The sequence below is a fragment of the Pseudomonas hormoni genome, assembly GCF_018502625.1.
Lineage (GTDB): Bacteria > Pseudomonadota > Gammaproteobacteria > Pseudomonadales > Pseudomonadaceae > Aquipseudomonas > Aquipseudomonas hormoni.
Genome location: NZ_CP075566.1, coordinates 5,740,322 through 5,797,100, shown reverse-complemented (window position 1 = coordinate 5,797,100; position 56,779 = coordinate 5,740,322). Strand labels below are relative to the sequence as shown.

55 protein-coding genes (2 of these 55 cut by a window edge) are annotated in these 56,779 nt (G+C 59.7%); 30 read left to right on the top strand and 25 right to left on the bottom strand.

Features of this window, described 5'->3' with window-relative positions; translation table 11 throughout:
* Window positions 1-817 carry the end of an oligopeptidase A gene (prlC, locus tag KJF94_RS26985; RefSeq protein ID WP_250548198.1) on the top strand. 1,235 nt of this gene lie to the left of the window's left edge, so the window shows 817 of its 2,052 coding nt (coding positions 1,236-2,052); its start codon lies beyond the left edge, outside the window; the stop codon is at window positions 815-817.
* Window positions 814-1,101 (top strand): YheV family putative zinc ribbon protein, encoded by a 288-nt coding sequence (locus KJF94_RS26980; protein ID WP_084317493.1) that lies wholly within the window; start codon window positions 814-816, stop codon window positions 1,099-1,101. The genes prlC and KJF94_RS26980 overlap by 4 nt, the downstream gene beginning before the upstream one ends.
* Before the next feature lie 45 nt (window positions 1,102-1,146).
* Here KJF94_RS26980 and KJF94_RS26975 read toward each other — a convergent pair whose 3' ends face one another.
* Together KJF94_RS26975 and KJF94_RS26970 are read right to left on the bottom strand one after the other, a co-directional pair.
* Window positions 1,147-1,788, bottom strand: a complete 642-nt coding sequence (locus KJF94_RS26975) for a phosphatase domain-containing protein (protein WP_214380056.1) — start codon at window positions 1,786-1,788, stop codon at window positions 1,147-1,149.
* 194 nt (window positions 1,789-1,982) lie between these two features.
* The gene (locus KJF94_RS26970; RefSeq protein ID WP_214380055.1) at window positions 1,983-2,288 is read right to left on the bottom strand and encodes a hypothetical protein; all 306 of its coding nucleotides are present in this window, start codon (window positions 2,286-2,288) and stop codon (window positions 1,983-1,985) included.
* A gap of 233 nt (window positions 2,289-2,521) precedes the next feature.
* On the opposite strand from KJF94_RS26970, the gene KJF94_RS26965 reads away from it, so the two are divergent.
* The 3 genes from KJF94_RS26965 to KJF94_RS26955 all read left to right on the top strand — a co-directional run bounded on the left by KJF94_RS26965 (window position 2,522) and on the right by KJF94_RS26955 (window position 6,164).
* Complete coding sequence (locus KJF94_RS26965) at window positions 2,522-3,580, top strand: PA0069 family radical SAM protein (RefSeq protein ID WP_214380054.1); 1,059 nt, start codon at window positions 2,522-2,524, stop codon at window positions 3,578-3,580.
* 244 nt (window positions 3,581-3,824) lie between these two features.
* Complete coding sequence (locus tag KJF94_RS26960; protein WP_214380053.1) at window positions 3,825-4,556, top strand: carbonic anhydrase; 732 nt, start codon at window positions 3,825-3,827, stop codon at window positions 4,554-4,556.
* Between the two features lie 81 nt (window positions 4,557-4,637).
* A complete protein-coding gene (locus tag KJF94_RS26955) occupies window positions 4,638-6,164 on the top strand; it encodes a SulP family inorganic anion transporter (protein WP_214380052.1) in 1,527 nt (508 codons plus the stop codon).
* A 125-nt stretch (window positions 6,165-6,289) separates the two neighbouring features.
* Here KJF94_RS26955 and KJF94_RS26950 read toward each other — a convergent pair whose 3' ends face one another.
* On the bottom strand, window positions 6,290-6,940 hold the full coding sequence (locus KJF94_RS26950) for a hypothetical protein (RefSeq protein WP_214380051.1): 651 nt from the start codon (window positions 6,938-6,940) through the stop codon (window positions 6,290-6,292).
* Between the two features lie 371 nt (window positions 6,941-7,311).
* On the opposite strand from KJF94_RS26950, the gene coxB reads away from it, so the two are divergent.
* The 4 genes from coxB (at window position 7,312) to KJF94_RS26930 (ending at window position 11,744) form a co-directional block, all read left to right on the top strand.
* Entirely contained in the window at window positions 7,312-8,439 is a 1,128-nt protein-coding gene (gene coxB / locus KJF94_RS26945; protein ID WP_084317500.1) for a cytochrome c oxidase subunit II, read from the top strand.
* Window positions 8,440-8,521: 82 nt separating this feature from the next.
* Complete coding sequence (ctaD, locus tag KJF94_RS26940; protein ID WP_214380050.1) at window positions 8,522-10,114, top strand: cytochrome c oxidase subunit I; 1,593 nt, start codon at window positions 8,522-8,524, stop codon at window positions 10,112-10,114.
* 165 nt (window positions 10,115-10,279) lie between these two features.
* Entirely contained in the window at window positions 10,280-10,831 is a 552-nt protein-coding gene (locus KJF94_RS26935; protein WP_214380049.1) for a cytochrome c oxidase assembly protein, read from the top strand.
* Between the two features lie 25 nt (window positions 10,832-10,856).
* Window positions 10,857-11,744 carry a cytochrome c oxidase subunit 3 gene (locus KJF94_RS26930; RefSeq protein WP_214380048.1) on the top strand — a complete coding sequence of 296 codons (888 nt, stop codon included), beginning with the start codon at window positions 10,857-10,859 and terminating at the stop codon, window positions 11,742-11,744.
* A 3-nt stretch (window positions 11,745-11,747) separates the two neighbouring features.
* Here the strand turns inward: KJF94_RS26930 and KJF94_RS26925 are convergent, their stop codons facing one another.
* Window positions 11,748-11,951 (bottom strand): twin transmembrane helix small protein, encoded by a 204-nt coding sequence (locus KJF94_RS26925; protein ID WP_008064738.1) that lies wholly within the window; start codon window positions 11,949-11,951, stop codon window positions 11,748-11,750.
* A gap of 70 nt (window positions 11,952-12,021) precedes the next feature.
* On the opposite strand from KJF94_RS26925, the gene KJF94_RS26920 reads away from it, so the two are divergent.
* From KJF94_RS26920 to KJF94_RS26900, 5 genes are read left to right on the top strand one after another with little or no spacing between them, the layout of a single operon-like run.
* Window positions 12,022-12,762, top strand: coding sequence for an SURF1 family protein (locus KJF94_RS26920; protein ID WP_214380047.1), 741 nt, complete (start codon window positions 12,022-12,024; stop codon window positions 12,760-12,762).
* Entirely contained in the window at window positions 12,728-13,321 is a 594-nt protein-coding gene (locus KJF94_RS26915; protein WP_214380046.1) for a hypothetical protein, read from the top strand. The genes KJF94_RS26920 and KJF94_RS26915 overlap by 35 nt, the downstream gene beginning before the upstream one ends.
* Before the next feature lie 10 nt (window positions 13,322-13,331).
* A complete protein-coding gene (locus tag KJF94_RS26910) occupies window positions 13,332-14,405 on the top strand; it encodes a COX15/CtaA family protein (protein WP_214380045.1) in 1,074 nt (357 codons plus the stop codon).
* Complete coding sequence (gene cyoE, locus KJF94_RS26905; RefSeq protein WP_084317506.1) at window positions 14,393-15,292, top strand: heme o synthase; 900 nt, start codon at window positions 14,393-14,395, stop codon at window positions 15,290-15,292. Before KJF94_RS26910 ends, cyoE begins: the two co-directional genes overlap by 13 nt.
* Window positions 15,289-15,924 (top strand): SCO family protein, encoded by a 636-nt coding sequence (locus KJF94_RS26900; protein WP_214380044.1) that lies wholly within the window; start codon window positions 15,289-15,291, stop codon window positions 15,922-15,924. The genes cyoE and KJF94_RS26900 overlap by 4 nt, the downstream gene beginning before the upstream one ends.
* A gap of 152 nt (window positions 15,925-16,076) precedes the next feature.
* Here KJF94_RS26900 and KJF94_RS26895 read toward each other — a convergent pair whose 3' ends face one another.
* The 3 genes from KJF94_RS26895 to KJF94_RS26885 are packed head-to-tail and all read right to left on the bottom strand — an operon-like array spanning window position 16,077 to window position 18,585.
* Window positions 16,077-16,847: a MetQ/NlpA family ABC transporter substrate-binding protein gene (locus tag KJF94_RS26895; protein ID WP_214380043.1), complete on the bottom strand. Its 771-nt coding sequence runs from the start codon at window positions 16,845-16,847 to the stop codon at window positions 16,077-16,079.
* 56 nt (window positions 16,848-16,903) lie between these two features.
* Complete coding sequence (locus tag KJF94_RS26890; protein ID WP_008002212.1) at window positions 16,904-17,578, bottom strand: methionine ABC transporter permease; 675 nt, start codon at window positions 17,576-17,578, stop codon at window positions 16,904-16,906.
* A complete protein-coding gene (locus tag KJF94_RS26885) occupies window positions 17,578-18,585 on the bottom strand; it encodes a methionine ABC transporter ATP-binding protein (RefSeq protein ID WP_214380042.1) in 1,008 nt (335 codons plus the stop codon). Before KJF94_RS26885 ends, KJF94_RS26890 begins: the two co-directional genes overlap by 1 nt.
* Before the next feature lie 264 nt (window positions 18,586-18,849).
* On the opposite strand from KJF94_RS26885, the gene katE reads away from it, so the two are divergent.
* Complete coding sequence (gene katE / locus KJF94_RS26880; RefSeq protein WP_214380041.1) at window positions 18,850-20,988, top strand: catalase HPII; 2,139 nt, start codon at window positions 18,850-18,852, stop codon at window positions 20,986-20,988.
* Between the two features lie 107 nt (window positions 20,989-21,095).
* On the opposite strand, the gene KJF94_RS26875 is transcribed toward katE, so the two are convergent.
* From KJF94_RS26875 to zur, 4 genes are read right to left on the bottom strand one after another with little or no spacing between them, the layout of a single operon-like run.
* On the bottom strand, window positions 21,096-21,812 hold the full coding sequence (locus KJF94_RS26875; RefSeq protein WP_214380040.1) for a PA5502 family lipoprotein: 717 nt from the start codon (window positions 21,810-21,812) through the stop codon (window positions 21,096-21,098).
* A 37-nt stretch (window positions 21,813-21,849) separates the two neighbouring features.
* Complete coding sequence (gene znuB, locus KJF94_RS26870; RefSeq protein WP_084317511.1) at window positions 21,850-22,638, bottom strand: zinc ABC transporter permease subunit ZnuB; 789 nt, start codon at window positions 22,636-22,638, stop codon at window positions 21,850-21,852.
* Window positions 22,631-23,413, bottom strand: coding sequence for a zinc ABC transporter ATP-binding protein ZnuC (gene znuC, locus KJF94_RS26865; protein ID WP_214380039.1), 783 nt, complete (start codon window positions 23,411-23,413; stop codon window positions 22,631-22,633). Before znuC ends, znuB begins: the two co-directional genes overlap by 8 nt.
* Window positions 23,413-23,895 carry a zinc uptake transcriptional repressor Zur gene (gene zur / locus KJF94_RS26860; protein WP_214380038.1) on the bottom strand — a complete coding sequence of 161 codons (483 nt, stop codon included), beginning with the start codon at window positions 23,893-23,895 and terminating at the stop codon, window positions 23,413-23,415. The genes znuC and zur overlap by 1 nt, the downstream gene beginning before the upstream one ends.
* 66 nt (window positions 23,896-23,961) lie before the next feature.
* On the opposite strand from zur, the gene KJF94_RS26855 reads away from it, so the two are divergent.
* Window positions 23,962-24,882 carry a zinc ABC transporter substrate-binding protein gene (locus KJF94_RS26855; RefSeq protein ID WP_214380037.1) on the top strand — a complete coding sequence of 307 codons (921 nt, stop codon included), beginning with the start codon at window positions 23,962-23,964 and terminating at the stop codon, window positions 24,880-24,882.
* Window positions 24,883-24,990: 108 nt separating this feature from the next.
* Here KJF94_RS26855 and KJF94_RS26850 read toward each other — a convergent pair whose 3' ends face one another.
* A complete protein-coding gene (locus KJF94_RS26850; RefSeq protein ID WP_214380036.1) occupies window positions 24,991-25,941 on the bottom strand; it encodes a homoserine kinase in 951 nt (316 codons plus the stop codon).
* Window positions 25,942-25,999: 58 nt separating this feature from the next.
* Window positions 26,000-26,290, bottom strand: a complete 291-nt coding sequence (locus tag KJF94_RS26845) for a DUF2782 domain-containing protein (protein ID WP_214380035.1) — start codon at window positions 26,288-26,290, stop codon at window positions 26,000-26,002.
* A 74-nt stretch (window positions 26,291-26,364) separates the two neighbouring features.
* On the opposite strand from KJF94_RS26845, the gene polA reads away from it, so the two are divergent.
* Window positions 26,365-29,136, top strand: coding sequence for a DNA polymerase I (polA, locus tag KJF94_RS26840; RefSeq protein WP_214380034.1), 2,772 nt, complete (start codon window positions 26,365-26,367; stop codon window positions 29,134-29,136).
* Window positions 29,137-29,425: 289 nt separating this feature from the next.
* Here the strand turns inward: polA and yihA are convergent, their stop codons facing one another.
* On the bottom strand, window positions 29,426-30,067 hold the full coding sequence (gene yihA, locus KJF94_RS26835; RefSeq protein ID WP_017341758.1) for a ribosome biogenesis GTP-binding protein YihA/YsxC: 642 nt from the start codon (window positions 30,065-30,067) through the stop codon (window positions 29,426-29,428).
* A 191-nt stretch (window positions 30,068-30,258) separates the two neighbouring features.
* Between yihA and KJF94_RS26830 the strand changes: the two genes are divergently transcribed.
* The 7 genes from KJF94_RS26830 (at window position 30,259) to KJF94_RS26800 (ending at window position 37,580) form a co-directional block, all read left to right on the top strand.
* Window positions 30,259-30,549, top strand: coding sequence for a c-type cytochrome (locus KJF94_RS26830; protein ID WP_008156007.1), 291 nt, complete (start codon window positions 30,259-30,261; stop codon window positions 30,547-30,549).
* A gap of 46 nt (window positions 30,550-30,595) precedes the next feature.
* Window positions 30,596-31,207 carry a c-type cytochrome gene (locus KJF94_RS26825; protein WP_214380033.1) on the top strand — a complete coding sequence of 204 codons (612 nt, stop codon included), beginning with the start codon at window positions 30,596-30,598 and terminating at the stop codon, window positions 31,205-31,207.
* A gap of 199 nt (window positions 31,208-31,406) precedes the next feature.
* Complete coding sequence (dsbA, locus tag KJF94_RS26820; RefSeq protein ID WP_214380032.1) at window positions 31,407-32,048, top strand: thiol:disulfide interchange protein DsbA; 642 nt, start codon at window positions 31,407-31,409, stop codon at window positions 32,046-32,048.
* A gap of 14 nt (window positions 32,049-32,062) precedes the next feature.
* Window positions 32,063-32,941, top strand: a complete 879-nt coding sequence (locus KJF94_RS26815; protein WP_214380031.1) for an endonuclease/exonuclease/phosphatase family protein — start codon at window positions 32,063-32,065, stop codon at window positions 32,939-32,941.
* Window positions 32,938-35,007, top strand: coding sequence for a GGDEF domain-containing protein (locus KJF94_RS26810; RefSeq protein ID WP_214380030.1), 2,070 nt, complete (start codon window positions 32,938-32,940; stop codon window positions 35,005-35,007). Before KJF94_RS26815 ends, KJF94_RS26810 begins: the two co-directional genes overlap by 4 nt.
* A 103-nt stretch (window positions 35,008-35,110) precedes the next feature.
* A complete protein-coding gene (locus KJF94_RS26805; protein WP_214380029.1) occupies window positions 35,111-35,890 on the top strand; it encodes an N-acetylmuramoyl-L-alanine amidase in 780 nt (259 codons plus the stop codon).
* Between the two features lie 76 nt (window positions 35,891-35,966).
* Entirely contained in the window at window positions 35,967-37,580 is a 1,614-nt protein-coding gene (locus KJF94_RS26800; protein WP_214380028.1) for an EAL domain-containing protein, read from the top strand.
* Between the two features lie 7 nt (window positions 37,581-37,587).
* Here KJF94_RS26800 and KJF94_RS26795 read toward each other — a convergent pair whose 3' ends face one another.
* On the bottom strand, window positions 37,588-39,378 hold the full coding sequence (locus tag KJF94_RS26795) for an ATP-binding protein (protein ID WP_214380027.1): 1,791 nt from the start codon (window positions 39,376-39,378) through the stop codon (window positions 37,588-37,590).
* Window positions 39,379-39,388: 10 nt separating this feature from the next.
* Entirely contained in the window at window positions 39,389-40,735 is a 1,347-nt protein-coding gene (gene algB / locus KJF94_RS26790; protein WP_214380026.1) for a sigma-54-dependent response regulator transcription factor AlgB, read from the bottom strand.
* A gap of 435 nt (window positions 40,736-41,170) precedes the next feature.
* Here algB and KJF94_RS26785 point away from each other — a divergent pair, with 435 nt between their 5' ends.
* The 5 genes from KJF94_RS26785 (at window position 41,171) to KJF94_RS26765 (ending at window position 45,667) form a co-directional block, all read left to right on the top strand.
* Window positions 41,171-41,458 (top strand): hypothetical protein, encoded by a 288-nt coding sequence (locus tag KJF94_RS26785; protein ID WP_214380025.1) that lies wholly within the window; start codon window positions 41,171-41,173, stop codon window positions 41,456-41,458.
* A gap of 81 nt (window positions 41,459-41,539) precedes the next feature.
* Entirely contained in the window at window positions 41,540-41,704 is a 165-nt protein-coding gene (locus KJF94_RS26780) for a DUF1328 domain-containing protein (protein ID WP_003177151.1), read from the top strand.
* A gap of 2 nt (window positions 41,705-41,706) precedes the next feature.
* Window positions 41,707-42,171: an inhibitor of vertebrate lysozyme family protein gene (locus tag KJF94_RS26775; protein WP_214380024.1), complete on the top strand. Its 465-nt coding sequence runs from the start codon at window positions 41,707-41,709 to the stop codon at window positions 42,169-42,171.
* Between the two features lie 714 nt (window positions 42,172-42,885).
* Entirely contained in the window at window positions 42,886-44,217 is a 1,332-nt protein-coding gene (gene gltP, locus KJF94_RS26770) for a glutamate/aspartate:proton symporter GltP (RefSeq protein ID WP_214380023.1), read from the top strand.
* Window positions 44,218-44,437: 220 nt separating this feature from the next.
* On the top strand, window positions 44,438-45,667 hold the full coding sequence (locus KJF94_RS26765) for a nucleoside recognition domain-containing protein (RefSeq protein ID WP_214380022.1): 1,230 nt from the start codon (window positions 44,438-44,440) through the stop codon (window positions 45,665-45,667).
* Window positions 45,668-45,803: 136 nt separating this feature from the next.
* Here the strand turns inward: KJF94_RS26765 and KJF94_RS26760 are convergent, their stop codons facing one another.
* From KJF94_RS26760 to KJF94_RS26720, 9 genes are all read right to left on the bottom strand, one after another.
* Window positions 45,804-46,427, bottom strand: coding sequence for an ABC-type transport auxiliary lipoprotein family protein (locus KJF94_RS26760; protein ID WP_214380021.1), 624 nt, complete (start codon window positions 46,425-46,427; stop codon window positions 45,804-45,806).
* Complete coding sequence (locus KJF94_RS26755) at window positions 46,424-47,362, bottom strand: MlaD family protein (RefSeq protein ID WP_214380020.1); 939 nt, start codon at window positions 47,360-47,362, stop codon at window positions 46,424-46,426. Before KJF94_RS26755 ends, KJF94_RS26760 begins: the two co-directional genes overlap by 4 nt.
* Window position 47,363: 1 nt before the next feature.
* A complete protein-coding gene (locus KJF94_RS26750) occupies window positions 47,364-48,167 on the bottom strand; it encodes an ABC transporter ATP-binding protein (RefSeq protein ID WP_017341742.1) in 804 nt (267 codons plus the stop codon).
* Window positions 48,164-49,312 (bottom strand): ABC transporter permease, encoded by a 1,149-nt coding sequence (locus KJF94_RS26745; RefSeq protein WP_214380019.1) that lies wholly within the window; start codon window positions 49,310-49,312, stop codon window positions 48,164-48,166. The genes KJF94_RS26750 and KJF94_RS26745 overlap by 4 nt, the downstream gene beginning before the upstream one ends.
* Window positions 49,313-49,366: 54 nt before the next feature.
* The gene (locus KJF94_RS26740) at window positions 49,367-50,395 is read right to left on the bottom strand and encodes a DUF5924 family protein (RefSeq protein ID WP_214380018.1); all 1,029 of its coding nucleotides are present in this window, start codon (window positions 50,393-50,395) and stop codon (window positions 49,367-49,369) included.
* Between the two features lie 230 nt (window positions 50,396-50,625).
* A complete protein-coding gene (locus KJF94_RS26735) occupies window positions 50,626-52,002 on the bottom strand; it encodes a M16 family metallopeptidase (protein WP_214380017.1) in 1,377 nt (458 codons plus the stop codon).
* A 193-nt stretch (window positions 52,003-52,195) separates the two neighbouring features.
* A complete protein-coding gene (locus tag KJF94_RS26730; RefSeq protein ID WP_214380016.1) occupies window positions 52,196-53,854 on the bottom strand; it encodes a Na/Pi cotransporter family protein in 1,659 nt (552 codons plus the stop codon).
* A gap of 379 nt (window positions 53,855-54,233) precedes the next feature.
* Window positions 54,234-55,001 carry a TerC family protein gene (locus KJF94_RS26725; RefSeq protein WP_214380015.1) on the bottom strand — a complete coding sequence of 256 codons (768 nt, stop codon included), beginning with the start codon at window positions 54,999-55,001 and terminating at the stop codon, window positions 54,234-54,236.
* 85 nt (window positions 55,002-55,086) lie between these two features.
* Window positions 55,087-56,394 (bottom strand): CitMHS family transporter, encoded by a 1,308-nt coding sequence (locus KJF94_RS26720; RefSeq protein WP_214380014.1) that lies wholly within the window; start codon window positions 56,392-56,394, stop codon window positions 55,087-55,089.
* Window positions 56,395-56,741: 347 nt separating this feature from the next.
* On the opposite strand from KJF94_RS26720, the gene KJF94_RS26715 reads away from it, so the two are divergent.
* Window positions 56,742-56,779: the start of a GFA family protein gene (locus KJF94_RS26715; protein ID WP_214380013.1), read on the top strand. 364 nt of this gene lie beyond the right edge of the window; the window shows 38 of its 402 coding nt (coding positions 1-38); its start codon is at window positions 56,742-56,744; its stop codon lies off the right edge, out of view.

The window sequence follows — 56,779 nt, the reverse complement described above, 5'->3', positions numbered from 1 at the left end:
CTATGCCCGCGCCAACAAGCGCGGCGGCGCCTGGATGGACGGCGCCCGCGACCGTCGCCGCACCGCTGAAGGGTCACTGCAAAATCCGGTGGCCAATCTGGTGTGCAACTTCACCCCGGCCGACAGCGGCAAGCCTGCGCTGCTGACCCACGACGAAGTGACCACCCTGTTCCACGAATTCGGTCACGGCCTGCATCACCTGCTGACCCGCGTCGAACACGCGGGCGTGTCCGGCATCAACGGCGTGGCGTGGGATGCGGTCGAGCTGCCAAGTCAGTTCATGGAAAACTGGTGCTGGGAGCCGGAAGGCCTGGCGCTGATCTCCGGTCATTACGAAACCGGCGAGCCACTGCCTCAGGATCTGCTGGAAAAAATGCTCGCGGCGAAGAACTTCCAGTCCGGCCTGATGATGGTGCGCCAACTGGAATTCTCGTTGTTCGACTTCGAACTGCATGCCACCCACGGCGATGGCCGCAGCGTGCTGCAAGTGCTCGAAGGCGTGCGCGACGAGGTCTCCGTCATGCGCCCGCCGGCCTACAACCGCTTCCCGAACAGCTTCGCCCACATCTTCGCTGGCGGTTACGCGGCGGGTTACTACAGCTACAAATGGGCAGAAGTGCTGTCCGCCGACGCATTCTCGAAGTTCGAAGAGGACGGCGTGCTCAATGCCGAAACCGGTCGCGCATTCCGCGAAGCGATCCTGGCACGCGGCGGTTCTCAGGAGCCGATGGTGCTGTTCGTCGATTTCCGGGGACGTCCGCCGTCGATTGACGCACTCTTGCGCCACAGCGGCCTGAGTGAGGTCGCGGCAGCATGAGCGAGGGGCCTGTGAAGACGAAAAAACGCTTCATCGCCGGGGCGGTCTGCCCGGCCTGTAGTGAGCCGGACAAGTTGATGATGTGGAGCGAAGACGATGTCCCGCATCGCGAATGCGTGGGCTGCGGCTATTCCGATACGCTCAATGAACAAGGCCTGTCCGTGCCCAAGGAATTGGGGACGCGGGTCAATGTTTCGGCGCTGAAGGTGCCGGACGCCAAGGTTCAGGCCGTACAGTTTTTCCCGAACCCGAAGCTGAAGAAAAAGCCTGACGAACAGCACTGAGTTCAGTGATCACCTCCCAGGGCGCAATGCCGTGGGAGGTGCTGTTTATTCGACGTGGGCGGACTTGAACCAGCTTTTCATCGAGCACGCGGCGAACGGGCTCGTGCTGCACTCCCCGTTGGCCAGTGCAGTGCGCAGCTTCTCGGCATCGGCCTGCATCATGTAACGAACACCGTCCCTGAAGTGCGTGCTGTCACCAAAGCCGCCCTGAGTCATCTCGTTCAAGGCGTCCTCCTTGCTCCACCCCTGCACGACCACCCGGTACATGGCGGCCATCAGGCCAGTCCGGTCCGAGCCATGTTTGCAGTGCATCAGCACCGGGCCTTTGGCTTCGGCACTCTGAATGGCACGAAGGGCAGTGAGGACTTGCGCATCATCCACATGATTGGTGCGGTAGGGCAACTGAACCTGCTCAATACCGGGCGTGGCCAGCCAGCTTGAATCGGACTCGGGCAGGAAGTTGATCACAGTGGCGACCTTGAGTTTTTCCAGCAAAGGGACCACTCCGCGGTCGGGTAATGCGCTGCGGTAGAGGGTCGGGGACATCTGAAAGAGGTTGTACTGAACCTCGACCGGTTGAGCCCACTCCGCAGGACGGGGCACGATTGTCTCGTCAGCGTGGGCGAACGTCAGGTTGAACAGTGCAACCAGCGACAAACACATCGCAGGGATAAGACGTGGGGACATGCTTGGCGACCGTATTGAGAGGCGGGGGTGACGACGCCACAATGAGCCTTGAACGGTCAAAGACCCGTGAGCCATCTGTCAAAGAATCGTGAATCAGCTCCCTGGCTCTTCAACAACACTACGACTACTGATTTGACGCCCGCTCACAACTAAACCTGCATGTATATCCACACAGGTTTAGTTCAAAAACACACTTACGGATTGACGATACCGGAATAAGCTTTTGCCAGAGTCAGCAATTTTTCCTTGTCATCGCTGTCGATATCGCCGTCACCGTCCACATCGCTCTTTACTGCTTTGATGTTGAAGGACCGACCACCATCACTCGAGATCGCCGTCACGTAGACAGAGTCCACAAGTGCCTCTGTCGGCTTTTGATTTACGGGATCCCAACCCGACTCTTTGCGAGCAAGTTGCATGGACACTTGTGCTTCCCGTGGATTGACAACACTGGGAGCCAACAATTGTAAAAAGATACCGCGCTGATTTAATATCGACATTATTAATTCCTTTTAATGAGTAATTCACGAAGACTTCGTGTGCCGCGAATAGTACTTACAAGGCTTACTTCCAGGCTAACCGTTATATGTTTCCCGGCATTGCGCAAAGTTGTACTTCCCGATTAAAAATCCGTCGTCAAAAAAATAGACAGCTCCACCAGAACGCCGAACGGCACTGGCCGGCTCGCTCAACCTCCGATACTGTATGCACATACAGCGATGAGTATTGATCGATGAGCACTCCCTTGCCGCCGCGAGGTCGCGGCACCGCCACCAACCCGCACAACCGCTTCGCGCCGAACCGCTCAGTGGCGGAGGACGATGGCTGGTATCAGGAAGCGCCGATAACCCAGGGCACCGAGGTGCGCATCGAGACCGCGAAAACCATCATTACCCGCAACAACTCGCCAGACCTGCCCTTCGATCGTTCGATCAATCCCTATCGCGGCTGTGAGCACGGTTGCATTTATTGCTACGCGCGACCCAGCCACGCTTATTGGGACATGTCACCAGGGCTGGATTTCGAAACAAAACTGATTGCCAAGACCAACGCCGCCGATGTGCTGGAGGAGCAACTGTCCAAACGCGGCTATCAATGCGCACCGATCAACCTGGGTTCCAACACCGATCCGTACCAGCCCATCGAACGGGAACACAAGATCACCCGCAAAACCCTGGAAGTGCTGCTGCGCTACCGTCACCCGGTGACGATCATCACCAAAGGCTCACTGATTCTGCGCGACCTGGACCTGCTGGCTGAACTCGCCGAACAACGGCTGGTAGCGGTGATGATCAGCCTCACCACCCTGGACGATGAACTTAAGCGCATCCTCGAACCGCGAGCCGCTGCGCCCAAGGCCCGCCTGAGGGCGATCCGTGTGATGCGTGAAGCCGGGATTCCGGTGGGTGTGCTGTGTTCGCCGATGATTCCGATGATCAACGACAGCGAGCTCGAAAGCCTGCTGACCGAGGCGCAGGCTGCTGGTGCACAGAGTGCGGCTTATATGATGCTGCGCCTGCCACTGGAAGTGGCGCCGTTGTTCGAGGAATGGCTGGCGGCCCACTATCCTCAACGTGCTGCTCACGTGTTGAGCCTGATCCGACAGAGCCGCGGCGGCGAGCTTTACGACAGTCGGTTCGGCGCCCGAATGCGTGGCGAAGGCCCGTTTGCCGATCTACTGGCGCAACGCTTTGCCAAAACAATCAAACGCCTGGGACTCAATCGCCGGGAAGGTTTCAATCTGGATTGCGACGCCTTTTGTCCGCCGGGTCGCCAGATGTCGTTGATTTGAGGACAATTGGCCTATGGTTGAGTAGTCGTAAATGTGTGACATATTTAGGCTGGTCACGTTTCTTGTGACCTGTAACACACGTTTTAGAGCGGTTGATTCAGTTTGAGTTAAGTTTCGGCAGCTACCTTGTTCATCGAGTGACTGATGGGTCGAGATTCATAACCTGGATGTTTTTTAAACAGCCACTGGCTTCACACCGGACAAAACGGGAAAATTCCCTGACTCCGCCAATGAGGATGAATTCATGAGTGACAAGGATAAACAGCCGTTGGCTGCGTCGGCTTCAGCCCAACCGGAGGCAGAAACCGCCGATGCAGCACTGCAGCATATCGTTGACGGCTTTTTGCATTTTCATCACGAAGTTTTTCCACAGCAGGAAGAACTGTTCAAAAAACTCGCCACGGCCCAGAGCCCCAGAGCGATGTTCATTGCATGCGCCGATTCGCGCATCGTTCCTGAACTGATCACTCAAAGCGCCCCCGGCGACCTGTTCGTAACCCGCAACGTCGGTAACGTTGTGCCGCCTTATGGGCAAATGAACGGCGGCGTTTCCACCGCCATCGAATACGCCGTGCTCGCGCTCGGCGTGCAGCACATCATCATCTGCGGACACTCCGACTGCGGCGCCATGCGCGCGGTGCTCAACCCGCAGAGCCTGGAGAAAATGCCAACGGTCAAAGCCTGGTTGCGTCATGCCGAGGTAGCGAAAACCATGGTCCAGGAAAACTGCCATTGCGCTGACGAAAACGAAAGCATGCACGTCCTCACCGAGGAGAATGTGATTGCTCAGCTGCAACATTTGCGCACGCACCCGTCGGTAGCCTCGCGCATGGCCAATGGTCAGCTGTTTATCCATGGTTGGATCTACAACATCGAAACCAGCGAAATCAGAGCTTACGACGCGGATCAGGGTTGTTTCCTGCCCCTCGATGGCAGCCATCCGATTCCGGTGGCGACGCCCAAAGCGCGCTTCTAAAAATCCCTGTGTGGTTTTACCGAGGCTGCTGATCAGCAGCCCGGCTTTGCCATGCCTGAAGAAAACTTCGGGAGAGTCACCATGCGTGCTGCTCAACTTAAAGCTGTTCTGCCACGGGAGCTGCTGGCTTCAGTGGTTGTGTTTCTGGTCGCCCTGCCCTTGTGTATGGGCATCGCCATTGCTTCTGGATTACCACCGGCCAAAGGCCTGATCACCGGGATCATCGGTGGTCTGGTCGTGGGTTGGCTCGCGGGTTCGCCACTGCAAGTCAGCGGTCCGGCGGCGGGTCTGGCCGTTCTGGTGTTCGAACTGGTGCGCCAGCACGGCATCGCCATGCTCGGGCCGATACTGCTGCTGGCGGGTTTTCTGCAATTGGTCGCCGGACGTTTGAAGCTGGGCTGCTGGTTTCGGGTAACAGCGCCGGCGGTGGTTTACGGCATGCTCGCCGGGATTGGCGTGCTGATCGTGTTGTCACAGGTGCATGTGATGCTCGACGCCGTGCCCAAACCGTCGGGGCTGGATAACCTGGCGGCCTTTCCGGCTGCCGTGGCGCAAGCCTTGCCTTCTTTTGGTTGGCAGGCCGGTCTGCTCGGGCTCGCAACCATAGCGGTGATGTACCTGTGGGAAAAACTCCGCCCACATTCCCTGCGCTTCATTCCGGGAGCGCTACTCGGCGTAGGCCTGGCGACCGTCGCCAGCCTGATGCTCGCCTTGCAGGTCAAACGCGTGGAAGTACCGGCCAATCTGGCGGAAGCCATCGACTGGCTGAAACCGGGGGACTTGCTCAATCTCGCCGACCCGACCTTGCTGATCGCTGCCTTCGCTGTCGCCTTCATCGCCAGTGCCGAAACCTTGCTGTCTGCCGCTGCGGTGGACCGCATGCACAGCGGTCAACGTTCGGACTTCGACCGGGAATTGTCGGCTCAAGGTGTCGGCAACATGCTCTGCGGCCTGCTCGGTGCGTTGCCCATGACCGGCGTGATCGTGCGCAGCTCGGCCAACGTGCAGGCTGGCGCTACCACGCGACTGTCGGCGATATTCCATGGCCTGTGGCTGCTGGCGTTCGTGTTGCTGTTGTCGAGCGTGCTGCAAAGCATTCCGGTGGCGAGTTTGGCGGGGGTGCTGGTTTACACCGGTTTCAAGCTGGTCGACCTCAAGGCCTTCCGCGGTCTGGGCCGTTATGGCCGGATGCCGATGTTCACCTACGCCGCGACGGCGCTGGCGATTGTCTTCACCGACTTGTTGACCGGCGTGCTGATCGGTTTCGGCCTGACCCTGGCCAAGCTTGCATGGAAAGCCTCGCGGTTGAAGATCAGCCTGATCGATCTGCCCAAGGACGGCGAAATGGAGTTGCGGTTGATTGGGGCTGCGACCTTTCTCAAAGTGCCGGCGTTGACTCAGGTGTTGGGGACCATTCCCGCCGGTGCGACAGTGCATGTGCCGCTCAATAACCTGAGCTACATCGATCACTCGTGCCTGGAGTTGCTTGAGGAATGGGGTCGGGCCAATGCGGCCAAGGGTTCGACGCTGTTGATTGAAGCGCGGGGGTTGAAGCGCAGGCTGGAGGGGCGGTTGCGGACCAACACCGGTGTAGGTTCCACGGCATAAAACACCAACAATGTGGGAGCGAGCCTGCTCGCGATTGCGGTGTGTCATTCAACATTAATGTCGACTGATACAACGCTATCGCGAGCAGGCTCGCTGCCACAGGGGATGGTGTCGATTCCAAAGAATCAGGCGGCGGGCTGATCCAGTTCCAGCCCTACACCCAACCGGCGTGACATGCACGGCCAGCGCTTCCACGCAGCGCCGGTATCCGGGCTGCTGAGCTTCTCTCGGTAGGCTTCCACCGACTCCAGCGCAAAGCTTTCGTCGTCGAGCATCTCGTCCACGGCGTGATGCACCGCCTCATCCAGTTGGTTGGCAAACTCCTCACCGATCAGTTGGTGAGCAATCAGGTTGGCGACAGTCATGTCCAAGGGGATCAGTGGCTGGCCAAAGTGCTTGATGTACAGGTCGTTGACCTCTTCGACAAACCGGTGTGCCAGATAGGCTTCGTCCAGCAGGCTGTCGAGCCCGATGTGACCCGCCATAAGCGCCGGCGGCTGAAGGAAGTACTGCTCGGCAATTTTCAGCACCGGTTTGATCTGTGACTCGATACCCGCTTCCCTGGCGACTTCATTGGCTGCATCCAGCAGATCAGGAACTTCATCAATGTAGGCGGCGACAAAACGCGTCAGCACGCCGTTGGCATCCGCCTCCGGCAATTGGATCGACGGGTGTAGATGAGGCAGTTTGCTTTCCAGCTGACGCGTCAACAGGCCGGTCTCGGCCTCGTGTTGTTGGGCTTTTTGGATCTGCTCGCGCAATGCGGCGGTGTTCATGAAAACTCCAGGAAACAAAGGCAATGAAATAGGGAAGACATAACTTAGCTTGCATACGAAAAAGGCTAAGACGCATTTGTCATAATTATTTCATCCTTGAGACATCACAGTTATATCCATTTGCCACCACTCGTCCGCATCCTTCTCCATTCGAGACCTAGAACGCAAGTCCCAGCTGTTTCAGATCATTTACGCCGTCACGTTGCGAGGTGGCAGTCGCTGTCTATACTCGGGTGGGAATGGAGTTAGCTGATGACGCCCGACTGCACACGCAGCAAGGCCCGGCGATTCAAGTTCGTAGTCTGAAAATGCCGCTCCCTTGCCGCAGGTGAAAGCCGGCGGGATAAAAAGAACGATAAGGGGAACCCGCAATGATGCGACATCCACACGTCTGGATGGGCCTCCTGTTGTGGTCGATTTTCGGTCAGGCGCACGCCGCCTGGACTGTGAATATGGCGCCGGGAGCGACTGAAATCAGTCACGCAGTATTTGACCTGCACATGACCATTTTCTGGATCTGTGTAGTGATCGGCATCATCGTCTTCGGCGCCATGTTCTGGTCGATGATCCTCCACCGTCGCTCGACCGGGCAGGTGGCCGCAAAATTTCATGAAAGCACCACCGTCGAAATCCTCTGGACCATCGTGCCCTTCGTGATCCTGGTGGCCATGGCGGTTCCTGCCACGGCAACCCTGATCAAGATGTACGACGCCAGTGAGCCGGATATCGATATCCAGGTCACCGGCTATCAGTGGAAGTGGCATTACAAATACCTGGGCCAGGACGTCGAGTTCTTCAGCAACCTGGCCACGCCCGCCGACCAGATTCACAATAAGGAAGCCAAGGGCGAGCACTACCTGCTGGAGGTCGACAAGCCACTGGTGCTGCCGATTGGCGCCAAAGTGCGCTTCCTGGTGACCTCCGCCGACGTTATTCACTCCTGGTGGGTGCCGGCCTTCGCAGTCAAGCGCGATGCGATTCCGGGATTCGTCAATGAAGCCTGGACCCGCGTCGACAAGCCTGGCCTCTACCGTGGGCAGTGCGCCGAATTGTGCGGCAAGGACCACGGCTTCATGCCGATCGTGGTCGAGGTCAAGGAGAAGGCCGATTACGAAAAATGGCTGGGCGAGCGCAAGGCCGAGGCCATGCAGCTCAAAGAGCTGACCAGCAAGGAATGGACCCTCGACGAGCTTAAAGAGCGTGGCGACAAGGTCTATCACACCACTTGCGTGGCCTGTCACCAGGCCGAAGGCCAGGGCTTGCCGCCGATGTTCCCGGCACTCAAGGGCTCGAAAATCGCCACCGGCCCGATCAAGGATCACTTGAGCATTGTTTTCCACGGCAAGCCTGGCACCGCCATGGCAGCGTTCGGCAAGCAGCTCTCGGAAGTCGATATCGCGGCGGTCGTGACCTACGAACGTAACGCCTGGGGCAACAACAAAGGCGACATGGTCACTCCTAAAGAAGTGCTGGAGCTGAAACAGGCGGAAAGCAAATGACCCGGTCTATTGCGTGCACCAGGAACCGGTCGGGGCAATGCGCCCCGGCCCGCCCAGCCCATCTGTTTGCAGGAGACAGGACATGACTACTGTAATCGATGACCATGTTCAGACCCACACCGATCATGCCCACGGCCCGGCCAAAGGTCTGATGCGCTGGGTGCTGACCACCAACCACAAGGATATCGGCACGCTGTACCTGTGGTTTGCGTTCTCCATGTTCCTCTTGGGCGGTACGTTCGCGATGGTGATTCGCGCCGAACTGTTCCAGCCGGGGCTGCAGATCGTCCAGCCGGAATTCTTCAACCAGATGACCACCATGCACGGTCTGGTGATGGTGTTCGGTGCGGTGATGCCGGCGTTCGTCGGCCTCGCCAACTGGATGATCCCGCTGATGATCGGCGCGCCGGACATGGCCCTGCCACGGATGAACAACTTCAGCTTCTGGCTATTGCCGGCGGCGTTCATCCTGCTGGTGTCGACCCTGTTCACCCCCGGCGGCGGACCGAACTTCGGCTGGACGTTCTACGCCCCGCTGTCGACGACCTACGCACCGGAAAGCGTGACGTTCTTCATCTTCGCCATCCACTTGATGGGGATCAGTTCGATCATGGGCGCGATCAACGTGATCGCCACCATCCTCAACCTGCGCGCCCCCGGCATGACGCTGATGAAAATGCCGCTGTTCGTCTGGACCTGGCTGATTACCGCGTTCCTGCTGATTGCGGTGATGCCGGTGCTGGCCGGTTGCGTGACGATGATGCTGATGGACATCCACTTCGGCACCAGCTTCTTCAGTGCCGCCGGTGGCGGTGACCCGGTGTTGTTCCAGCATGTGTTCTGGTTCTTCGGTCACCCCGAGGTGTACATCATGATCCTGCCGGCCTTCGGTGCCGTCAGCTCGATCATTCCGGCCTTTTCGCGCAAGCCGCTGTTTGGCTACACCTCGATGGTCTATGCCACGGCGAGTATCGCGTTCCTGTCGTTCATCGTCTGGGCGCACCACATGTTCGTGGTCGGCATTCCGCTGGTGGGCGAGCTGTTCTTCATGTACGCCACGCTGCTGATCGCGGTGCCCACCGGGGTGAAGGTGTTCAACTGGGCGAGCACCATGTGGCAAGGCTCGCTGACCTTCGAGACGCCGATGCTGTTCGCCGTGGCGTTCGTGATCCTGTTTTCGATTGGCGGGTTCTCCGGGTTGATGCTGGCCATCGCCCCGGCAGACTTCCAGTACCAGGACACCTACTTCGTGGTCGCACATTTCCACTACGTGCTGGTGCCGGGGGCAATCTTCGGGATCTTCGCGTCGGCCTACTACTGGCTGCCGAAATGGACCGGCCACATGTACGACGAAACCCTCGGCAAGCTGCACTTCTGGCTCTCGTTCATCGGCATGAACATGGCGTTCTTCCCGATGCACTTCGTGGGGCTGGCGGGGATGCCGCGGCGGATTCCGGACTACAACCTGCAATTCGCCGACTTCAACATGGTGTCGTCGATCGGCGCGTTCATGTTTGGCGCCACGCAGATCTTCTTCCTGTTCATCGTGATCAAGACCATCCGCGGCGGCCCGCCAGCACCGGCCAAACCGTGGGATGGGGCCGAAGGCCTGGAGTGGAGCATCCCGTCACCGGCGCCGTATCACACCTTCACCACGCCGCCGGAAGTGAAATGAACACTGTGACCTTTGTGGGGGCGAGCCTGTGTGGCGAGGGAGCTTGCTCCCGCTCGGCTGCGAAGCAGACGCAAAGCTTTTGGGGCCGCTTCGCGACCCAGCGGGAGCAAGCTCCCTCGCCACAAAGGGCCGCTCCCACAGGGTCATGCGTAGGAGTTGGAAACCATGGCTGACTCGATTTCGATGAAGAAGCTGGTCACCCGTCTGTTACTGGTGGTGGTGGCGATGTTTATTTTCGGATTTGCCCTGGTGCCGATCTACGACGTGATGTGCAAGGCGTTCGGCATCAATGGCAAGACCGCCGGGCAGTATGAAGGCGAGCAAACCGTCGATACCTCGCGGCAGGTCCGCGTGCAGTTTCTGTCGACCAACTCGGCTGACATGTCCTGGGATTTCTACCCCAAGAGCGACGAGCTGACGGCCAACCCTGGCGCAGTGAACGAGATGATCTTCATCGCGCACAACCCGACTGATAAGCCGATGAGTGCGCAAGCGGTGCCAAGCATCGCGCCGAGCAACGCGGCGGCGTATTTCCACAAGACAGAATGTTTCTGCTTTACCCAGCAAGTGCTGCAGCCCGGTCAACGGATCGAGATGCCGGTACGTTTCATCGTTGACCGTGACATGCCCAAGGATGTGAAGCACCTGACGCTGTCCTACACGCTGTTCGATATCACCGCCCGACATCCACCGGTGGCTGTAAATACTGGCGGCTGAGCGTGCCCGATAAGGAGAACAATAAATGGCAACTCATGAACATTATTACGTACCGGCCCAGAGCAAGTGGCCGATCATCGCCACGGTCGGCATGTTCGTCACCGTGTTCGGCCTGGCCACCTGGTTCAACGATCTGAAAGCGGCGCGGCCGGAATCCCACGGCCCGCTGATCTTTTTCGTCGGTGGCCTGCTGGTGGCCTACATGCTGTTCGGCTGGTTCGGTACGGTGATCAAGGAAAGTCGTCAGGGGCTATATAGCGCCCAGATGGATCGCTCGTTTCGCTGGGGCATGAGCTGGTTCATCTTCTCGGAGGTGATGTTCTTTATCGCCTTCTTCGGTGCGCTGTTTTATGTGCGCCACGTTTCTGGTCCGGCACTCGGCGGTGAAGGGACCAAAGGCATCGCGCATATGCTCTGGCCGAACTTCGAATTCGTCTGGCCCCTGCTGAACAACCCCGACTCGAAACTGTTTCCGCCACCGAAGGAAGTGATCAGCCCCTGGGGCCTGCCGCTGCTCAATACCGTTCTATTGGTCAGCTCCAGCGTCACCATCACCATCGCCCACCACGCTTTGAAAAAAGGCCATCGCGGCGCGCTGAAAGTCTGGCTGGCGATCACCGTGTTGCTGGGTTGTGCCTTCCTCGGCTTCCAGGCCGAAGAGTACCTGCACGCCTACCACGAACTGGGCCTGACCCTGGGCTCGGGCATCTACGGTGCGACCTTTTTCATGCTCACCGGTTTCCACGGCGCTCACGTGACCATCGGCACGATCATTCTGTTCGTGATGCTGATGCGGATCCTGCGCGGGCACTTCGATAACGAGCACCAATTCGGCTTCGAGGCGGCGAGCTGGTATTGGCACTTCGTGGACGTGGTGTGGATCGGGCTGTTCGTTTTCGTCTACGTGCTCTGAGGCTTACCAGGGCGCATGCGACACCAGCTGGCCGCTGAAAAAACCCCAGGCGATCAAGCCGACGGTGATGGCGGCCAGGGCCACACGAACACTCAAGGCAATGACGAGGCGGTTCGAGCTGCTGTCGTCCTTGACCAGAAAAAACAGGCCGCTGAACAGGCTGACAACCGTGGCAATCAGCATCAGGACGATGGCTGCTTTGAGCATGGTGGAACTCCGGGGGAAAGGCGATGCACTTGAGTATAGCTATCGCGACTACCGACTTTCTGGCGACGCCATGAAGCGCTTTCGGCCGGGCATCGTGCCGACGCTGGTGGTCGCCATCCTGCTGCCGCTGCTGGTGTCGCTCGGTTTCTGGCAACTGAGCCGGGGCGCGGAGAAAAGCGCGCTGCTGCACACCTACGCCGAGCGCCGTGCCGCCCCACCGATGGCCAGCACCGAGCTGCAACACACCTTAGACCCGGCCTTTCGCCGGGTTCGCCTCCACGGCCAGTTCGATGCAGCGCACAGCCTGTTGCTGGATAACCGTCAGCGCGACGGCAAGGTTGGCGTCGAGCTGCTGCAACCGTTTCAGGATCAGGCGACCGGACTGTGGCTGCTGGTCAATCGCGGCTGGCTGCCTTGGCCAGACCGGCGCACACCGCCGCAATTCACCACGCCGACTCAGGTATTGAGCCTGGATGCCTGGGTCTACGTTTCACCCGGCGCGACCTTTCAACTGCAGGCCGATCCGAGCACCACGGCCTGGCCTCGGTTAGTGACTGCCGTCGAGCCTTCAAAGCTCTGGACGGCGCTGGACCGTGAAGGTTTTGCCTACGAAGTACGCGCAGAAACCGGCCCCGCGTCCTACCAGGCCGATTGGCCGGTGGTGGCCACCGGGCCGGAAAAACACATCGCTTATGCCGTGCAGTGGTTCGCCATGTCGATCGCCCTGCTCGGCCTCTATCTCTATCTCGGTTGGCACAACGCAAAGGAGAAACACCATGGGAGCGGCCATGAATCCACCCAGCATGTCTGAGGCGAAAACGCCGGCGAACCGGCGCAAGGGTCGCTTGCAGTTGCTGCTGATCCTGCTTGGGGTGATCGGTCCGATGATCCTCGCCACCGGCATGTACAAATTGCAGTTCTGGGTGCCGGAAGGTCGCAGCTATCACGGCGAGCTGATCGGCAACGGCCAGACCCGCGCCGACCTTGGCGTGCAGGCGCAGGAGGACCGCTGGCAATTGCTGGTCACCGCGCCCAAGGAGTGTTCGGCGGACTGCCAGCAACTGGTGTACCTGGCGCGACAAATCCAGATCGGCCTCGGTCGCGATGCGTCCCGCGCCAGTCATGCCATCGCCACCGCGCAGCCGCTGAACAGCGATTACGAGACTAAACTTCAACGCGAGTACCCGCAGTTGCAGCGTTATTCACTGGACCTGCCGACCTACACCAAAGGCGCTCAGAGCAATGACACGCCGCACCTGTGGATCATCGACCCCCACGGCAATCTGGTGCTGCGCTACGACCCGTCGATCAAGGGCAAGGAGCTGCTTAACGACCTGCGCCATCTGCTGAAACTGTCGAACATCGGATAAGGGCATCGTCATGGCCAAACCTGGATTTCGCCTCGCGCTGTTTGCCACCTTGCTGGCACTGATAGTGGTGTTGCTCGGCGCCTACACTCGCCTGACCCACGCCGGCCTCGGCTGCCCGGACTGGCCGGGCTGCTACGGCTTTATCAGCGTGCCGAAAAGCGAAGCTCAGCTGGCCCATGCCGAACTGCATTTTCCCGATACGCCCGTCGAAGCCCACAAGGGCTGGAACGAAATGGTCCACCGCTACTTCGCCGGTACGCTGGGCTTGTTGATTTCGGTACTGGCCGGGCGCGCCTGGGTGCATCGTCGGCATCCGGGGCAACCGGTGAAGCTGCCGTTGTTTCTGTTGGCGGTGGTAATCGCCCAAGCGGCGTTCGGCATGTGGACGGTGACGCTCAAGCTTTGGCCGCAAGTGGTGACCGGGCATTTGCTCGGGGGGTTCGCGACGTTGAGCCTGTTGTTTCTGCTGACCTTGCGCCTGTCCGGCGTGCTGCCCGCGCTCACGGTGCCACGGCGTTTGCAGTATTGGGCGACGGCCGGGCTACTGCTGGTGATCCTGCAAATCGCCCTCGGTGGCTGGGTCAGTTCCAACTACGCAGCGGTGGCCTGCATCGACTTCCCGACCTGTCATGGGCAGTGGCTGCCCCCGGCGGACTTCGCCAACGGCTTTCACCTGACCCAACACATTGGCCCCAATTACCTGGGCGGGCAGCTCGACAGCGATGCTCGCACCGCGATTCACCTGACCCACCGCATCGGCGCATTGCTGGTCACGGTGGCGCTGCTTGGTCTGGCGTGGCAACTCAAAGTCGTCGGCATGACGCGCCTGGCGGGGCTGGTGCTGATCGCCCTCGCCGTACAGATCACCCTCGGCATCAGCAACGTGCTGTTTCACCTGCCGCTGCCGGTGGCCGTCGCGCATAACGCCGGCGGCGCAGGGCTGCTGCTGACGATGGTACTGGTCAATTACCACGCCCGGACCAGTCTGGTTCGGGTCAAACAACCGACACGCTGGCGCTTCAGCCCGCGCAGACATTCAGCCGGGCCCATAACAATAAAAGGAGAGATGCCATGGCGACTCTGATCGGCGCACGTCACAGCCAGGCAATCTGGCGTGACTACCTGGAGCTGACCAAGCCGAAAGTGGTGGTGCTGATGCTCATCACCTCGCTGGTCGGCATGTTCCTCGCGACTCGCGCCGGGGTGCCGTGGACGGTGCTGGTGTTCGGCAACCTGGGGATTGCGTTGTGTGCCGGCGGGGCGGCGGCGGTCAACCATGTGGTGGACCGGCGGATCGATGCGGTGATGGCCCGCACCCATAAGCGTCCCTTGGCCGAAGGCCGGGTTTCACCGACGGCTGCGCTGACGTTCGCATTGGTGCTGGCAGTGCTGGGGCAGGCGTTGTTGCTGGCATTCACCAATCCACTGACGGCGTGGCTGACCCTGGCTTCCCTGCTTGGTTACGCCGTGGTCTACACCGGTTTCCTCAAACGCGCGACACCACAGAACATCGTCATCGGCGGCCTGGCCGGTGCCGCACCGCCGCTGCTCGGCTGGACCGCCGCCACGGGTCACGTCAGTGCCGAACCGCTGCTGCTGGTGCTGATCATCTTCGCCTGGACCCCGCCGCATTTCTGGGCACTGGCGATCCATCGCAAAGAGGAATACGCCAAGGCCGATATTCCGATGCTGCCGGTGACCCACGGCGAGCACTACACCAAAATTCACATCCTGCTTTACACCTTCGCGTTGCTGGCCGTGAGCCTGATGCCGTACGTGATTCACATGAGCGGCGTCCTCTACCTGATTTGCGCTGTCGGACTGGGTGCGAGGTTTCTGCAATGGGCCGTCGTGCTGTACCGTGGCACTCGGCCGCACGCGGCGATCAACACGTTCAAGTACTCTATCTGGTACTTGTTCCTGCTGTTTATCGCGCTGCTCGTAGACCACTACCTACTGTTGAACCTATGACTCGAACCCAGAAAACCGTCTTCATCCTCGTCGCCCTGATCGCGCTGGTCCTGGGCCTGACTATCAACAAAGTGCTGTCCGGCAAAGGCCAGGGTGACCCGACTGCGTTGATCGACGCCGGGATCATCCTGTTGCCGCAAAGCCGTAACCTGCCAGACGTGACGATGACCGATCAGGACGGCAAACCGGTGGCGGTCAATGCGTTGAAAGACAAGTGGTCACTGCTGTTCTTCGGCTACACCTTCTGCCCGGACATCTGCCCGACCACCCTCGCCCAGTTGCGCCAGATCAAGAGCGAACTGCCGCCGGAAGCTGTGGATAAGTTGCAGATTATCCTGGTGAGCGTCGACCCGAACCGCGATACACCCAAGCAGCTCAAGCAGTACCTGGGCTACTTCGATCCGCAGTTTCAGGGGCTGACGGCGGCCTCGGTCGAGGACATTCAGAAGCTGGCCAACGCGGTGAGCATTCCGTTCATTCCGGCGGACACCAGCAAGCCGAATTACACGGTTGATCACAGCGGTAACCTGGCGGTGATCGGGCCGGACGGGACACAGCGCGGGTTTATTCGGGCGCCGTTGAACAATGCCAAGTTGGTGGCGCAGTTGCCGGTGATGCTCAAACGCAAATAAACACGACACCATACCTGCAGGAGCCAGGCTTGCCGGCGAAGGCGCCCGTGAGATCGCCTTCGCCGGCAAGCCTGGCTCCTACAGGGTCTGTGTTTCAGGCATAAAAAAATGGGGCGCATTCAATGCGCCCCATTTTTCGTTACAGCTTCAAATCAGAACGCCGGCACTACCGCGCCTTTGTACTTCTCGAGAATGAAGGCTTTCACTTCCGGGCTGTGCAGCGCGGCAACCAGCTTCTTCATGTCTTCGCTGTCCTTGTCGTCCGGGCGGGCAACGAGGATGTTCACATACGGCGAGTCGCTGCCTTCGATGACCAGCGCATCCTTGGCCGGATCAAGCTTTGCTTCCAGCGCGTAGTTGGTGTTGATCAGCGCCAGGTCGACCTGGGTCAGCACACGCGGAATGGTCGCGGCTTCCAGTTCGCGGAACTTCAGGTCCTTGGTGTTCTCGGTAATGTCCTTGATGGTCGCCAGGATATTGTTCGAATCCTTCAACTTGATCAGGCCAGACTTCGCCAGCAGCAACAGCGCGCGGCCGCCGTTGGTGGCATCGTTAGGGATCACTACGGTGGCACCGCCCGGCAGTTCGGTCAGCGCTTTGTACTTGCTGGAATAAGCGCCCAGTGGTTCGAGGTGCACACCAGCCACGGAAACCAGATTGGTGCCCTTGGCCTTGTTGAATTCATCGAGGTACGGCTGGTGCTGGAAGAAGTTGGCATCCAGACGTTTTTCGGCCACTTGCACGTTCGGCTGGATGTAGTCGGTGAAGACTTTGACTTTCAGGTCCACGCCTTCCTTGGCCAGGGCTGGTTTCACGAATTCGAGGATTTCTGCGTGCGGGACCGGGGACGCCGCAACGGTCAGGGTGTCTGCGTGGGCGGAAAAGGCTGCAACGGCAGCGAACGCGACGAGTAGTTTTTTCATTCAGCTAACTCCTTGTGAGGCGCATGGCGCCTGCCAGCGAATGGCCGGCTCATGACTTATTTACGCGAGAAGTGTACGACCAGCTTATCGCCAACGGTTTGCAGCACTTGAACCAGGACCAGCAGCAATACCACGGTGACGACCATCACATCGGTCTGGAAACGCTGGTAACCAAAACGGATCGCCAGGTCACCCAGACCACCCGCCCCCACCACACCGGCCATCGCCGTGTAGGACACCAGTGTAATAGCTGTCACCGTAATCGCCGCGAAGATGCCCGGGCGGGCTTCTGGCAGCAAGGCATTGGTGATGATCTGACGTGTCGTCGCGCCCATGGCCTGTGTCGCTTCGATGATGCCGCGATCCACTTCACGCAGGGCGGTTTCCACCAGTCGCGCGAAGAACGGCGTGGCACCCACCACCAGCGGCGGAATGGCACCCGCAACACCCAGCGAAGTGCCGGTGATCAACACGGTGAACGGAATCATCACGATCAGCAGAATGATGAAGGGCAGCGAACGCAGAATGTTCACCACCAGCGACAACATTGCGTATACGCCCTTGGCTTCCAGCAACTGACGCGGGCTGCAAAGGAACAACAGCACGCCAAGCGGAAGGCCCAGCAGCACGGTGAACAACAGCGAACCGCCGAGCATCAGCAGGGTATCGCCAGTGGCCAGCCAGATTTCGAACCAGTCGATATTGGCGAAGAAACTTGTCAGGGCTTCCATCAGCGCAGAACCTCCATGTGGACATCAGCCGCGGTGAAGCGGGCAAACGCCGCCTCCATGTCGCCGCCGGTGACCGCCAGGGTCAATTGCCCGTAGGGGATGTCTTTGATGCGGTCGATGCGACCGGCCAGGATGCTGTAGTCCACGCCCGTTTCCCGAGCGACGGTTCCCAGCAATGGCGCGTAGGTCGCTTCGCCCTGGAAGGTCAGACGCACGATACGGCCCGGCACGTGAGCGAAATCGTCGCGCTGTTCGCTTTCGTCGATCTGCTCGTCTTCCTGCACGAAACGCTTGGTAGTCGGGTGCTTGGGATGCAGGAACACCTCGGCCACCGAACCTTGCTCGACGATCACCCCAGCGTCCATGACCGCAACCTGGTCACAAACGCGGCGGATCACATCCATCTCGTGGGTGATCAGGACGATGGTCAGCTTCAGCTCGCGGTTGATCTCGGCCAGCAATTGCAGGACCGACGCCGTGGTTTGCGGGTCCAGGGCGCTGGTGGCTTCATCGCACAGCAGGATTTTTGGCTTGGTCGCCAGCGCGCGGGCAATGCCCACACGCTGCTTCTGGCCGCCGGACAACTGCGCCGGGTACTTTTTCGCGTGGTCGGACAAGCCAACCCGCGCCAGCAACTCGGCCACACGCTGGTCGATCTCACTGCGCGACAATTCGCCCGCAAGGGTCAGCGGCAACGCGACGTTGTCGGCGACGGTCTTGGACGCCAGCAGGTTGAAGTGCTGGAAAATCATCCCGACCTGCTGACGGAAGCGGCGCAAGCCATTGGCGTCGAGTGCCGTGACTTCTTCGCCATCGACAATGATCTTGCCGCCACTGGAGTTCTCCAGGCGATTGATCAGACGCAGCAGGGTACTTTTTCCCGCACCGGAATGACCGATCAGGCCGAAGACCTGACCGTTCTCAATCGTCAGACTGGTCGGGTGCAGGGCGGGAATATCCTTACCGGCGACGCGGTAGGTTTTGTGGACGTTTTGAAACTCGATCACGTAGCGAACCTTGTGGGGCGCGTTAGAAAAGGATCAGCGGTTAGCCGGGCGCGCATTTTAGCCTGTCCGTATAGAGGTTATTAGCATTTATTCCGCATTCATCCTTTCATTTGGCAATAACGCGATCAAAGGTCATAAAAAAGGAACGGCTAAAAAGCCCATCAGTCACTAATAAGGCAACTCGAAAACGCCCCCGGTGCCGTGCCAGGGGAATGCATAAGAGTCCTGGCTACGGCAGGAATCGCAACGAGGAGTTAACGACTGATGAGTACTAAAAAGCCTGCCGCACCCAAAAGCGCACTGGCCGGGACCGACACACTGGATCGCGGCAACACCAATACCAAGCTCGACAGCCTGGAAAAATTCCGCTCCGACGCCACCGAACAAGCCTTGCGCACCAACCAGGGCGTGAAAGTTTCGGACAACCAGAACACGTTGAAAGTCGGCGCCCGCGGACCGTCGTTGCTGGAAGACTTCATCATGCGTGAAAAGATCACGCACTTTGACCATGAGCGCATCCCGGAGCGCATCGTCCATGCCCGGGGCACTGGCGCTCATGGTTTTTTCCAGACCTATGAAAACCATTCCGTACTGACCAAGGCCGGTTTCTTACAGGACCCGGGTAAGAAAACACCGGTTTTCGTACGATTTTCCACCGTACAAGGCCCGCGTGGGTCGGGCGATACCGTGCGCGATGTACGCGGTTTCGCCGTGAAGTTCTTCACCGACGAAGGCAACTTCGACCTGGTGGGCAACAACATGCCGGTGTTTTTCATACAGGACGCGATCAAGTTTCCTGACTTCGTGCACGCGGTAAAACCCGAACCACACAACGAGATTCCTACGGGCGGTTCGGCGCACGACACCTTTTGGGACTTTGTCTCGCTGGTGCCGGAATCAGCGCACATGGTGATATGGGCGATGTCCGACCGGGCGATCCCGAAAAGCCTGCGCAGCATGCAGGGATTCGGCGTGCATACATTCCGGCTGATCAACGCCGAAGGCAAATCGAGGTTCGTCAAATTTCACTGGCGCCCTTCCGCCGGGACCTGCTCGCTGGTCTGGGATGAAGCGCAGAAACTCGCCGGTAAAGACACCGACTACCACCGTCGCGATCTTTGGGAATCGATCGAGATGGGCGACTATCCGGAATGGGAACTGGGCGTACAGGTCGTCGAAGAGGAAAATGAACATTCCTTCGATTTCGACATTCTCGACCCGACCAAAATCATTCCCGAGGAAATCGTGCCGATCACGCCACTGGGCAAGATGGTGCTCAACCGCAACCCGGACAACTTCTTCGCCGAAACCGAGCAGGTCGCTTTCTGCCCGGGGCACATCGTGCCGGGCATCGATTTCTCCAACGATCCATTGCTGCAAGGTCGGTTGTTTTCCTACACCGATACGCAAATCAGCCGACTCGGCGGGCCGAATTTTCACGAGATCCCGATCAACCGTCCGGTGGCCCCCTTCCATAATGGCCAGCGGGATGCGATGCACCGCACCACCATCGACAAGGGGCGCGCGTCCTACGAACCGAATTCCATCGACGGTGGCTGGCCGAAAGAAACGCCGCCCGCCGCGCAAGATGGCGGCTTCGAGACCTATCCAGAGCGCATCGACGCCAACAAGATCCGCCAGCGCAGCGAGTCGTTCAGCGATCACTTCTCGCAGGCGCGGCTGTTCTTTCACAGCATGAGCAAACACGAGCAGGAACACATCATCTCGGCCTACAGCTTTGAGCTGGGCAAGGTTGAGCGGGAGTTTATCCGCGCGCGTGAAGTGAATGAAATCCTCGCCAACATCGACCTGGAACTGGCCAAGCGTGTGGCGCAGAACCTTGGTTTGCCGGCACCGAAGGCCGGGACGGTCGATGTGCCGAAAATCTCCCTGGACCGCTCACCGGCCCTGAGCCAGGCCAATTTGTTGCCCGGTGATATCAAAACCCGAAAAGTCGCGATCCTGGCGGCCAACGGTGTCGATGGCGCTGCAATCGATGCCATGAAGAAAGCGCTGAAAGCAGAAGGCGCGCACGCCAAACTGCTCGGCCCGACGTCCGCCCCGGTGACAACGGCCGATGGCAAGACGCTGCCGGTGGATGCCTCCATGGAAGGCATGCCATCCATCGCCTTCGATGCGGTCTTTGTGCCGGGTGGCGCGGCATCCATCAAAGCGTTGAGCGGTGATGGCGTGGCGCTGCATTACGTGCTGGAGGCGTACAAACACTTGAAGGCGATCGCGTTGCAAGGCGAGGCGAAGCAATTGCTGGATGTGTTGAAGCTCGAGGCTGATGCGGGGTTGATCGTGGGGACGGACGCGAAGTTGATCAAAGCGTTTTTTGCAGCGATAGGGCAGCATCGGGTTTGGGATCGGGAGCCTAAGGCCAAGGCGATTCCGGCTTAAGGCTTTTTGTAGGTCTGAAAGACGCCTTCGCGGGCAAGCCTTGCTCTACAGGATTTGTGCGACATCGGCGCATGACCTGTAGGAGCGAGGCTTGCCCGCGAAGCTTTTTAAGGTTTACGCGGACTCAAGACCATCTGCGCCGGAATGTTGCGCACGATCTGCTTCTGCAGATTCAGATCAAACCCCGAATCCAGCTTCTTCACCCTCTTCGTCAGCAGCGTGGCCAACCAAGGATAATCCTGCGTACGCGGCGCCTGAATGCTCACGTCACATTGGTAATTCACCACATCGGCCGCGATCGCATCCAGTTGCCGACGAAGTTTGCTCATATCGGTGAGGTTCAATGCGACGGTAGTGCTCTCGGCGGTCGGATCAATCACCTTCGCCTGTGGTTTAGCCTCGGCAGCCAACAGCGCTGCTTCAGCTCTATCGAGCTCAGCCTTGCGCGCATTGACGATGGCGTTGTTGACCCCACCGGTCAGCGCCGGAGCCTTGGGCATCAATGCCCGCGCACGGCTCAGGGCGGTGGCAGCAGCATTCACATCGCCTTTTTGCAGCACGATCTGGCTGCGTTGCAGATAGGCTTCGGCGAGTTGCCGTTGGTACTGCACAAGGGATGGGTCGTTTGGCGACCCGGCCTGCAAGGCAGCCAGTTGATCTTCAGCAGTGGCCAGCTCGCTGCTGGCGAGGCTTTGCTCGAGCTGTGCGATGGCCGTTGCCCGCGCATCAGTGGCCTCGGTGGCCGCCGGTGGCGTGCTTTGACATGCGCCCAGTAGCAGCGAAAATGCAACAAGGAGCAGATAACGGGAGGCTAACAGCTTCATTCCTGCGACTCTCTATTTGCGCAAAAAACGAGCAAGTCTACACCCCTCGACGGGGCAGGACAAAACTCAGCAGAAACAGCGCGGCGGCGGCCACCACGATCGACGGGCCCGCCGGCGTGTCCTTGAACCAGGACAATGCCAACCCGCCACACACCGCGAGCATGCCCAGCAGGCTCGCACCCAGTGCCATCTGTTCCGGTGACCGGGCGTGACGTTGTGCCGCAGCCGCGGGGATGATCAGCAGCGACGTAATCAACAACACCCCGACGATTTTCATCGCCACGGCGATCACAACGGCGATCAGCAACATCAGGGTCAGACGCAGCGCCGGCACCGGCAAACCTTCCACCCTCGCCAGCTCTTCATGCACCGTGATCGCCAGCAATGGCCGCCACAATGTCACCAGCAAGGCCATGACAGCCGCGCTGCCGCCGAGTATCCAGGCCAGATCGGTCGGACTGATCGCCAGCAAATCGCCGAACAGATACGCCATCAGGTCGATCCGCACTTCGTGCATGAAGCTTAGTACGACAAGGCCTAAAGAGAGCGTGCTCGGTGCGAGAATTCCCAAAAGCGTGTCGGACGCCAGCGGCTGACGCTGTTGCAAGGTCACCAGCAACACCGCCAATAACAAACAGCCGACGGTGACGGCCACCGTCGGGCTGACATCCAGCAAAAAGCCCAACGCCACGCCGAGCAAGGCCGCGTGGGACAGGGTGTCGCCGAAATACGCCATGCGCCGCCAGACCACGAAAGATCCCAACGGGCCCGCCACCAGTGCCAGGGCCAGGCCTGCAAGCAGGGCGTAGAGCAGAAAATCAGCCATGCTTGCAGCTATCTCCATGAACGTGAGGTTGGGCCGGGGCCGTGGTGACCACCGAGCCATGCAGATCATGGGCGTGGTCGTGATGGTGGTGATAAATCGCCAGGCTTTGTGCGTTCTTTCCGAACAGCTCGACGAAAGCCGGATCGCCGCTCACTTGCTCGGGATGGCCGGAACAGCAAACGTGACGGTTGAGGCAGACCACTTGATCGGTGGTGCTCATGACCAAATGCAAATCATGGGAAACCATCAATACGCCGCAACCGTGACGGTCACGCAGACGGGTGATCAGGCTGTACAGTTCGGCCTGACCCGCCACATCGACGCCTTGCACCGGCTCGTCGAGCACCAGCAACTCCGGCTCGCGCAACAGCGCCCGGGCCAGCAGCACCCGCTGCATTTCACCACCGGAAACACTTTGCACCGGGCTGTCGATCACCTGTTCGGCGCCGACTTCCTTGAGGGCCGCCAAAGCCCGAGCGCGGTCCACGCCCGGCACCAGCCGCAAGAAGCGCAGCACCGACAGTGGAAGCGTCGGATCGACGTGAAGTTTTTGCGGCATGTAACCGACCCGCAGTTTCGGCTTGCGCCACACGCTGCCGCTGTCCGGCTTCAACAAGCCGAGCACCGCCCGCACGAGGGTGGTTTTGCCGGCACCGTTGGGGCCGATCAGGGTGACGATCTGCCCCGGTTCGACGCTCAGTTCGATGTTATCCAGCACGTTTTGCCCGGCAAACCTGACGGCAACCTGCTCGAGGCGGATCAGCGCATTGCTCATCAAGCCCCCTGGCAACCCGAACAGACGCCGACCACTTCGACGGTCTGACTTTCGACGACGAACCCGACATCCCTGGCGCTGGCGATGATCGCTTCACTGATGGACTTCTGTTCAAGTTCGATGGCAGCGTTGCATTCACGGCAGATCAGGAACTGGCCCTGGTGGGCGTGTTCCGGGTAATTGCAGCCGATGAAGGCGTTCAGCGAGGAAATGCGGTGCACCAGACCGTTTTCCAGCAGGAAATCCAACGCGCGGTACACGGTCGGCGGCGCAGCGCGGCGGCCATCCTGTTCGCTGAGCACTGCGAGAATGTCGTAGGCACCCAGCGGCTTGTGGCTTTGCCACACCAGTTCCAGCACCCGCCGCCGCAAGGCGGTCAGGCGCAGGCCTTGACGTGCGCACAGGGCATCGGCCTCAGACAGTGCGCTGTGAACGCAATGAGAGTGGTCGTGGGGACGGCTGGCAATCGGTGTTTTAGGCATGAGCGGCGACGAGTTTTGTGAGAGACGTTATTATGTTACCCGTTCTCGCCTCTTCGAGTGGTCATCGTGTCCCGACTTTTTTCTATCTTTGTCGCATTTGTCGCCAGTTTTCTGTTGATCGGTTCTGCTCATGCCGAAGTCAAGGTTCTCACCAGCATCAAGCCGCTACAGCTGATTGCCGCTGCGGTGCAAGACGGTCTGGCGATTCCGGAAGTGCTGCTGCCGCCGGGTGCTTCCCCGCATAACTATGCCCTGCGCCCTTCCGACGTACGGAAGGTTCAATCGGTGGATCTGGTTTACTGGATCGGTCCGGACATGGAAGGTTTCCTGCCTCGCGTGCTGAATGGTCGTACGCTGCCGAGCGTCGCCGTGCAGGATCTGCCGGGGCTGAAATTGCGTCGTTTCGCCGAAGACAGTCACTCCCACGCCGAAGAAGCCGATGAGCATGATCACGACCACCGTCCGGGCAGCCTGGATGCGCATTTGTGGTTGTCACCAGTCAACGCTCGGGTGATCGCGGCGAAAATGGCCGCGGATTTGAGTGCGGCCGATCCAGCCAATGCCGCGCGTTATCAAAACAATCTTAAAGCGTTCGATGAGCGCCTGGATGCGCTGGACCTGCGCTTGAAGGCGCGGCTGGCGGGTATCGCGGGCAAACCGTACTTTGTGTTCCATGAAGCGTTCGACTACTTCGAAGACGCTTACAGTCTGAAGCACACGGGCGTATTCAGCGTCGCTGCCGAAGTCCAGCCGGGTGCCCAGCACGTGTCGGCAATGCGCACGCGGTTACAGGAAGTGGGCAAGACCTGCGTGTTCAGCGAACCGCCGTTGCGTCCGCGCCTGGCGGAAACACTGGTGGCGGGGTTGCCTGTGAAACTCGCGGAACTGGATGCGCTGGGTGGGTATACACCTGCGACTGCTCAGGGATATGAGCAGGTGTTGGAGAAATTGGGGAATGATTTGGCGGGGTGCCTGGAGTCGTTGTAAATACAGCGATAACCCTGTGGCGAGGGAGCTTGCTCCCGCTGGGCAGCGAAGCGGCCCCAAGATGGGCCTGCTGCGCAGGCCAGCGGGAGCAAGCTCCCTCGCCACAATTCAGAGGGCGAACGGCAGCGGCGTGCTGACCTTCTGCCGCTGCGCCAAGCGCTGCTGAAATTCCATCGGGTCGTGAATCAACACGTCCTGCCCGGCGAAAGACTCTGCGGCAATCAACCGCGACAACCAGAACCGCACACACGCCACACGCAGCATGGTCGACCACAACTCCGCCTCGGCCGCCGTGAATGGCCGCAACGCGGCATACGCCCCCAGCAACGCCCGCGCCCGCGGTCCATCAATCAACCCGTCGTCGTCCGAGCACCAGTCGTTCAAGGCAATCGCCACGTCGTAGAGCATTGGCCCCGAGCAAGCATTGTAAAAGTCGATCAATCCCGTCAGGTGCGTGCCTTCGAACATCGCGTTGTCGCGGAACAGGTCCGCGTGGATGTTGGCCCGTGGCAACGCCAGAATTTTCTCTTTTTGCTGTGTGATTTCGTCAAGCGCCCGTTGCAGCAAATCACTTTGCTCGGCATTCAGATGCGACAACAGCTGCGTGCCCTCTTCCAGCATCCAGTCCAGCCCACGATCGGTCTTGCGCTTGATCATGTTGGCCTGGGTTGCCAGATGCAGGTGCGCGAGCAACTCGCCCACTTGGGCGCAATGCTGTGCGTTGGCGACCTTGATGTGCTTGCCGGCCAGACGCGGCTGCAACAGCGCAGGCTTACCGGCCAGTTCGCGCAAGGCGACGCCATCGGTGGTGCGCAAGGCGTAAGGTACCGGCAGGTCGGCTTCATGCAGCACGTCCAGCAGTTCAATGAAGAACGGCATCTCCTGAACCGGACCACGCTCAACCAGGGTCAGGACAAATTCGCCCTGCTCCAGGCTGATAAAGAAATTGGTGTTTTCGCTACCGGCGGCAATCCCCTGGAAATCAAGCAGGCGGCCGAGCCCGTATGGGGCGAGAAAGGTTTCCAGCTCGGGCCGAGCCAGCGGGGTGAACACAGACATGTTTTAACTGCCAGTACGGGCGCCGCTGCTTGAGCCAGCGCCGATTGAAATTAAGAATCTACTTCCATTCAAAAATCTTCCACGACGGAATCAGCATATCCGGCTGATCCGAGCGGATGAAGTTCGCATCCGTCCCGTCCGCGCGCACCAGGAAATACGGCGGCGCATTCTTCGGCGTAACCTTGATCGCATACAGGAAACCGTTTTGGCGGTATTCCTGAATGACCTTGTCCCCTTCCGTGCGGATCGTGACTTCAGGCTCTGGAGTCGGCGCATCGTCCGCCGCCATGACGGCCAGTGGAACGGTTGCAAACAAGCCAGCCAGCAGCAAGCGATTTAGTGTGCGCATGATAACCTTGTCCCTTTGTCGTCAACGGTCCCGCTATTCTAGCGCCGGACCCGCCGAAAAGGTTGATCCTGCTCATGAGCCAAGCCCCCCTCGTCCTGGTGGACGGTTCTTCTTACCTGTACCGCGCCTTTCACGCCCTGCCACCGCTGACCACTTCCAAAGGTTTGCCGACCGGAGCGGTCAAAGGCGTGTTGAACATGCTCAAGAGTCTGCGCAAGCAGTACCCGGACAGTCCGTTCGCCGTGGTGTTTGACGCCAAGGGTGGGACGTTTCGCGATGACATGTACGCCGAATACAAGGCCAACCGTCCGAGCATGCCCGATGACATGCGCGTGCAGATCGAGCCGCTGCACCAGAGCGTGATCGCTCTGGGCTTCCCGCTGCTGTGCGTCGAAGGCGTCGAGGCCGATGACGTGATCGGCACCCTGGCCCGCAGCAGTGCGGCGGCCGACCGCCCGGTGATCATCTCCACCGGCGACAAGGACATGGCGCAGCTGGTCGACGGCCACATTACCTTGGTCAACACAATGACCGGTAGCAGCATGGACGTGGAGGGCGTGAAGGAGAAATTCGGCGTCGCTCCCGAGCAGATCATCGATTATCTGGCGTTGATGGGCGATTCTTCCGACAACATCCCGGGCGTTCCGGGCATCGGTCCCAAGACCGCTTCCGGTCTGTTGGTCGGCGTAAACGGCGGCCTGACCGAGCTCTATGCGCAGCTCGACATCGTTCCGACCCTGCCGATTCGCGGCGCAAAAACCCTGCCGGCCAAACTCGAAGAGCACAAGGAGATGGCTTTCCTCTCCTACCAACTGGCGACGATCAAGATCGACGTGCCGCTGGATATCGGCCTCGACGACCTGCAAATGGGCAAGCCGGATCACGACAAACTGGCCGAGCTCTACACGCTGCTGGAATTCAAGAGCTGGTTCGAAGACAACCAGCGCGACGCCAAGCGTTCCGGCCAGGAAGTCACCGCGTCGGTGGCTGAAGAAGTCTCCGTCGAGACTGAACTCAAGTACACGACGATCCTCACTCAGGCCGATTTCGACCTGTGGCTGAAGAAGCTCAACGACGCCACGCTGATCGCCTTTGATACCGAAACCACCGGCATCGATGCGCAGCAGGCGCAACTGGTCGGCCTGTCGTTCGCTGTACAGGCCAACGAAGCGGCCTACATCCCGCTGACCCATTCCTACATGGGCGTGCCGGATCAGCTCGATCGCGACACCGTGCTGCGCGCACTGAAACCGATCCTGGAAGACCCGAACAAACTCAAGGTCGGCCAGCACGCCAAGTTTGACATGAACATCCTGGCCAACTGCGCCATCGGTGGCGACCAGAGCTGCGGCATCACCGTACAAGGCATCGCCTTCGACACCATGCTCGAATCCTATGTGCTGGATTCCACCGCGACCCGCCACGACATGGACAGCCTGGCGCTGAAGTACCTGAATCACACCACCACAGGTTTTCAGGACATTGCCGGCAAGGGTGCCAAGCAACTGACCTTCGACCAGATTTCCCTGGAGCTGGCCGGGCCTTACGCCGCCGAAGACGCCGACGTGACCCTGCGCCTGCATCAAACCTTGCAGGAAAAGCTCAACGCGATTCCGAGCCTGAGCAAAGTCCTGAGCGACATCGAAATGCCGCTGGTGCCGGTACTCGCACGGATCGAGCGTCAGGGCGCACTGGTCGATGCCAACCTGCTGGGCATCCAGAGCGTTGAGTTGGGCGAGAAAATGGTCGCCCTGGAGCGTGAGGCATTTGCCATCGCTGGCGAGGAATTCAACCTCGGCTCGCCGAAGCAATTGGGCGTGATCCTGTACGAAAAACTCGGCCTGCCGATCCTTAGCAAAACCGCCAAGGGCCAGGCCTCGACCGCCGAAGCTGTATTGGCTGAACTGGCCGAGCAGGATTACCCGCTACCCAAAGTGCTGATGCAGTACCGCTCGATGAGCAAACTGAAAAGCACCTACACCGATCGCCTGCCGGAGCAGATCAACCCGCGCACCGGACGGATTCACACCTCTTACCATCAGGCGGTCGCGGCGACCGGGCGTTTGTCGTCCAGTGATCCGAACCTGCAGAACATCCCGATCCGCACCGCTGAAGGTCGTCGGATTCGTCAGGCGTTCGTTGCGCCAAAAGGCTACAAGCTGCTGGCTGCGGACTACTCGCAAATCGAGTTGCGCATCATGGCTCACCTGGCCAAGGACGAAGGTTTGCTTCACGCCTTCCGCAATGACCTGGACGTGCACAAAGCCACCGCCGCCGAGGTTTTCGGTGTTGAGTTGGCGCAGGTCACCACTGATCAGCGTCGTAGCGCCAAGGCGATCAACTTCGGTTTGATCTATGGCATGAGCGCGTTTGGCCTGGCCAAGCAGATCGGCGTCGATCGCAAACAGTCCCAGGCGTACATCGATCGCTATTTCGCCCGCTATCCAGGCGTCCTGGAATACATGGAGCGCACCCGCGCCCAGGCGGCCGAGCAAGGTTTCGTCGAGACCATCTTCGGTCGTCGCCTGTACCTGCCGGAAATCAACGCGAAAAACCCGGCCCTGCGTAAAGGTGCCGAACGCACGGCGATCAATGCCCCGATGCAAGGCACGGCGGCGGACATCATCAAGAAAGCCATGGTGGCTGTGGATAACTGGCTGACCTCATCGGGTCTCGACGCCAAAGTCATCCTGCAGGTGCACGATGAATTAGTGCTTGAGGTGCGTGAAGATCTCGTCGATCAGGTTCGTGAGGAAATTCGCCTGCACATGAGCGAAGCCGCGAAGCTTGATGTGCCGCTTCTGGTCGAGGTTGGCGTAGGAAATAACTGGGACGAGGCTCACTGATCTGTCTGAAAAGGCGTTTTCTGCTGCGGCATAGTGCCGCGGCAGAGAGTTCGAAGGGCGCTTATTTCAGAAAACGCTCCGGCTTATTTCAAATGGTTTTTGAACCGCCGGAACTAAACCTGTGAACTGCCACTCAGAGTTACTGAATGGCTGGTGAAGCCCTTCGATGCTCCTATGTTGTGTTAAGTGTTGGCAGATAATCTGGACCCCGCCCTAGCGGTCCGGAACTTGAACCCCGGAACTTCCCCCTCCCCATAAGAAGTCCGGGGTTTTTTTTGCCCGCGATTTGTTATTCCGCAAGCTCGGAGCCTTTGTCAGCCAGTTCCATCCAGCCCGCCAATACAGTGTAGGCGTCTTCCAGGCCCATGCGTTTCGGTGCCGAAAACAGCTGAATGCTGATCGCATCGCCCCAGCCTTTTCGAATATCCGACTGAACCTTGAGCAGCACGTTTTTCGCCGCGCCGTAAGTCAGCTTGTCCGCTTTGGTCAGCAGAATGTGCATCGGCATGCCGCTGGCGACGGCCCAGTCGAGCATCAACAGGTCGAAGTCGGTCATTGGATGACGGATGTCCATCATCAGAATCAGGCCTTTCAAACTCTCGCGACCACCCAGATAAGCTTCCAGGTGACGCTGCCAGTGCAGCTTCAACGGGATCGGCACTTTCGCATAACCGTAGCCCGGCAGGTCGACCAGACGACGATCATCGTCTAGCTTGAAGAAGTTCAAGAGTTGCGTGCGACCCGGGGTTTTCGAGGTCCGCGCCAGGCTGGCATGCGTCAGGGTGTTCAACGCGCTGGATTTACCGGCGTTGGAACGCCCGGCGAAGGCCACTTCAAAGCCTTCGTCGTCGGGACATTGATCGACTTTGGCAGCGCTGAGCATGAAGGTGGACTGTTGGCACAGGCCGAGGATGGGGTTCTTGAGTTGCATGGGATTTCCGATGTGGGCGGCGCCGGGAATGGACGCGGCAAGCGGTGTCGTTTCCGTTTCAGTAGCGCCAGTATATAATGCCGCAGATTTTGTGTGCGCTTTGTCCCAGCGTAGGATGAAGTTCACGAGAGCGATTGACCTTGATTGCGCACTAGAACGCAGAACGCTCTCAACCCTGAAAAGGTCGTTTTATGACGAAATGGCTGCTAGCTGCCGGTGTCTTGATGCCGCTTTACAGCGCTCAGGCTACACAGGATCCGGAAGCTGTGTACAACCGTGTTTGTGGTGCCTGTCATTCCGGCCAACTACCCATGGCGCCCAAAAAGGGCGATCAGGAAGCTTGGACGCCGAGGTTGGCGAAAGGTATGGAGACGCTGGTGCAACACGTGACCCAGGGTTTCAAGGCGATGCCGCCGCGTGGTTTGTGCATGGACTGCAGTGCCGAGGATTACCAAGCCATCATCCAGTGGATGAGCGAGTGATCCCGGTCCATAACTCTTTAACCCTTAGCCGTAGTTGGATTAGCTGATGAACAAATTGATCGTGAGTCTGCTGTTGACCGTGGGGATCTCCGGCATAGCCCATGCTGCAGGTGATGCAACTGCTGGTCAGGCGAAAGCCGCAGTATGTGGCGCCTGTCATGGCCCGGATGGCAACAGCATGGCGCCTAACTTTCCGAAACTGGCAGGTCAGGGCGAGCGTTATCTGAACAAGCAGCTGCACGACATCAAGTCCGGCAAACGCACGGTACTCGAAATGACCGGCCTGCTGACCAACCTGAGTGATCAGGACCTGGCCGATATCGCCGCCTACTTCGCCAGCCAGAAAGGCAGCGTTGGCGCCGCCGACCCTAAAGTCGTGGCTCGCGGTGAAGCACTGTTCCGTGGCGGCGACCTTGCCAAGGGCCTGCCAGCCTGTACTGGCTGCCACTCGCCAAACGGCGCAGGCAACGCGGCCGCCGGCTTCCCTCACCTGGGTGGCCAGCACGCTCAATACATTGCCAAGCAGCTGACCGATTTCCGCAAGGAAGAAGGCGGTCGCAGCAACGACGGCGACACCAAAACCATGCAGACCATTGCCAAACGCCTGAGCGACGAAGATATCGCAGCGGTGTCCAGCTACATTCAGGGCCTGCACTAAGCCGGCGAATCGGGCGTCGGGCGGGACGTACATCTCCTGCAACGTTAACGCTCTATTAATCCGTCGCAGCAAGTATAAAAAGGGTGGCTCAGGCCGCCCTTTTTTGTGCCTGCTGCCGTTACACTACAGAACTCAAGCCCGCCATGACCTGTCTGAAAACAGGTCGCGCGAGGCGACCCAAATTGTCCAGGAGTAAAGCATGCGTAATCTGATCATCAGCGCCGCACTCGTCGCTGCCAGCCTGTTCGGCATGACTGCCCAAGCCGCCGAAGCACCCGCCGCCCCTTATGTCGAACTGAGTAATCCGGTTCCGGTTGCGGTGCCTGGCAAGATCGAAGTGGTGGAGCTGTTCTGGTACGGCTGCCCGCATTGCTACGCTTTCGAGCCGGTGATCAATCCTTGGGTCGAGAAGCTGCCGTCCGACGTGAATTTCGTCCGTATTCCAGCCATGTTCGGCGGCCCATGGGACGCACACGGCCAGATGTTCCTGACCCTGGAAGCCATGGGCGTCGAGAGCAAGGTTCACGCTGCGGTGTTCAACGCGATTCAGAAAGAACACAAAAAGCTGACCGATAAAAACGAAATGGCCGACTTCCTGGCGACTCAAGGCGTAGACAAGGACAAGTTCCTGGCGACCTTTGATTCCTTCGCCGTTAAAGGCCAGATTGTCAAAGCCAAAGAACTGGCCAAGAAATATGAAATCTCCGGCGTTCCAACCATGATCGTCAACGGCAAGTATCGCTTTGACGTGGGCTCTGCCGGCGGTGCCGAGCAAGCCCTGCAACTGGCCGACAAACTGGTCGACAAAGAGCGAGCGGCTAACAAGGCTGCTGCCAACTAAGCGCGGGGCCTGCCATGCGCCGCTGGGGTACTGAACGCATCGTTGGCCTGCATGATCCGCAGGTCAACGAACATCACCTGGAATCGACGGGCCTGCCCGCAGACAGCCGTCTGCGCTTGCTCAGTTTCAATATCCAGGTCGGCATCAGTACCGAGCGGTATCGGCACTACGTGACCCGGGGCTGGCAACACCTGTTGCCTCACAGCGGGCGTGCTGACAATCTGCAAAAGATCGGCAATCTGTTGGGCGACTTCGATCTGGTCGCCCTGCAGGAAGCCGATGGCGGCAGCCTGAGATCCGGCTACGTCAATCAAGTGGAACACCTGGCGCAACTCGGCGCCTTCCCCTACTGGTATCAACAACTCAATCGCAACCTCGGTCGGCTCGGCCAGCACAGCAATGGCGTGCTCAGCCGCCTGCGCCCGTGGGCGATTGAAGATCATCCGCTGCCGGGGCCCAAGGGTCGCGGTGCGATCCTGGTGCGTTTTGGTGAAGGTCCGGAAGCGCTGGTGGTGGTCATGATGCACCTGGCGCTGGGCGCCCGCGCCCGAAGCATGCAACTGGCTTACATCCGCGAGCTGATCGGCGGTTATAAACATCAGGTGCTGATGGGCGACATGAACACCCACGCCAGTGACCTGCTGCAAAATTCTCCGTTGCGCGACCTCGGCCTGCTGGCGCCGCAACTGGAAGCGACCTTCCCCAGCTGGCGCCCGCAGCGCTGCCTGGACCATATTCTGCTGAGCCCGACCCTGACGCTGGAAAAGGTCGAAGTGCTGGCACAACCCATTTCCGATCACTTGCCGGTCGCGGTAGAGATTCGTCTGCCGGGCTCGCTCACGGCCGATGCATTCCCCGCGTTGAGTCCAGCCCCTCGCGGAACCCATGAATGAGCGACGAAACACAGCGCTGGAAAGAGAAATACCTCAAAAGCATCGAACAACAGGAAAAGCTCGAACGTCGCTGGGACGCCCGGCTCGACCTGCTGCGGCGCGGACTGGTGCGCAGCACGCTGGCGGCCGAGGGCACCGACCGCGCGGTTGACCAGTGCATGAAAGAAATGCGCGAAGTCATCCGCACCAATGACATGGACGCCGGCCTGGCGGCACTGCTTCCGCGACTGGAAAAAGCGGTACTCGACTCCGAACAGCGCCGCGAGACCCGAGTCAATCAGACCAGCGCCGCACTGACTGCGCTGGTGGCGCAACTGCAGACATTGCCGCTGCCCCGTGAAGTGAGCCGCCCACTCAAGAACTTCGCCAAAACGCTGGACGGACGCGTCAGCCAGGCGCGTGAGATCCCGTTGCTGCTCAGCGAGCTGAGCGGCCTGCAAGGAAAAGCCTTGAGTCAGCTGGAGAACCCGGCGGAACCCGGTCGGCCAGGTTTGTTGCAGCGTTTGTTTGGCAATCGTGAAACGGAAGATGCGATACAGCAGGTGGCTCCCCCGGAGGTGCAAGCGCCCACTCCGCTGCCTGTCGATGAGGTTGCTGCGGCACCTCCCGAACTGCCGCGAGTGATCGTCGAGCCCGTGCCAGTTGCCGACGAACCACGCGTGACGCCGCCCGCCGATCTTCCTGCCGAGCCTGATCCAGAGGCGATCGAAGCACCCGCAGCGACGACGCCAATCGCTGAAGTCGTGGCATTTGTCCCACCAGTCCATGAGCCTCAGCGAGCGCCTGCTCCTGTCCAGCCGGAGAGTGAACAACCAGAGCAATCGGCACCAGTCGCCTTACCAGCCGCCATGTCTACGGTTGCCGAGACTCAACTGGCGACCAATCCAGACGAGTTGACCCCGACGGTATCTCTCGACAGCCTGCCCCTGCCCTCGGTCATGGCCCAGGCATCCGCCACCGTCGATCCGGAACAATCTGAACACGATATTCACTACGCCCTGCCGGACTCGCCAGAACCGTCCTACAGCTCTGTTGCCAAGCACATCGAAGACACGCTCCTGGGTCTGCTGGACGACCTGTCACTGCCCGAGCGCCATCGGCCACAAGCCGAAGCGATGCGCGATCGCCTGCAGAACGGTTTGAACTGGTACGAACTGCTGCCGATCCTCGACGATCTGGCCACTTTGATGCTGGCGATTAACGACAGCGGCCAGCATGAATTCGAAGCCTATCTGCAGCAACTCAACGAGCGCCTCGAGTCATTCCAGAGCAACCTGCAAGCCGCCAGCGATGGCCACGCGGACAACCGCTCAGCCGCGCGCGAAATGGACACGCAGATCCGCGAGCAGGTCGACGGCCTGCAGAGCAGCATGCAAGAGGCGGCGGACCTCGAAGATCTCAAGCACGTCCTGGAGAACCACCTCGAAGGCCTGCTCGGGACCATGGATCAGCACCAGAAGCAACGTGACGAGCGCGAGCAGGAAGTGGCCGCCCGCCTTAAAAGCCTGGCCGAACGTGTGGCACACATGGAGCAGGAAGCCCAGGGCTACCGCGAGCATCTTGAAGAGCAGCGCCAGAAAGCCTTGATCGACCCGCTGACCGGACTGCCCAACCGTGCGGCCTGGAGCGAGCGGCTCGATCACGAAATCAGCCAGTGGCAGCAACACGGCAACACCCTGTTGCTGGCCATGCTCGACCTCGATCATTTCAAACGCATCAATGACAACTATGGGCACCTGGCGGGCGACAAGGTGCTGAAAATCTTCGCCAGCGTATTGCGCAAACGCCTGCGCGGGACCGATTTCATCGCGCGGTTTGGCGGTGAAGAGTTTGTGCTGTTGATGCCAGGCACAGTGCAAGCGACGGGGGCAAAACTGCTGGAAAACCTGCGCGCATCCATCGAAGCCTGCCCGTTCCACTTCAAAGGGGAGCCGGTGACCATTACCGTTTCGATGGGAATGACTGCATTCAAACCCGGAGAACACAGCGATATGGTGCTGAAAAGAGCCGATCAGGCGCTATACCGTGCCAAACATGCAGGGCGTAATCGGGTGGAATTGGGCTGAGAGCCAATTGTTCCATTTTGTTTAAATGGTCCCGTTAGCCGTCGTCGCGCAAGGCATTACGTTACACTGTTGCATTACTGTCTTGCGCGTATTGTCCTTTGCCATGAAATATCTTGCTCTCATCGTGTCGCTTCTATTGGCCGGCTGTGCCAGTGGCCCCCGGTTCGACACCAGCCATCCTTCATCCAATCACGACAGTCGCATTCAGTTCGTGGTGGTTCATTACACCTCCGCATCGCTGGAACGCTCGCTGCAACTGCTGACCCACGGCGAAGTCAGCAGCCACTACCTGATCGGCGACGATAAAAACGCCACCATCTATAAGCTTATGGATGAAAACCTGCGGGCATGGCACGCCGGAGAAAGTGAATGGCAAGGTCGGACCTGGCTGAACTCCAGCTCCATTGGCATCGAAATCGTCAATCCAGGATTCAAGGAAACCCCGACCGGTGGGCGTTACTGGTACCCCTACAGCGAAGCTCAGATCCAGTCGTTAATCGTGTTGCTCAAAGACATCAGCCAGCGCTACGCCATCCCCCCCCGCAGCATCATCGGCCATAGCGACATCGCACCGCTGCGCAAGCTGGATCCGGGGCCGGTTTTTCCCTGGAAACGGTTGGCAGCCGAAGGCTTGGGTATCTGGCCGAACGAACAGGCCGTGGCGCGTCAACAAGCGCAGTTCAACGCTGAACTGCCGAGCGTCAGCTGGTTTCAGGGACAGTTGGCCCGCCTGGGTTATGCCACGCCGCAAACCGGTGAGCTGGACGTTGCGACCCGCCACGTGATTGCAGCCTTTCAGATGCATTTCCGGCCATCCCGCTTCGACGGCATGCCGGACGCGCAAACGGCCGCACTTCTTCAGGTCTTGAACCAGACAAAATAATGACGCCCGCCCGACGGTCCGGGCTTTTTCCCAATCAGCAGCTATAACTCATTGGTAATTCTTCGGATATTCCCACATGACCGCTACTCGAGAGACGCTTCGTAGCTGGTTCTATCGCCCATGGTTTTTGGCGATGCTGGCTGCTGTCCTGAGCAGCGTATTGCTATTGGCACTGAGCCTGTTCGTGGCGGTGCATCAGATCGAGCAGAACGAAAGTCTGGAAATGAACGCGCAGGGTGAGCGATTTCTTGCGCGCCTGGAGCAGTTGTTCGGGCAGCTGCGCGAAGGCCTCGATGATCTGGAGGCCCAACCGCTGCGAACCTGCGACAAAGACATGATCGCCACTTTGCAGCAGGTCACCTTCAATTACCGCTTCGTTTACGAGGCCGTGTACATGGATGCCTCGAAGATCTGCTCTAACCGTCCGCGCCAGGAAGGAACGTCACTGGCACGCCCCCCGGACATCAAAGACCCCACTTACAGTTACTGGCTGAACACCACCACCGAACCTGATGAAAACCGGGCCGCGCTCATGCTCGGGCGTGGCAATTTCCGTGTCGCGACCTCTCGCGGACATTTGACCGACATGGTCGACCTGTCGCCGGGCAGCAGTCTTTTGGTGATACTCGACCACGGCACCCGCGCGATTCCGGTGCTGGGCTCCGCGCAAACCTGGCCGCCGACCAAGCCTTGGCCACCGAAAGGCAGCGATGTCTTGCAAGTCACCCCGACTCGCTTGATTTACCTCATGCCGACCAAAAGCCCTGAATACCAATTGGTGCTGATCACCCCGCGCACCGGCGTGAGTGTGCCCGGCGCCTGGTGGTGGCTGGTGCCGGCGAGCCTGGCGCTGGGAGTCGTCGCGGGCTTCATGGTGTTTCTGCTGGTGCGTCAGCGACAGTCACTGGACGCCGAATTGGCTGGCGCGATACGGCGAGGTGAGTTGCAGGTGTTGTACCAGCCCATCTTCGACCTCGACAGCCGCAACTGTGTCGGGGCTGAAGCCTTGCTACGCTGGCGCCGGCCTGACGGCACCCTGACCAGCCCCGATCTGTTTATTCCCATGGCAGAGAACACCGGCCAGATCCGCCAGATGACCGACTTCGTCCTGCAACGCCTGCTGGAGCAGCTTGGGCATTTGTTGCGGGCCAATCCGCAGCTGTACATCTCGGTCAACCTGGCGGCCTGCGACGTCATGGTGCCGCGTATCGGCCAGGTGATGGCGCGACTGTTGATCCTGCACCGGGTCGCGGCCAAACAGATTGCCTTTGAAGTGACCGAGCGCGGCCTGATCGATGTGGTGGTGGCCCGGGAAAACCTGCAAGCCTTGCGCGACGTCGGGCATCAGGTGTTGATCGATGACTTTGGCACTGGCTATTGCAGCCTCGCCTATCTGCAAACCCTGCCAGTGGATTGCCTGAAAATCGACAAGGCGTTTATCGATGCGTTGGGGCATGACGCCGCCAGCAGCGGCGTGGCGCCGCACATCATTCACATGGCCCAGGCGCTGCAACTCAAAGTGATTGCCGAGGGCATTGAACATGAAGCGCAAGCAGCGTTTCTGAGCAGTGAAGGAGTGAAATACGGTCAGGGCTGGTTATTCGCCCATGCGTTGAGCGCCGTTCAGTTCATCGAACTGATTACCCGTGGCCGGCGACTCGCCGGCCGACGCCTGGATGACGAAGCGTAAGCGCGCGTTAAACCGCCAGCGCCATGTAGAACTGAGTGCCCTGCCCCGGCCGCGAATAGACGCCCATCCGCCCACCGTGCAACTGCACGATTTCCTTACACAACGCCAGGCCAAGCCCCGCGCCACCCTTCTTGCGCCCGACCTGTACAAAGGGCTCGAAGATCCGCCCCTGCTGGCCATAAGCGATACCTTCGCCATTGTCCTCGACACTGATAATCACCCGCTCGCCGTGGCGTCGCGCCTGCAAGCGGATCTGGCCATCAGCGCCGGTATGACGCAACGCGTTGTCGATGAGGTTATCGAGCACCCGGTCCAATTGTGGCTGATCGGCCTGTAACCAGGGTAATGGCCCCTGCACTTCCACCAGCAAATCGATGCCCTTCTCTTGCGCGGTATCGGCAAACCTCGACCGGGCCTGCTCCAGCAGCTCTTCGATGGAGCACGGCGCCAGGGAAAGTTTCTGCAAGCCGTTCTGGTAGCGTGAGAAGTTCAGCAGGTCATTGATCAACTGCATCAAGCGCTGCATTTCTTCATTCACGGTGTCCAGCAGGTCAGCCTCTCGCGAGTCCGCAGCGAAATGCGCGCGCTCGCGGAACAAGCCGAACGCCATGTGCATCCCGGTGACCGGCGTGCGCAGCTCATGGGAGGCGCGCAATACAAACTCGCTGCGCACCCGTTCGAACGCCCGCTGCTCGGTGACGTCATGCAGCACCATCACCGCCCCCAGAATATGGCCCTGGGTATGACTGACCGGCGTCAGGCTGTAAGTGAGCAAACGCGATTCACCATCGACCTCGATACTCAGGTCCTCCGGTGCACGCTCCAGCGTGCCTCCGCGCAGTACCAGTTGCAGCTGTTGATCCAGCTCCGGGCGTTCGAGCGCTGAGCCCAACCCCTGGCCGAGACGGTCGGTATCCCAACCCAACTGACGCTGCGCCACCGGGTTGAGGTGTTCCAGATGGCCCTCGCGATCGATCATCAACAGACCGTCGTCGATACTGTCGAGTACCGCCTGCAACCGCTGCTGGCCGGCGAGCAGCTCGTCGATATTGGTGGCCTGGTGCTGACGCAGCGCCTCGGCCATGATCCCGAAGCGCTTGGTCAGCTGATTCATCTCCACCGCAGAGGAAATCGGCAGGGTCACCTCGAAGTTGCCTTGGCCGATGTGGTCGGCGGCCTGAGCCAGGGCTTCGATCGGCTCACCGAAACGTCGAGCGATCGCATGGGCGGTCACGAAGCCGATAATCAGCACCGCCAGCCCGACCAACCCGAGCAGGCCGGCAATGAGCAGCGCCCGATCCCGGGCATGACGTTGCGTTTCATTGATTCTGTCCAGCGCATGCTTGTGCTCGGTGATCAGACCGCTGCGCAGCACGTTGAATTTTTCGGTGAGCGCTTCGTTGCCACTCAACACATGGGACGGATCACTTGAGAGGGCCAACGCCTGAAGAAAACTCAGGTAATCCTCTTTGGCTTGCAAGAATCCGTACTGGCGCCCCTCGCCGCCCTGATCATGGGCGATGCCTTCATCCAGCAGCTGAAAATAATGCTGCTTGGACGCTTCGAATGCCGCAGGGTCGGGTTTGTCACCCATCATCAGAATCAGCTGGTCGCCCAAGGTCTGACGCAGTTTGAGGCCCAGATCCAGGGTGACAAAGTTGTCGCGCACCAGGGCTTCCTGGGTTCCCGCCATCTGCATCACACTGACCAGCCCGAGCAACAGCCCAAGCAGCGCAACGGTGATCAGTGCAGAAATACTCAGAAAAAGCCGAGTACGCAACTTCATCGCCAGTTTCATCGAGCAGGACTCACAGGTTGTACTGCTTGCGTTTGCGGTACAGCGTCGAAGCGTCAATGCCGAGCGTCTTCGCGGCCTGGTCCAGCGTGTCGGCGGTGGCCAGGACCGCGCCGATGTGCGCCTTCTCCAATTCGTCCAGACTCAGCGCAGCACCAATGCGCGGCGCATTGTTCACCGGGGTCTCGGCCATTCCCAGGTGGCTGATCTCTACACGCTCCTGAGGACAAATGATGCTCGCCCGCTCAACCACATTGCGCAACTCTCGAATGTTCCCCGGCCAGCGATAACCCAGCAGCGCTTCACGGGCCTCGTCGCTGAAGCCTCGCGCCGGGCGCGCGTATTCCTTGACGAAACGAGCCAGGAAGCGGTCAGCCAGGTTCAAGATATCCTCCCGACGTTCGCGCAACGGCGGCAGGTGCAAGGTGATGACGTTCAAGCGATAGAGCAAGTCTTCACGGAAACGACCGTCGCGCACCATGTCTTCAAGATTGAGGTTGGTGGCTGCCAGGATGCGCACATCGGCGCGGCGGGTCACGGGGTCGCCGACCCGTTCGTATTCCTTATCCTGAATAAAACGCAGCAATTTTGGCTGCAATGTCAGGGGAAAATCGCCAATCTCGTCGAGAAACAGCGTTCCGCCGTCCGCCTGATTGACCCGTCCCAGCGTACTTTCGCTCGCGCCGGTGAAGGCCCCACGGCTGTGGCCGAAGAGTTCGCTTTCCATCAATTCGGCCGTCAGCGATGGGCAGTTGATGGTGACGCAGGATTTTTTCGCGCGCTTGCTCCAGCCGTGAATCGCCTGGGACAGTTCGCCTTTACCGGTACCGGATTCACCGAGAATCAGAATGTTGGCATCCGTGCTGGCCACCTGGCGGGCGGTTTCCAGCACTACTTTCATGGCCGGGCTGTGGGAGTCCAGGCCGTCCTTGGGTTTGCGCACTTCACCTTCCAGCGCCTCCAGGCGTGCCGAAAGTTGCCGCACTTCCAGTTGCTTGGCGGTGGCCAGGCGCAATTGATCGGGGCTGCAGGGTTTGACCAGATAATCAGCGGCGCCAGCCTGAATCGCGTCTACGGCGGTGTCTACGGCCGAGTGAGCAGTGACGATGACAACGCGCATCCACGGCGCCTGAATGCGCATCTGGGCCAGCACATCGAGGCCGTTGTCCTCACCCAGGCGCAAATCGAGGAAACATAGATCAAACACCTGGCGTTGCAACAACGCATCAGCCTGCGCCGCGCTGTTGGCAGTGGCGACGCTGTAGCCTTCGTCTTCGAGGCAGTAACGGAACGTTCGCAGGATGGCGGACTCGTCGTCCACCAGCAGAATGCGGCCCTGATGCTCGGTGGCTGATTCCATTTTCCTACGCTCCTTAACGAATGATCTTGGTTAGTCCCGGAAAAATCGGGCAAGTTGCATGGTTGATTCTGGTCGATTCCGACCACATCAGGGTAGCTATCTGCTCACCCTACGGCTAATCGCCTGATTTTGTTGTTTTTTTATCGGATCGCTGGTTTTCAGGCGCGCTTCCGATTTCCTTTGAGACATCTACGCCCTCCCCGCAATTCAAAAATTCTGAAAGCTTCTGCAAATCAATCGTGCAATACGCACGACGACAACAGGGTCATCGTGCAGGATGCGTCCCGTCTGTTTCCCGCATCAAATATAAGATGTTGATTTATATATGTTTTTTCTTCGATGAAAGCTGGCATGCGGGCTGCAATGGTCTGATTAACCAGGGCATCGCAACCGTCGCCCTCAACAAGATCACCACAGTGTGGGAGGAGCTTCAGGATGAGTCGCCAACGTGCCGCCCAATTGCGTATCTCGCCACTGCATATCCAGCAAGGCCTGTTTGCTGTCCTGGCGCTATTGATCACCTTGATCGGCGGCCAACAGTTTCAGCGCTGGGAGCAGAGCCAGGAGCAAGAAGCACCACGCCTGTCGATTCAGCATCCGACCCAAACCCACTTCAGCGCCGTCAGCAGCACTTTTGCCGACAGCGCGCCGATGCGAATGATGGACGTCGACCAGGCTCAGCCTGTGGATGAGACGCCACGTCAGGAACGTTGGGTGTTCTAGACACACGAACTTGGCGCATTCGTTGCGCCGGGACATGCATCACAAGCATTACCTCTAAATAGAAGCGTAAGGAGAATCACCATGTTGAGCTGGGCAATCACATTCTTGATCATTGCCATCATCGCTGCAGTACTGGGCTTCGGTGGTATCGCGGGCACCGCCACGGGTATCGCCAAGATTCTCTTTGTCGTGTTCCTGGTGATGTTCATTGCTTCGTTCTTCTTTGGCCGTCGCGGTCGAGGTTGAAGATGAACGTTTTACTGAAAACGATGGCAGCCGCCCTGCTTCTGGGCGGCAGTGCCATGGCGACAGCGGCCAATGATGGCCAGACGCGGGTCAACGAGCTGTTGAGCGCAGACCCGCAGTTTCATGACACTTGGGAAGGCGTGGTGAAGAAGGAAGAACGCCTGCCGGAATGGGTGATGAACCTGTCCGGTGACGCCGAGCAAATGAATGCCGTTGAAGAAGAAGGCGACAAGTATCTGGTGGGGCCGCTCTGCGAATCGCATGACACATGCCTCAACAAACGCCTGATCGTGGCCGTCAGCTTCGACAAGAAGGATGCCTACGCGATGCTGGTCGAAGTGCCTGCAGGCTTGCCGGCCGACAAGTCGCCGACTCGACATGCCGATTACCGCTTCCTCGGCAAGCCCGACCAAGGCATGCAGGATCTGTTGATGGAACAACTGAAGAAAGATCCGAACTGGTACTGAATTTGTCACACGAAAGAAGCAGCATTGCTTCTCTCCAATGCGCTACCCGAGGAAGGTAGACGCATGACCAAGGGGTCGGGACGTTCTGCCTGTTTCAGGGGCGGAGTGACCTACGGGTACAGGGAGTGCCTGCGCAAGGGCCGGGTCAGGTAAAAGCTGCGACGCAAGTTCGCCGTCCCGTCATGGCGCGACGGACTTGCGAAGAGCTTATGCGCGCAATGCGTTGAACTACAGCGATCCGCTCGGTTTCGCTCCTCACTCTTCATTCGCTCGAATGATCACCGGAAAATACTTTCCCGGTGTTTCTTGCGTGACCGTACATCGAGAAAAAACTACCTGATTTTCCAGCGATTTCTCGTCTCTCATGGTCGTATTTTTCTGAAATACCCCTCCCGCACAAGTGATCAAAAAACACCCACCCTGCCCGGAAATGGCCGGTTCACGGCACGTATGCCTGCCGAAATGTCACATTCGAACCGTTTGCGACGTCGGTTTCAGTAAAAAAACCTCATGCCGATTCGGCATAGGGTAGGCGTTTACGGCATTAGACGTCGCTTCCTTGCATCGGAATAGTTGCGCCTTTTTTCGCCTGCCAGAGAGCCATGAATAATCGCTCCGGGGCACCTTATACGGGGGCAGATGCGCAAGACTTTTTCGCCACAAGCGTTCCAGTTCCTGCATCTGCCCGAGTCAAACGCAAGTAAGGGTAAAGATATGAAGAAGGCAAAGCTCAGCCTCGCCTGGCAGATCCTCATCGGTCTGGTATTGGGGATTGCAATCGGTGCGCTGCTCAACCATTTCAGTGCCGAGAAGGCCTGGTGGATCAGCAACGTCCTGCAACCGGCAGGCGATATCTTTATCCGTCTGATCAAGATGATTGTGATCCCGATCGTGATCTCGTCGCTGATCGTCGGTATCGCGGGTGTCGGTGATGCGAAGAAACTCGGCAGCATCGGCCTGAAAACCATCATCTACTTCGAGATCGTTACCACGATCGCTATCGTTGTCGGTCTGGTGTTGGCCAATGTGTTCCACCCGGGCGCCGGCATCGACATGAGCACGCTGGGTACGGTGGACATCTCCAAGTACCAGGCCACGGCGGCCGAGGTTCAGCATGAACATGCGTTCATCGAAACCATCCTCAACCTGATCCCGTCGAACATCTTCGCGGCCATCGCTCGCGGTGAAATGCTGCCGATTATCTTCTTCTCGGTGCTGTTCGGTCTCGGTCTGTCGAGCCTCAAGCCCGAGTTGCGCGACCCGCTGGTAACGATGTTCCAGGGCGTTTCGGAAAGCATGTTCAAGGTCACCCACATGATCATGAACTACGCCCCGATCGGCGTTTTCGCACTGATCGCGGTGACCGTCGCCAACTTCGGCTTCGCGTCCCTGCTGCCGCTGGCCAAACTGGTGATCCTGGTTTACTTCGCCATCGCCTTCTTCGCCTTCATGGTGCTGGGCCTGATCGCTCGCCTGTTCGGCTTCTCGGTGATCAAGCTGATGCGCATCTTCAAGGATGAGCTGGTGCTGGCCTACTCCACCGCCAGTTCCGAAACCGTGCTGCCACGGGTCATTGAGAAGATGGAAGCCTACGGCGCGCCAAAAGCGATCTGCAGCTTCGTGGTGCCGACCGGCTACTCCTTCAACCTCGACGGTTCGACCCTGTACCAAAGCATCGCGGCGATCTTCATTGCCCAGCTGTATGGCATTGACCTGTCGATCAGCCAGCAACTGTTGCTGGTGCTGACGCTGATGGTGACCTCCAAAGGCATCGCCGGCGTACCGGGCGTGTCCTTCGTGGTGCTGCTGGCCACATTGGGCAGCGTGGGTATTCCGCTGGAAGGCCTGGCGTTCATTGCCGGTGTCGACCGCATCATGGACATGGCGCGTACCGCACTGAACGTGATCGGCAACGCCTTGGCCGTACTGGTCGTCTCCCGCTGGGAAGGCATGTACGACGATGCCAAGGGCCAGCGCTACTGGAACTCGCTGCCGCACTGGCGCAGCAAGGAAAAACTGCCTGCCGGCGAGGTTACCCGCAACTGATAGCTGAACCTGTGGAGTCTGGCTTTTATGTGGGAGCCAGCCTGCTGGCGAGAGTGGTGAATCCAACAACAGAGATGTTGAACGTGTAGGCCTCATCGCCAGCAGGCTGGCTCCCACAGTGACCCGAGCAAGCCACACAAACAAACCCCGGAGAAATCCGGGGTTTGTCGTTTCTGGCTACCCCGCTATCATTCGCGGCATTCTTCGGGGGATTCAACTGATGCTTAATGGCCTGTGGCTTAGCTTCTTCATCGTGGCGGCCGTGTCGGCGCTGGCGCAATGGCTGATCGGTGGTAACGCCGGGATCTTCGCGGCGATGGTGGAAAGCATTTTCGCCATGGCCAAGTTGTCGGTCGAGGTCATGGTCCTGCTGTTCGGCACACTGACCCTCTGGCTGGGCTTTCTGCGCATCGCCGAAAAGGCCGGGATCGTCGAATGGCTGGCCAAGGCGCTGGGCCCGTTGTTCCTGCGCCTGATGCCGGGAGTGCCGGCCGGTCACCCGGCCATCGGCCTGATCACCCTGAACTTCGCCGCCAACGGCCTGGGCCTGGACAACGCGGCTACGCCGATCGGCCTCAAAGCCATGAAGGCGCTGCAAGAACTCAACCCCAGCGACACCATTGCCAGCAACGCGCAGATCCTGTTCCTGGTACTCAACGCCTCCTCCCTGACCCTGCTGCCGGTGACGATCTTCATGTACCGCGCGCAGCAAGGCGCGCCGGATCCGACGCTGGTGTTCCTGCCGATCCTGCTCGCCACCAGTTGTTCGACACTGGTCGGATTGCTGTCGGTGGCGGTCATGCAGCGCCTGCGCCTGTGGGACCCGGTGGTGCTCGCCTACCTGATCCCCGGTGCCCTCGCCCTCGGCGGCTTCATGGCGTTGCTGGGCACGCTCTCGGCCACCGCTCTGGCCGGCTTGTCCTCGATCCTCGGCAACGTGACGCTGTTCGGGCTGATCATGCTGTTCCTGGTGATCGGCGCGCTGCGCAAAGTGAAGGTTTATGAGGCGTTCGTCGAAGGCGCGAAAGAAGGCTTCGACGTGGCCAAGAATCTGCTGCCATACCTGGTGGCGATGCTGTGCGCGGTGGGTGTGCTGCGTGCGTCCGGGGCGCTGGACTTTGGTCTGGACGGGATTCGGCATCTCGTGGAGTGGGCTGGTTGGGATACCCGCTTCGTCGATGCGTTGCCGACAGCGATGGTCAAGCCGTTCTCCGGCAGTGCGGCCCGGGCGATGCTGATCGAAACCATGAAGACGTCCGGGGTAGACAGCTTCCCGGCGCTGGTGGCGGCGACGATTCAGGGCAGTACGGAAACGACGTTTTATGTATTGGCGGTGTATTTCGGCGCGGTGGGGATTCAGCGGGCACGGCATGCGGTGGGGTGTGCGTTGTTGGCGGAATTGGCTGGCGTTCTAGGTGCCATCGGCGTCTGCTACTGGTTCTTCGGTTAAACACACATCCCCTGTGGAAGCCCGCTTGTGTGGCGAGGGAGCTTGCTCCCGCTGGGCTGCGAAGCGGCCCCACTTAGGGGACTGCTGCGCAGCCCAACGGGAGCAAGCTCCCTCGCCACAAAGGCCCAGTGTGTATTCAACGGCGGGGAGGCGGCGCGACTTTCTGCCCTTGCTCCACCGCCCAACTCACCACCTGCGCCGTCAACTGATCACTCGCCTGGCCAAACCCGACCACTACCGCCGGCACCTTCACATCGCTCAACGGCTGACGCACTTCAAAGCGGCGGCTGGCGAGAATTCGCTGGTCATAACCACGCACCAGCAACGCATCCAGACGCACAACGACACTCGCCGCTGTGCCTTGGTATTCAGTCTGGAACGCCTGCAAACTCCCGCCCAATTCCAGGTCCGCCTGGAAATTGCTGTCGTCGGTGCTCAGCAACGCAACCCGACCGTCACGCTGAAAACCATCGAGCAGACGATTACGCAGCAGCACCGGCGCCGGGTCGCTCCAGCGTGAAGCCTTGTAGCTGCTGATCAGATCGCCTTGCGGAATCACGGCGATCTGCGAACTGTTCAACGCCTCGCTGGCCTGCGGCTTGGTCAGGCGCAGGGACCAGCGCTGCGGCGTGCCGTGGCTGGGAGAAACGCTCTGGGCCGAAGGCAACCGATACACATCGGACGGCTCGGACTTGGGCAGGATCGAGCAAGCGCTGGTCAACGCAAAAGCGCCGAGGAGGGCAACGTGGCGCAGCTTCATGGCGTGAACTCCTTGTTCTTGTCATTGCCCAGCAGGTAACCGCTGGGGTTGGCTTCCAGGCGCTGGGAAATTGCGCGCAACGACGTCAGGGTGTCGCGCAGCTCGCGCACCGCCGGGGCCAAACCGTTGAGGCCTTGCATGCCGCTGTTGAGGGAATCCTGATTGTTGGTGAGCAACGTGTTGATCGTCGCGCTGCTTTGTTCCAGCGACTTCATGGCCCGCTCGGCGCTGCCGAACATCTGCTTGCCCTGATCGTTGAGCATGCCGTTGGCGTTGCGCATCAGCGCCGACGTCTGTTCCAGCATCGCGCCGGCCTGCTTGCCGACCGACGCCAGTTGCTGCATCGCCTGGCGGATATCGCCGCGCTGATCGGCGATGGTGCCAGTGGTTTGTTCCAGATGCTCGAGGGTCTTGCTGATGCGCTCGACGTTCTCCGCGGAAAACATCTGATTGGCGTTGTGCATCAAGACGTTCACGCCGGCCATCAAATCGTTGCTGTCGTTGAGCAGCCGGGCGATGGGCGAGGGCGATGCGATGATCGTCGGTAGATCACCGTCCTTGCCCTTGAGCGTCGGGCTTTGCGGCGTGCCACCGCTGAGCTGGATGATCGACGTACCGGTGATCCCGGTCAGCGCCAGTTTGGCCTGGGTGTCTTCCTTGATCGGCGTATCGCCACCCAGGCGAATCCGCGCCAGCACGCGGCGCGGGTCTTTCGGGTCAAGGCGCAACGTCACCACGTCGCCGACCTTGATCCCGCTGTACTGCACCGCGCTGCCTTTGGACAAGCCGCTGACCGCCTCGTTGAAGACGATTTCATAATCCTTGAACTCGGTGTCGACGCTGGACTTGGCCAGCCACAAGCCGAAGAGCAGGGCACCTGCCACCACAATCACGGTGAACAGGCCGATCAATACATGATGGGCTCGGGTTTCCATGTCAGACCTCATTCAACTGTTGAGCGGCGGTCAGCGCCGCGCGGCCGCGAGGGCCATGGAAGTATTCGTGAATCCACGGGTCGTCGGTTTCCGAGACCTTGTCGATGGCGTCCGCCACCAGCACTTTCTTCTGCGCCAGCACCGCCACCCGATCGGTGATGGTGTAGAGCGTGTCGAGGTCATGGGTGACCAGAAACACACTCAAACCCAACGCATCGCGCAGGGTCAGGATCAACTGATCGAAAGCCGCCGCGCCAATCGGGTCGAGGCCGGCGGTGGGTTCGTCGAGGAACAGGATGTCCGGGTCCAGCGCCAGCGCCCGGGCCAGTGCCGCGCGCTTGATCATGCCGCCGGACAGCGAAGCGGGATACTTGTCCGCCGCCGACAGCGGTAGCCCGGCCAATGCCAGTTTGACCGCCGCCAGGTGCTCGGCATCGTTGCGGCTCAGGCCCGCGTGTTCGATCAGGGGCAGGGCCACGTTTTCGGTGACGGTCAGCGAAGAGAACAGGGCGCCTTTCTGGAACAGCACACCGAAGCGCCGTTCGACCATCGAGCGCTCGTGTTCGGACAGTGTCGGGAGGTTCTTGCCGAACACCTTCACCACCCCTTCGCTGGGCTGGCGCAAGCCGACAATGCTGCGCAGCAGCACCGATTTGCCGCTGCCGGAACCGCCGACCACGGCCAGGATTTCGCCCTTGTACAGATCCAGGTCGAGGTTCTCGTGCACGCTCTGGCGGCCAAAACGATTGCACAGCCCTCGGACTTCGATCACCGCCTCGGAGGGCGCTCGGGGTAGACGACTCACCAGCCCATCTCCATGAAAAACAGCGCGGCCACGGCGTCGAGCACGATCACCACGAAAATCGACTGCACCACACTCGACGTGGTGTGTGCACCCACAGACTCGGCGCTGCCACTGACCTTGAAGCCTTCAAGGCAACCAATGGCGGCGATGAGGAACGCAAAGATCGGCGCTTTGACGATCCCCACCAGAAAGTGCTGAACGCCGATGTCGGTTTGCAGCAGCGAAAGGAACATCGCCGGCGAGATATCCAGCGCCACGGCGCACACCACGCCACCGCCGACAATCCCCGAGAGCATCGCCAGAAAGGTCAGCATCGGCAGCGCCACCAGCAGCGCCAGCACGCGCGGCACCACCAGCAACTCCATCGGGTCGAGGCCCAAGGTACGAATAGCATCGATCTCTTCGTTGGCCTTCATCGAGCCGATCTGCGCGGTAAACGCACTGGCGGTTCGCCCGGCCATCAGGATGGCGGTGAGCAGCACGCCGAATTCACGCAGGAAGGAGAACGCCACCAGGTCCACGGTGAAGATGCTCGCACCGAAACTCGCGAGTACCGTCGCCCCGAGAAAAGCCACGACGGCGCCCACCAGAAACGTCAGCAGGGCAACGATGGGCGCGGCGTCTAGGCCGGTCTGTTCGATGTGCGCGACCATCGGCGTGATGCGCCAGCGCTTGGGGCGGAACAGGCCGCGGGCGATGGTTTCCAGGATCAGGCCGACGAATCCCAGCAGTTGCAGGGTGTCCTGCCAGACGGCGTCCACCGCGCGGCCAATGCGCGTCAGCAGTTGAACGCCGACGCCGATTTCCGGTTCCTTGATCGGCACGCAGAAGTCGGTCATTGAGCAATAAACGGTCTGCAACAACGCACGATCGGCAACGGACAAGGTGCAATCGGGGTGTTCGGCGGACTTGCCGAGCCGGTCCGAACCGAGCAATTCCACCAACAGCGAGGCGCCGGCAGTGTCGAGCGCGCCGAGGCCGTTGAGGTCGATGTGGGTTTTGTCGTCGTATTGGCCGCGGAGCTTTTCGCTCAGATCCTTGAGGTCGGCGTAATGGGCAAGCGTCCAGTCACCCGTGACGTGCAATTGCGCAGGGGTGTGCGAGGTGTCCAGTGAGGCACTGCCGGGCATTGTGCTGCTGGTCATAAGCTCCGTGCTTGTTCGGCTGTTACGCAGAGCTACGTAATAGCACGAACCGCATTACTTTTCTTTGGTCGGTGTGCTGTCCGTGATCTTGAAGCGCAACACACCGATCAACTGGCCATCCTCGGTCAGCACCCGAACCTGCCACTTGCCCGCCGGGTTACCGGGGAAGTTCTGCTTGTGGGTCCAGGCGCGATAGCCTTCCTTGCGCCCGCCGTGGATATCCAGCGCGATGCGGTCGACTTCTTTACCGTTGAACTGCCAGACATGGTAAATCCGCTCGTCCAGACCGCGCGGGGCGTTGATCGCCGTGTAGGCGTACAGGCCGTCTCCACGAATCTGCTCGGCGCTGACTTCTTCCAGGCTTTTGCCTGGCGTGCGGTCCTGCATTTGCGTGCTGATCGCCACATCGGTCATCCACAGCGTGGCCGGCGGCACCCACGAGCGCATCACCCAACCCACGCCGCCGATGCCGACGGTGATGCTCAGAATGGCCAGCGCGTTGCGCACCGTGCGGATCGGGAAGATCGACGCCAGGCTCGGGAACGACAGGACGACAGCCGTGCCCAGGGCTAGCTTGAAACTCTGGGACGTGGTCAGGTGCAGGATGACGGGCAGGGCGGTCAACAGCGCGGCAAACAGCGTCAGGGTGTGCAGCGCCAGGAACGCCCAGCGCCGGGGAGCCAGCCATTTGTAGTAGAGCGGGTCGGTGATGGAAATCAGTGCGGCGATGCCCAGCAGCCCGGTGAAAAACAGCTGGCCACTGTTCCAGGTCGTGGTGATCAAAAAGAACGGGAGAACGAAAAACAGACTTTCCTGGTGGATCATCTGCGTGGCGTAGCGCAGCAGCGGCTGGGGAATCTCGCGCTTGAAGATTCGGGTGAAGAGCTTGGTGAGGCTGTTTTCCAGCATCAGCCAGATCCAGCTGAGCACCATGATGATGGTGATCCAGGTCGCCAGGCCTTGCTGACGGTCCACCAGCATGAAGCTGCCGACCCCGGAGATGAAACCGCCGAGCGCAATGACCCCTGGGTAGCGCTTCATCAATTCGAGGATGCGCTGTACGAATAAGGTCAGGGTAGGCATTCGGCGATTCACAATAGTCGTGGGAAAAATCCCCGACAGGTTACCGCCCGTGGGGCGGTGTGGCGAGGGGGATACGTCCGTTTGACCCAACACGGCACTGTGGCGAGGGAGCTTGCTCCCGCTGGGGTGCGAAGCGCCCCCAAAACCGGAAAACCGCATTCCTTCAAACTAGAATGCAGGCGGCTGCTGCGCAGCCGAGCGGGAGCAAGCTCCCTCGCCACAGGGGTTGGTTATCGTCTGCGATGGATTCGCCAAGCCAACAGCCCGAGCACAATCAAAGCAAACACCCCGACAACCACCCACGTCACTTGGTCATAACTCATCAACGGCTTCTCAATCCGCAAATAGCCCGGTTGCAACAGCAATTCACGCATGGCCTTGTTGGCCTCTGCCAGCGTCACGCCCTGCAGTTCCCTGGCCGGGTCAGCGAAACGACCATCCTCGTAGTCCCCCAGCGCGCTCCAGTAGTAATCGGCCAGCGCGCTGTTGCCTTGCACGGCCCAGGCCTGACGGGCAATGGCGGCCTGCTTGAGGCGGTTGAAGGTGTCGGCATCCAGGCCATCCTTGAGCAAGGCGGCCTTCAATTCCTCCAGTACTTGTTCGGCCTGGGGCACATCGTCGCGCTCAACATCGGCGTTGAGGCTCATGAAACCCACACCGCCAAACACCTCGCGCTCAGCCGAGGGGCCGTAGGACAAACTGTGCGCCAGGCGCAACTGGCGATAGAGCGCCCAGTCCAGATAGTCCTTGAGCAGGTCGAAGGTTTCGTCGTGCTGGTCTTCCAGCACCGGCTCCGGCACCAGCCAGTGCAACTTCGCTCCACCGCCGACGAAGCCGTGACTCAACGTGCGCTCGTGGGCCGCGCTGGCCTGGATTTGCGGCAGTGGCGGGTGATCGCTCGGGTCAACTGCCTGGAGTGCGCCCCAGGCCCGTTCCAGATAAGCCGGCAGCAAGCGGTCGAGGTCGCCGACCATGATCAATGTCATGTTGTTCGGCGCGTACCAGACCTTGCGTGCCGTCTCCAGTTGTTCGCGGGTCAGGTTATCGACCTCGGCCCGCTCCGGGCACTTGAGCCCCAACTCCACGGCCAATTGATTGCTCGCTGTGTGGCCCAGATCCTGACGATCCAGCCAGCGTTGCAAGTGTGAGTAATGGCCGCCGTCCTCGCGCTCGACCACCTGTTTGGCGGCGTTGATGGCGTTGTCGTCGATTCGGGTCTGGGTCAGCAGCGCCAGCAGCAGGTCGAGGACCTTGCGCTGGTTTTTCGCCGGCGCTTCGATGACGAACGTGGTGTCGGCGTTGCTGGTGTAAGCGTTCCACTCACCGCCGAGCGCCTGCATGCGTTCTTCCAGACCGCCTTCGCCGGTGGCGTCGATGCCGCTGAACAGCAGATGTTCGAGCAGGTGCGGCAGCTCTTTTTCGGCGCAGCTGAAATCATCGATACCGACGCCGACCACCAGCCGAATTGCCACATGCCCGCGTTCGGTGCCGGGTTTGAGCAGCATCTGCAGGCCGTTGGGCAGCGTATAGCCCTCGACCTGAAAGCGATCCAGGGCAAAAGAAGGGAGAGACCCAAGCAACAGGCAGGCGAACAACAGACAACGCATAACATGCTTCCAGGCAATCAATCGGAGATCCGTGTCGTCCTTTAGGCCGCTATCGCGGGCAAGCCCGCTCCCACAGTGATCTTTGGTGTAATTGGAATTGTGTCCGACCCAGATCACCTGTGGGAGCTGGCTTGCCCGCGAAGATGGTCTTGAGGCTGAACCATTGTTACTGACTGACCACACTGCCAGACGTTCAAGGCGAATGTGTGATGTCAGCCAAATCATCGACGATGAGTGCGCCGGTGTCAGACGTTTCCAGCACCACATACGCACTGCTGCAGAACAACGAATTCAGGCGCTTCATGTCGGCGATCAGCTCCAGGTGCAGCGAACTGGTCTCGATACTCTGCACGATCTTACGTTGCAACCGGCTGACATGCGCATGGGCCAAGCGGCGTTCCTGTGCGCGAAAGCGACGTTTCTCACGCAGCAACTGGCGTGCACTTTCCTTGTCGGCGCTGAGAAACACCGACATTCCCAGACGCAAATTGGAAATCAGCTGACTGTGCAGCCCCGCCAACTCGTCCAGGCCGACCTCGGAAAAAGACCGGCGCTGCGAAGTTTTCTGTTGCTGCACTTTGCGCAGCATGCGCTCGATCAGGTCGCTGGCCAGTTTGAGGTTGATCGCCAGTTCGATGATTTCCGCCCAGCGCCGACTGTCTTGCTCGCTAAGGTCCTCGCGAGGCATCTGCGCCAGATAGAGCTTGATCGAGCTGTAGAGCGATTCCACATCATCGGTCAGGCGGCGCATTTCCTGGGTGACGGCGGTTTGATTGCCGCGCAGCACGTCGAGCATGGCGACGAGCATGTTGTCGATCAGATCGCCGATACGCAGAGTTTCCCGGACGGCGTTGGCCAGCGCCAGGCTGGGGGTCACCAGCGCCGTCGGGTCAAGGTGCCGCGGTTTGGCGGTGCCGTTGATTTCCGGGCGCTCCGGCAGCAACCACGCGCAAAGTCTGGCCATCAGCCCGACGCTTGGCAGCAGGATGAGGCAGCGCGCAGCGTTGTAGAGCAGGTGGAAGCCGATGACCATTTCCTGGGGGCTGAAATCCAGACTGTCGATCCAGTGCACGAGCGGGTCGAGCACGGGAATGATCAGCAACAGGCCGATCAGCTTGTACAGCAGGCTCCCGAGCGCCACCTGGCGGCCTGCGGCGTTCTGCATGCTGGTGCTCATGAACGCCAGAATGCCGCTGCCGATGTTGGCACCGATCACCAGGCCGATGGCCACGGGCAAGCTGATGACGCTGGCACCGGCCAGGGTCGCGGTCAGCAGGACGGCGGCCAGGCTGGAGTAGGAAATCATCGCGAACAACGCGCCGACCAGGGCGTCGAGCAGGATGTCGCCGGTCAGCGAGGCGAAAATTACTTTGACCCCTTGGGCGTGGGTGATCGGCGCAGCCGCTTCGACAATCAGTTGCAGCGCCAGAATGATCAGCCCCAGGCCGATGCTGACGCGGCCCATCTGCCCGAGCCGCGTCTGTTTACGCGACAGGAAGAAAATCACCCCGAGGAAAATCAGCAGCGGCGACAGCCATGACAAATCGAAGGTCAGGACCCGCGCCATCAATGCCGTACCCACGTCGGCGCCGAGCATGGTCGCCAGCGCCGGCATCAGCGCCATCAGGCCCTGACCGACGAAGGACGTGACGAGCATGGCCGTGGCGTTGCTGCTCTGGACCATGGCGGTCACGACAATGCCGGCAATGAACGCCAGCCCGCGCTTGGACATGTTCTGGCCAATCACATGGCGCAGATTGGAACCGTAGACCCGCAGGATGCCGGTTCGGACGATGTGTGTGCCCCAGATCAACAAGGCCACGGCAGATAGCAAATTGAGCAGGGTGAGCATACGGGCCCCCTGTGGTGGTAGCGCCCCAGAGGGGCAAGTTGGCGGTGCCGCGCTACTTTCTACGTTGTGTACTTAAGCTGTAGTTGGCTAACGGTCTGGGCGCCAGCATCGCATAGCTAAACAGGCGATTGAAACAAAACTGTCATGAAAACAGCTTGATGCAGAAAATGAAAAAGGAGCCCGAAGGCTCCTTGGTCATTGATGCACGTATTTGGAGTCGCTGGATAACTGTGGCGAGGGAGCTTGCTCCCGTTCGGCTGCGCAGCAGTCGTAAAACCAGCGAATGCGGTTTGTCTGGGAAATCGCATCGCCGGCTTTGGGGCCGCTTCGCGCCCCAGCGGGAGCAAGCTCCCTCGCCACACAAGACCCCCACCACAATTTACTGCCCAGGAATATCCTTGCGCAGTTTCACCGGATCTTGCTGTTTCTTCTTTTTCGCAATCGCGGTGCGCATCTTGATGTTGATCGCTTCCACCGCCAGCGAGAACGCCATGGCGAAGTAGACGTAGCCTTTTGGCACGTGCACGTCGAAAGCTTCAGCAATCAGCACCATACCGACGATCAACAGGAACGACAGCGCCAGCATCTTCAGCGACGGGTGCTTGTCGATGAACGAACTGATGGTGCCGGAAGCCAGCATCATCACCAGTACGGCAACGACGATCGCCGCGACCATGACCGGTACGTGGGAGACCATGCCGACTGCGGTGATCACCGAGTCCAGCGAGAACACGATGTCGATGATCGCGATCTGGATGATGGTGTAAAGGAAGTTGCCGCCCTTGCCGCCCGGCTCCTCATTGGTTTCGTCTTCACCTTCCAGCGCGTGGTACATCTCTTGCGAGCTCTTCCACAGCAGGAACAGGCCACCGAAGAACAGGATCAGGTCACGCCCGGAAATACCCTGGCCGAACACTTCGAACAGGTCGGCGGTGAGGCGCATGACCCAGGTGATCGACAGCAGCAACAGGATCCGCGTGACCATGGCCAGCGCCAGGCCGAAAATCCGGGTGCGCTGTTGCATGTGCTTGGGCATGCGGCTGACCAGGATCGAAATCATGATGATGTTATCGATACCCAGGACGATTTCCAGGGCGGTCAGGGTAAAGAAGGCAACCCAGATTTCAGGGTTGGTCAGCCATTCCATGTGTATTCCTTTGAGCGAGTGTTAAACCAGAACGGGCCCGGGCTTCAAACAGCAAAGCCTGGACCCGTTGTGGTGAGTCTTGGGCTTATAGAGTGCTGAACAGCGGAAAAATCCCCATCAGCAACGCGGCGACCAGTATGCACATGCACACCAGCACTGCCCACTTCAGGGTGAAGCGCTGATGGTCACCGAAGTCGATACCGGCCAGGGCCACCAACAAATAGGTCGATGGTACCAGCGGGCTCAGCAAGTGGACGGGCTGACCGACGATCGAGGCACGTGCCATTTCAACCGCGGTTATACCGTAATGACTGGCGGCTTCGGCAAGTACTGGTAACACGCCGTAATAAAATGCGTCGTTCGACATGAAGAACGTGAACGGCATGCTCACCAGCGCGGTGATCACGGCCAGGTACGGGCCCAAGAAATCCGGGATGACCGCCAACAGGCTCTTCGACATCGCATCGACCATGCCGGTGCCCGACAGGATACCGGTGAAGATACCCGCCGCGAAGATCAAACCGACCACCGCCAGAACGCTACCGGCGTGAGCCGCGACGCGATCCTTCTGCTGTTGCAGGCAAGGATAGTTGACGATCATTGCAATACTGAACGCCACCATGAACAGCACCGGCAGCGGCAACAGGCCGGCGATCAGGGTGCACATCAGGGCGAACGTCAAAGCGCCGTTGAACCAGATCAGCTTCGGACGACGGGCATCCGGGAACTGCGAAACGCTGATTTCGCTGTGGTCGATTTCGTCACCCACCAGGTGCAGTTCACCCAGACGCGCACGTTCACGTTTGCCGTAGAAGTAAGCGATCGCCAGGATGGCCAGGACACCAGCAGCCATCGCCGGAATCATCGGTACGAAGATGGCCGACGGGTCCACGTGCAGCGCACTGGCCGCACGGGCAGTCGGGCCGCCCCACGGGGTCATGTTCATCACACCGCCGGCGAGGATGATCAGGCCGGCCATGATCCGCGGGCTCATGCCGATGCGGCTGTAGAGCGGCAGCATGGCGGCCACGCAGATCATGTAAGTGGTCGCGCCGTCACCATCGAGGGAAACGACGAGCGCCAGTACGGCGGTGCCGACCGAAACTTTCAACGGGTCGCCCTTGACCAGTTTGAGGATCTTGCGCACGGCCGGGTCGAACAGGCCGGAATCGATCATCAGGGCGAAGTAGAGAATGGCGAACATCAGCATCACACCGGTCGGCGCAAGCTTGGTGATGCCTTCGAGCATCATCGGGCCGATCTTCGGCGCAAAACCGCCGAACAGGGCGAAGACGATCGGGATGATGATCAGGGCGATCAGCGCGGACAGGCGCTTGGTCATGATCAGGAACATGAACGTGATGACCATGGCGAAGCCAAGGAAAGTCAGCATGGGAATACTCCAGGCGTAGCGCGGCTAGGGAATGGGCGAACCGGGTGGGGTCAGCGCAGAACGGGAAGCACGAGGCGTACGGGCGGAGTTGCAGCGAAGCGGCGGGTAGCAAAGGACATCAGGGTCACCATTGTTGTTGTTAAATGGGCTGTGCGAGCGATAAACCACTGGCATTGGCCGACCGGTCTGTTGCCGGCAGTGAGGGCGATCCTAATCGGGGAAGCTTTCACCGAGCTTTCGCCGATGAAAGCATTGATGGGATGTGCAACCGGTCGTCGGACCGGGGCAGGGAGGGAAACCGGCTTGCCGGCGATGGCGTCGGTAAATACGCATGAGGAGGGAAGGTCATGAGCGAGATTCACACAGGCGGCTGCCACTGCGGACA

Coding starts and splice junctions, on each gene's coding strand:
- cyoE (WP_084317506.1), top strand. CDS start 14,393: ATGGCGACTCTGATCGGCGCACGTCACAGCCAGGCAATCTGGCGTGAC.
- KJF94_RS26955 (WP_214380052.1), top strand. CDS start 4,638: ATGCGTGCTGCTCAACTTAAAGCTGTTCTGCCACGGGAGCTGCTGGCT.
- KJF94_RS26920 (WP_214380047.1), top strand. CDS start 12,022: ATGAAGCGCTTTCGGCCGGGCATCGTGCCGACGCTGGTGGTCGCCATC.
- KJF94_RS26970 (WP_214380055.1), bottom strand. CDS start 2,288: ATGTCGATATTAAATCAGCGCGGTATCTTTTTACAATTGTTGGCTCCC.
- KJF94_RS26900 (WP_214380044.1), top strand. CDS start 15,289: ATGACTCGAACCCAGAAAACCGTCTTCATCCTCGTCGCCCTGATCGCG.
- KJF94_RS26930 (WP_214380048.1), top strand. CDS start 10,857: ATGGCAACTCATGAACATTATTACGTACCGGCCCAGAGCAAGTGGCCG.
- znuB (WP_084317511.1), bottom strand. CDS start 22,638: ATGGCTGATTTTCTGCTCTACGCCCTGCTTGCAGGCCTGGCCCTGGCA.
- KJF94_RS26730 (WP_214380016.1), bottom strand. CDS start 53,854: ATGCTCACCCTGCTCAATTTGCTATCTGCCGTGGCCTTGTTGATCTGG.
- KJF94_RS26780 (WP_003177151.1), top strand. CDS start 41,540: ATGTTGAGCTGGGCAATCACATTCTTGATCATTGCCATCATCGCTGCA.
- KJF94_RS26935 (WP_214380049.1), top strand. CDS start 10,280: ATGGCTGACTCGATTTCGATGAAGAAGCTGGTCACCCGTCTGTTACTG.
- gltP (WP_214380023.1), top strand. CDS start 42,886: ATGAAGAAGGCAAAGCTCAGCCTCGCCTGGCAGATCCTCATCGGTCTG.
- KJF94_RS26810 (WP_214380030.1), top strand. CDS start 32,938: ATGAGCGACGAAACACAGCGCTGGAAAGAGAAATACCTCAAAAGCATC.
- KJF94_RS26980 (WP_084317493.1), top strand. CDS start 814: ATGAGCGAGGGGCCTGTGAAGACGAAAAAACGCTTCATCGCCGGGGCG.
- KJF94_RS26720 (WP_214380014.1), bottom strand. CDS start 56,394: ATGCTGACTTTCCTTGGCTTCGCCATGGTCATCACGTTCATGTTCCTG.
- znuC (WP_214380039.1), bottom strand. CDS start 23,413: ATGAGCAATGCGCTGATCCGCCTCGAGCAGGTTGCCGTCAGGTTTGCC.
- KJF94_RS26800 (WP_214380028.1), top strand. CDS start 35,967: ATGACCGCTACTCGAGAGACGCTTCGTAGCTGGTTCTATCGCCCATGG.
- KJF94_RS26875 (WP_214380040.1), bottom strand. CDS start 21,812: ATGAAGCTGTTAGCCTCCCGTTATCTGCTCCTTGTTGCATTTTCGCTG.
- KJF94_RS26925 (WP_008064738.1), bottom strand. CDS start 11,951: ATGCTCAAAGCAGCCATCGTCCTGATGCTGATTGCCACGGTTGTCAGC.
- KJF94_RS26895 (WP_214380043.1), bottom strand. CDS start 16,847: ATGAAAAAACTACTCGTCGCGTTCGCTGCCGTTGCAGCCTTTTCCGCC.
- KJF94_RS26815 (WP_214380031.1), top strand. CDS start 32,063: ATGCGCCGCTGGGGTACTGAACGCATCGTTGGCCTGCATGATCCGCAG.
- KJF94_RS26830 (WP_008156007.1), top strand. CDS start 30,259: ATGACGAAATGGCTGCTAGCTGCCGGTGTCTTGATGCCGCTTTACAGC.
- KJF94_RS26775 (WP_214380024.1), top strand. CDS start 41,707: ATGAACGTTTTACTGAAAACGATGGCAGCCGCCCTGCTTCTGGGCGGC.
- KJF94_RS26745 (WP_214380019.1), bottom strand. CDS start 49,312: ATGACCAGCAGCACAATGCCCGGCAGTGCCTCACTGGACACCTCGCAC.
- KJF94_RS26850 (WP_214380036.1), bottom strand. CDS start 25,941: ATGTCTGTGTTCACCCCGCTGGCTCGGCCCGAGCTGGAAACCTTTCTC.
- KJF94_RS26825 (WP_214380033.1), top strand. CDS start 30,596: ATGAACAAATTGATCGTGAGTCTGCTGTTGACCGTGGGGATCTCCGGC.
- KJF94_RS26735 (WP_214380017.1), bottom strand. CDS start 52,002: ATGCGTTGTCTGTTGTTCGCCTGCCTGTTGCTTGGGTCTCTCCCTTCT.
- dsbA (WP_214380032.1), top strand. CDS start 31,407: ATGCGTAATCTGATCATCAGCGCCGCACTCGTCGCTGCCAGCCTGTTC.
- polA (WP_214380034.1), top strand. CDS start 26,365: ATGAGCCAAGCCCCCCTCGTCCTGGTGGACGGTTCTTCTTACCTGTAC.
- KJF94_RS26910 (WP_214380045.1), top strand. CDS start 13,332: ATGGCCAAACCTGGATTTCGCCTCGCGCTGTTTGCCACCTTGCTGGCA.
- KJF94_RS26960 (WP_214380053.1), top strand. CDS start 3,825: ATGAGTGACAAGGATAAACAGCCGTTGGCTGCGTCGGCTTCAGCCCAA.
- KJF94_RS26725 (WP_214380015.1), bottom strand. CDS start 55,001: ATGGAATGGCTGACCAACCCTGAAATCTGGGTTGCCTTCTTTACCCTG.
- KJF94_RS26965 (WP_214380054.1), top strand. CDS start 2,522: ATGAGCACTCCCTTGCCGCCGCGAGGTCGCGGCACCGCCACCAACCCG.
- KJF94_RS26760 (WP_214380021.1), bottom strand. CDS start 46,427: ATGAAGCTGCGCCACGTTGCCCTCCTCGGCGCTTTTGCGTTGACCAGC.
- KJF94_RS26845 (WP_214380035.1), bottom strand. CDS start 26,290: ATGCGCACACTAAATCGCTTGCTGCTGGCTGGCTTGTTTGCAACCGTT.
- zur (WP_214380038.1), bottom strand. CDS start 23,895: ATGCCTAAAACACCGATTGCCAGCCGTCCCCACGACCACTCTCATTGC.
- KJF94_RS26915 (WP_214380046.1), top strand. CDS start 12,728: ATGGGAGCGGCCATGAATCCACCCAGCATGTCTGAGGCGAAAACGCCG.
- KJF94_RS26890 (WP_008002212.1), bottom strand. CDS start 17,578: ATGGAAGCCCTGACAAGTTTCTTCGCCAATATCGACTGGTTCGAAATC.
- KJF94_RS26975 (WP_214380056.1), bottom strand. CDS start 1,788: ATGTCCCCACGTCTTATCCCTGCGATGTGTTTGTCGCTGGTTGCACTG.
- KJF94_RS26740 (WP_214380018.1), bottom strand. CDS start 50,395: ATGCCTACCCTGACCTTATTCGTACAGCGCATCCTCGAATTGATGAAG.
- KJF94_RS26805 (WP_214380029.1), top strand. CDS start 35,111: ATGAAATATCTTGCTCTCATCGTGTCGCTTCTATTGGCCGGCTGTGCC.
- yihA (WP_017341758.1), bottom strand. CDS start 30,067: ATGCAACTCAAGAACCCCATCCTCGGCCTGTGCCAACAGTCCACCTTC.
- KJF94_RS26785 (WP_214380025.1), top strand. CDS start 41,171: ATGAGTCGCCAACGTGCCGCCCAATTGCGTATCTCGCCACTGCATATC.
- KJF94_RS26755 (WP_214380020.1), bottom strand. CDS start 47,362: ATGGAAACCCGAGCCCATCATGTATTGATCGGCCTGTTCACCGTGATT.
- KJF94_RS26950 (WP_214380051.1), bottom strand. CDS start 6,940: ATGAACACCGCCGCATTGCGCGAGCAGATCCAAAAAGCCCAACAACAC.
- algB (WP_214380026.1), bottom strand. CDS start 40,735: ATGGAATCAGCCACCGAGCATCAGGGCCGCATTCTGCTGGTGGACGAC.
- KJF94_RS26765 (WP_214380022.1), top strand. CDS start 44,438: ATGCTTAATGGCCTGTGGCTTAGCTTCTTCATCGTGGCGGCCGTGTCG.
- ctaD (WP_214380050.1), top strand. CDS start 8,522: ATGACTACTGTAATCGATGACCATGTTCAGACCCACACCGATCATGCC.
- KJF94_RS26795 (WP_214380027.1), bottom strand. CDS start 39,378: ATGAAACTGGCGATGAAGTTGCGTACTCGGCTTTTTCTGAGTATTTCT.
- katE (WP_214380041.1), top strand. CDS start 18,850: ATGAGTACTAAAAAGCCTGCCGCACCCAAAAGCGCACTGGCCGGGACC.
- coxB (WP_084317500.1), top strand. CDS start 7,312: ATGATGCGACATCCACACGTCTGGATGGGCCTCCTGTTGTGGTCGATT.